Genomic DNA, 54,762 nt, shown 5'->3' on the forward strand with positions numbered 1-54,762 from the left:
TGGGAGAGGGAGGGGAATTCCCCCGCGAAAACACAAAGTGGAAGGACGGGCGCCCCCCCCCCCTCCCTGTGGCGGGTGCCAACCAGCCCCCCCCTCCCCCTCCCCACCTCGCTCCTCGTGTTCGTGGTGCTCCGGCTGCTGCCGGGCGACCCCGTGATCACCCGTCTCGGCTCGACGCCGGGCGTGGACGCCGAGATGCTCCAGCGTCTGCGCGAGGAGGCCGGGCTCGACGCCCCGGTCATCGAGCAGTACCTGCGCTGGATCGGCGGCGTCGTCACGGGCGACTTCGGACAGTCGTACTTCAACCAGTTCTCGGTGACCGAGCTCATCGCGCAGCGCCTGCCCGCCACGCTCGAGCTCACGCTGATCGGCATCCTGCTGGCCGTGCTCATCGCGACCCCGGCCGCCGTGATCGCCTCGCTGCGCCCGCTCGGCGTGGTCGACCGCGTGCTCACGGCCATCTCCACCGCGGGCATGGCGCTGCCGCAGTTCCTCATCGGCATCGTGCTGATCGTGGTGTTCGCCGTGCAGCTGAAGTGGCTGCCCGCCCGCGGCTACACGCCGTTCGCGGACGACCCGGCCGACAACCTCGTGCGCATGATCCTGCCCGCCCTCACCCTCGCCTTCGCCGCCGCGCCGCTGCTGATGCGGTTCCTGCGGGCGTCGATGGTCGAGGTGCTCGACGCCCCCTACATCCGCACCGCCCGCGGCAAGGGGCAGTCGGCGAGCGGGGTGGTCCTCGGGCACGCGCTGCGCAACGCCCTGATCCCGGGGCTCACCATGCTCGGCCTCATCGTCGGATACACGCTCGGCGGTGTCGTGATCGTGGAGTACGTGTTCGGTGTTCCCGGGCTCGGCTCGCTGGCGATCGACGCCGTGTTCAAGCGCGACTACGCGGTGCTGCAGTCGGTGGTGCTGCTGATCTCCGCCATGTTCATCCTCACGACGCTGGTCGTCGACCTGCTCTACGGCGTGCTCGACCCGCGTCTTCGTGCAAGGAGCAGCCGTGGCTGACACCCTCACCCTCGCCCTGCGCTCGACCCGTCCGCGCCGCCGGCTCGCCGTCGCCTCGTGGATCCCCCTCGCGCTGCTCGCCCTGATCGTGCTGGCCTGCGTGCTCGCGCCCGTCATCGCGCCGTTCGACCCCGCGGCCCAGTCGCCCGACCGCTTCGCCGCGCCCTCGGCCGTGCACCTGTTCGGCACCGACGAGCTCGGCCGCGACCTGTTCAGCCGCGTGCTGTACGGCGGACAGCTCACCGTGTTCATCGCCGCCGGTGCCACGCTCGTGGCGATGGTGCTCGGCATCGCCTGGGGCATGGCCGCCGCGTTCGCCCGCGGCTGGGTCGACGAGCTGCTCATGCGCCTGGCCGACACCGTGATGGCGATCCCGCAGATCCTGTTCGCGCTGGTGTTCATCTCGGCGTTCGGCGCCGACCCCGTGAAGCTCGCCGTCATCATCGGCATCCTGCTCACCCCCACGACCGCGCGGCTGGTGCGGTCGTCGGTGCTGAGCGAGCTGCAGGAGGACTACTTCACCGCGGCCGTGGCCTTCGGCTCGAAGCGCAGCCGCCTGCTGTTCGCGGAGGTGCTGCCCAACGCCAAGGGACCGATCGTGGTGCAGGCCGCCATCAACGCCGCGAACGCGATCCTGCTGGAGGCGTCGATGAGCTTCGTCGGGCTCGGCATCGCGCCGCCCGAGGCCACCTGGGGCACCCTCGTGCAGCAGGGCTACCAGAAGATGTACCAGTCGATCGGGTACGTGCTGTTCCCCGCGCTGTTCATCTTCGTGACCATCTGGCTGCTCAACGTGCTCGCCGACCAGTTCGGCGGCGACCGGAAGGGGAAGGGCCGATGACCGACGCCGCTCCCGTCCTGCGGGTGCAGGACCTCACCGTCTCCTACGGCGACGTGACGCCCGTGAAGGGCATCAGCTTCGCGGTGCGCCCCGGCGAGCGGATCGGCCTGGTCGGCGAGTCCGGCTCCGGCAAGTCGCTCACCGCGCTGTCGATCATGCGCCTCAACGACGGCGCGAAGCTCGGCGGCAGCATCCGGCTGCGCGACCGTGAGCTGCTGACTCTCCGCACGCGCGAGATGACGAAGGTGCGCGGCGGCGAGATCGCGATGGTCTACCAGGACCCGATGTCGTCGCTGAACCCGGTGCGCACCATCGGGCACCAGCTCGTCGAGGCGATCCGGCTGCACGAGCGGGTGTCGCGCCAGGCCGCGCGTGCCAGGGCCGTCGAGCTGCTGACCGAGGTCGGCGTGCCGCTGCCCGAGGAGCGCCTGAGCCAGTACCCGCACGAGTTCTCCGGCGGCATGCGGCAGCGCGTCATGATCGCGATGGCCATGTCGTCGCGGCCCGCGGTGCTGATCGCCGACGAGCCCACCACCGCCCTCGACGTGACCACGCAGTCGCGCATCATCGACCTGCTCGACCGTCTCGCGGAGGACCACGGCACCGCGGTCGTGCTCATCACGCACGACCTCGGCGTCGCGGCCGGCTTCTGCGAGCGGATCCACGTGATGCGGCACGGGCGCGTGGTCGAGGAGGGCCCCGTCGACCGGATCTACGCCGCGCCCGAGCACCCGTACACGCAGGCGCTGCTGGGGGCCGTGGTCGACCTCACGGTGGACGTGCACCAGCCCATCCCGACCGTGGACGCCCTTCACCTCGCACCGCCCACCCCGGAACCGCACGGTGCGGGGCCATCCCACCCCCGGTCCGTGAGCGAGGGGCCCTTCGGCGAGACGAAGGGCGCCGCCGACACGATCAGCGCGGTCGACCGGGCCAGGGAGTCGGGCGACGTGCTGGTCGACGTGCAGGGCGTGACGAAGGTGTTCACGCTGGGCTCCGGACGCCGCGTGACCGCGGTCGACGACGTGTCGTTCCAGATCCGCCGCGGCGAGACCGTGGGGCTCGTCGGCGAGTCGGGGTCGGGCAAGTCGACCGTGTCGAAGGCGGTGCTCGCGCTCGGCGGCATCGACGGCGGTGCGGTGGTGTTCGACGGGCAGCGTCCGCACGACCTGCGCGGCGAGGAGCTGCGCAGGCTGCGCCGCCGCATGCAGATGGTGTTCCAGGACCCGTTCTCGGCGCTCAACCGCCGGCAGACCGTGGCGCAGATCATCGAGGCGCCGCTGCTCGCCCACGGCATCGGCACCCGGGCGACCAGGGCCGAGAAGGTGCGCGAGGCGATGCACCGGGTGCGGCTGGACGAGGAGTTCGCGCACCGGCTCCCGCGCTCGATGTCGGGCGGCCAGTGCCAGCGGGTGTCGATCGCGCGGTCGCTCGTGCTGGAGCCGGAGTTCCTGGTGCTGGACGAGTCGGTGTCGGCGCTCGACGTGTCGATCCAGGCGCAGGTGCTGAACCTGTTGCGCGACCTGCAGTCCGAGCTCGGCCTGACGTACCTCTTCATCAGCCACGACCTCGCCGTGATCCGGTACATGTCGTCGACCGTCGCCGTGATGCAGCACGGGCGGATCGTGGAGGTCGGCGCGCGCGACGCCCTGTTCGCGAACCCGCAGCACGAGTACACGCGCAGCCTCATGGCCGCGATCCCGGTGGCCGATCCGGTGCTCGAGCGGCGCCGGCGGGCCGAGGCCGCGGCGCTCTGGCAGGCGCAGGGGGCGGTCACCGCGGTCGTCCCGGCCCCCACCGCCGCGGGAGCGCGCGGATGACACCGACGGGACACCTCGTCCCGACCCGCCGTCGATAACGAAGGAGTCGTCATGTCCGACACCACCACCGGCACCGAACAGGGTGTGCGCTCGACGGGGCGTCGCGCCCTGATGACCGGGCTCGGCGCCGTCGCGCTCGGTGCGGCCGGGTCCGTCGTCGGCGCGTCGTCCGCGCAGGCGGCCCCCGTCGCGGCGGGCTCGAAAGACGTCACGAGGGCGGAGACCGTCGCCGACCTGGCCGGGCTGCGGGCGCGTGAGGGCGAGCTGGCGATCGTCGCCGGGTATCACGCGCCCGGCGACGCCGGCCTGCTCGTGTACGTGGGGGCCGGTGAGGCCGACACCGCGGTCAACGGCGGCACGGTCGTCGCCGGCAAGCGCCACACGAAGTGGGTGCTGCTCCACGACGGCACGGTCGACTTCCGGGTCTTCGGCATCACCGGACCCGAGACGGCGGCCGACGACGCGCTCGACGCGCTGGTGAACGACCCCGCCGTCCGGCGCATCGAGGCCCAGACCGACCTGCTGTTCCAGCGGCGGCACGTCTTCACCCGCTCGCACATCGAGATCGACTTCGGCGGGCACCTGGTCACCACGGAGGGGATCGAGCCGAACACCGCCGACAACCCGTTCGGCGCGGTCATGTTCTTCACCGGGGCGGCGGCAGACGTGGTCGTCGAGCACCGGCTGACCGAGCCGTGGGCGGAGCTGACCGACGCGGTCGCGGTGCCCGACGCCACCCCGTTCGCCGTCGACACCTGGTGGGCGGTGCAGTGCGACGAGGTCGCCGGTGGCGGGCGGGACGAGCGCGAGCTGCAGCGGTTCGTGCAGGTGACGCAGCAGCTCGACGCCGCGCACATCCGCGTCGACTACCTCAACGGCTGGCCGCTCGACACCGGTCGCCGGCTCACCTGGCGCCGGATGGAGCCGGTCGTCGGGGTGCGCATCGCGAACATGCGGTTCCTCGGCGCCGGACCGTTCGACGGACCCACCGACGGGTCCTTCCCCGATCCGCGCGAGCGCACAGGGTCGCACCCGATCGCCTTCGAGTACGCCGTCCACTGCGACGTCGCCGACGTGCACGCCAGCCGCACCTGGTGGCCCGTGATCATGCGGCGGTGGAACACCCACTTCACCACCGAGCGCTGCTCGGTCGAGAACCCGCCCACCGTGTTCTACGGCGGCGCGGGGTACCTCACGCAGCAGATCTACAGCCTCTATGGGCGGGTCGCCGACTGCACGTCGTCGAACGCGCGGCACCTGAACGACCTCACCGCGAGCGCGTACTGCATCGTCGAGAACTGTCACGGCGACGGCGACGACCAGGGCGGCAACCCGTTCACGACGCACGGCCAGTACGAGCACGACCTCACCTTCATCGGCAACTCCGGGCTGATGGACATCGCCAACTCCGGGGCGCAGTGGGGCACGGCCGCCAAGCGCATCACGGTGCGCGACCACGTGTGCTCGTGGTTCGTCGCGGGCACGAAGATCAGCGACCTGACGCTCGAGAACGTGCGGGTGATCGGCCGCTCCACGTTCGACCCGCAGGCGACCATGACGATCAACGCCGACGGGGCCCAGGTGCGCGGCTGCACCGCCGGGCTGCTGGCGATCGGGCAGCGGTCGGCGCGGTCGTCGCGGCCGACGACGATCGAGGACTCCACGTTCGCGCTGCCGAAGGACCAGGTGCTCGTGCAGACGCCCGTCACGGTCCCGGTCAGCTTCGTGCGCTGCACCATCGGCGGCATCGACGGGACCAAGGCCCGCGGTTCGGGACCGGTCGAGTTCGTCGACTGCCGGCTGAGCGGCCCGGCCTCCGGCGCGCCGTTCGAACTCGGCGCGTCGCGGGTCACGATCCGCGGCGGTACCGTGCGCGACGTGCTGCTGTCGGCGACCGCCGTGCGCGACCAGCTCATCGCCGTGGAGGGCGTGGAGCTCGGCACCGAGCGGGCCGACGTCGCCCTGCTGTCGCGGGCGGCCGGCGACGGCGCCGTCACCTGGCGTCTGAGCGGCGTGACCTCGACGGTCGCGAACGGTGCGGCGCACGCCGACATCGGTGCGGGCGTGAACCACGCGCGCATCACCGGCTCCCAGTTCGTCGGGGGACGGTTGCGGCTGGCCGACGGGTTCGCGGAGCCGTCCACGCTGCTCTACAGCGACTCCGTGGAGCGCGGGGTCGAGACCACGGTGCCCGAGGCCGGGGACCGGGTGCTGATCGCCGACGTGCTGAGCGTGTGAGCGACGGCCATGATGGACGACAGGGAGGACCTGGAGTGAACGACACGGCAGCTGCCACGCGCCTCGGCGACCGCATCCGCGTTCCGCGCACGCGCGCCCGCATCGGTGTGGCCCGGCGCGACATCACGCCCCCGGTGGGCATCCGCGCCAAGAACTGGGGCCCCGCCGACTGGGAGCGCTCCGAGGGGGCGCATCGCCCGTTCGAGCTGACCGCGCTCGCGGTGATCGGGGCCGACGAGCGCCCGCGCGTGCTGCTCGCGGTCGACGGCACCTGGTGGCGCCGGGTCGCCGACGAGCAGGGGGTGCGCGGCGCGATCCTCGACGGTCTCGGCCTGGAACCCGACCAGCTCATGCTGTCGCTGTCGCACACGCACGCCGGCGCGGTGCTGTGCGCCGCCGACGCGCACCTGCCAGGGGGCGAGCTCATCCCCGGCTACCTGGAGGCGCTGTCCGCCGCCGGGGTCGTGGCCGGACGGGAAGCGCTCGACGGCGCCCGCCCCGGACTGATCGAGTGGACCACGGGCACCTGCACCCTCGCCGCGGAACGGGAGCTCGACCTCGACGGACGGGCGCTCGTGGGCTACAACCCGCAGGGCACCGCCGATGACACCGTGACCATCGGTCGCATCAGCGTCGACGGCCGGGTGCGGGCGACCCTGGTGAACTACGCCTGCCACCCGACCACGCTCGCCTGGCAGAGCCGTGAGGTGTCGCCGGACTACGTCGGGGCGATGCGCGAGATCGTCGAGGCCGCGACCGGTGAGCCGTGCCTGTTCGTGCAGGGGGCATCGGGCGAGCTGGCCCCGCGCGAGCAGTACACGGGAGACGTGACCGTGGCCGACCGGCACGGACGCTCGCTCGGACACGCGGTCCTCGCCGCGCTCGACGCCCTGCCGCTGCCCGGTGAGGAGCTGACGCTGGACGGTGTGGTCGAGTCGGGCGCGCCGCTCGCGATCTGGGCGGGGCGGCCGGTCGACGGCGGAGACGGGGCGCGCGGGGTCGTGGCGGCCGTCGAGCTCCCCCTGCGCGACCTGCCGACGCTCGACCAGCTGGCGGAGGAGTGGAAGGACATCGACCCCCGCTCCCGCGACGAGCGTCTGGGCCGGGCGCGGAACCTGCGCGACGGCTACATCGACGGGCCCACCGTGCAGCACCCGGTGTGGGCGTGGCGCTGGGGCGACGCGGTGATCGTGGGGCATCCCGGCGAGGCATACTCCCGGTTGCAGACGACGCTGCGGGAACGGTTCCCCGCGACGCCCATCGTGGTGATGAACCTGACGAACGGCCCGGGCTTCGTCTACCTCCCGACGCGCGAGGCCTACGACCGCGGCGCCTACCAGGCCTGGCAGACCCCCCTGGCCGCCGGGGCCCTGGAGCTGCTGGAGGCGCACGCGGTGACCCTCGTCGCGAGCCTGCTCGACGACTGACCCGCGGCCGCTACACTTGCTATAGCAAATCCCCGTCGTAGAGGAGAGACATGACCGCGCAGCGCCCCGTCGCCATCGTCACCGGAGGCTCCGCCGGCATCGGCTGGGAGATCGGACAGCGGCTCTCCGCCGACGGGTACCGCGTGGTGGCGACCGACCGCGTGCCCGGCCTCACCGCGGGCGACAACCCCGCCGGCATCCTGTGGCGTGAGCTCGACGTGACCGATCACGCCGCGGTCGACCGGGTGTTCGGCGAGATCGAGGCTGAGCTCGGGCCCATCGAGGTTCTCGTGAACAACGCGGGCATCCAGCGGCACCGCGGCATCGAAGACCTCACGTGGGACGAGTGGTCGGCCGTGGTCGACGTGAACCTGCACGGGGTGTTCTCCGCCCTCCAGGCCGCCGGGCGCCGCATGCTCGACCGCGGCGAGGGGCGCATCGTCAACATCTCGTCCATCTCCTCACGCGGTTCCGCGGGCCGGGCGCCCTACGCCACGACCAAGGCCGCCGTGATCGGGCTCACCTCCACCGCCGGGGCCGAGTGGGCGGCGCGGGGCGTGCGCGTGAACGCGGTCGCCCCGGGCTACGTCGACACGGGCGTCTTCCGGCAGGGGGTCGAGCAGGGCACGCTGAGCCTCGACACGATCCTGTCGCGCATCCCCGCGAAGCGCCTAGCCGACGCGAGCGAGATCGCCGCCGCGGTCAGCTTCCTCGTCTCCGACCAGTCGCGCTACATGAACGGCCAGACGCTGTACGTCGACGGCGGGTTCATGGTGGACTACGGCGTGCCCCTCGCGAAGAAGCCCGAATGAGCGCGATCGCCCGCGTCCACACCGCCACGGTGGTGCTGCCGCTGCCCGCGCCCCTGCAGCTCGGGGGCATGACGGTCACGCGCCGCGAGTACACCGCGGTGCGGGCGACCGCGGGTGACGGCACCACCGGCGTCGCGTACTGCCTGTCGCGCGAGGCGCCGATGGCCGAGATCGTGGAGCGGCTCGTCGCTTCGCACGCGGTCGGCACCGACGCGGACAACCCGGCGAGCACGTGGGAGCGGATGCTGCGGGGGAGCGCGATCGTCGGACGGGTCGGGCTCGTGCGCCGGGCCATCGGGCTCGTCGACATCGCGCTGTGGGACATCGCCGCGCGGCGGGCCGGGGTGCCGCTGTGGCGCCTGCTCGGCACGGGCGACGCTCCCCGCGACGCGATGCTCGTGGCCGCGTACCCGTCACCGCAGCGCACGCCCCGGGAGGTCGCGGACGAGGTGCTGGCCCAGGCGGACGGGTGGTCGCAGGTGAAGATCTCCCGCATTCCCGATCCGGCATACATGCGCGAGCTGCTGGCGCTGCTGAACGCAGAACTGCCCGACACGACCGGGCTGGTGGTCGACGTGGGCTTCGGCTGGCCCGACGCCGGCACGGCCCTCGCCGAGATCGCGCAGTGGGGCGACCCGCGCCTGGCGTGGCTCGAGGATCCGCTGCTGCCGGAGGACGCGGCGGGTGTCGCGCGGATCCGCCGCGAGTCGGGGCTGCCGGTCGCGGTGGGCGACGAGGTGACCGACCCCGCGGTGCTGAAGGCGCTGGTGGAGGTCGGCGAGGTCGACGCGCTGCGCCTCGACGTGGTCGCGATCGGCGGAGTCACCCCCGCACGGGAGCTGATCGCGTGGGCGGCCGAGCGGGGAATACCCGTGTCGGGCCACGTGTACCCCGAGGTGACCGCACATCTCGGCATCCAGGTCGAGACCTTCGCGCGCGGCGTGAACCCGTACGACCCCGCGCCCTCGTTCGTGACGGGCGGCCCGCGGTTCGACGGCGCCGTGACACCGAGCGATACGCCGGGCCTCGGGTTCGGGCTCGACCCCGCCGTGTTCCGATTCGAGAGGGACTGACATGACCGACTCCCCGCGCAGTGTCGTGGTCACCGGCAGCGGCAAGGGCATCGGCCGCGCGGTCGCCGAGCGCCTCACCGCCGACGGCTGGATCGTGGTGGGGCTCGAACGCTCCCCGGGCTCCGGCACGGTCGAGGCGGGCGTGCTGGCGGAGGTCGTGCTCGGCGATGCGTCCGACCGGGAGGCGCACGAGCGCGCGGCGACCGTGGCCCGTGCGCGCGCACCACTGGCCGGGTGGGTGAACAACGCCGGCATCACCCGGCGCACTCCCCTGCACGAGCTCGACGAGACCGCGGTGCGGGAGATCATCGGCATCAACGGCTTCGGCTATCTGTGGGGCTGCTCGACCGCGGTGTCGGCCTTCGTGGACCAGGGCCTGCCGGGGGCGATCGTGAACATCGGCTCGATCCACGGGCGGACGAGCTTCGTGGATCACGCCGCCTACGAGTTCACGAAGGGCGGCATCGATGCGCTCACGCGCAGTGTCGCGGTGACATATGGCGGTCTCGGCATACGTGCGAACACCGTGGCGCCGGGCGGCGTGCGCACCCCGCACCTGGAGGCGCAGATCGCCCGAGCGGCCGACCCCGCTGCGGAGGAGCGCGCGCTCGCGGAGGGCCCGCCGATGGGACGCATCGCCCGAGCGGAGGAGGTCGCCGCCGTCACCGCATTCCTGCTCTCCGATGAGGCCCCGTACCTCTCCGGTCAGTCCATCGCGGTCGACGGCGCCTGGACCGCGTCCTTCGGCGACATCGCCGTCGACCCCGCCCTGCGCGCCCGCTTCGACGCCTGACGCCACCGATTCCTGAGGGCCGTTCGTCTCGTCGCCGGTGAGGTGCCTGAGCGCCGTTCGTCTCGTCGCCGGCGTGGTGTCTGAGGGCCGTTCGTCTCGTCACCGGTGGGGTTTCCGAGCGATCCCCGCGTGACGACGCGCTCGCACCGATGTCCGGGGTCCGTGCGACGATCCGCTCGTCGACGGGAGAACGGATGCGTGGGGAAGCCACCGTGCTGCACGCCGACCTGGACGCCTTCTACGCGTCGGTCGAGCAGCGGGATGCCCCCGAGCTGCGCGGTCGACCGGTGATCGTGGGCGGCGGGGTCGTGCTGGCGGCGAGCTACGAGGCGAAGGCCCGGGGCGTCCGCACCGCGATGGGCGGTCGCCAGGCGCGGGAGCTGTGCCCCGACGCCGTCGTGGTGCCGCCGCGCATGGAGGCGTACTCCGCCGCGAGCACAGACGTCTTCGCGATCTTCCGCGACACGACGCCGCTGGTCGAGGGGCTGTCGATCGACGAGGCGTTCCTGGAGGTCGGCGGGCTGCGGCGCATCGCGGGAACGCCGGAGGAGATCGCCGTGCGCCTGCGGGAGCGTGTGCGACGCGAGGTCGGGCTCGCGATCTCGGTCGGGGTCGCGCGCACCAAGTTCCTCGCGAAGGTCGCCAGCGCCGTGAGCAAACCCGACGGTCTGCTGGTCGTGGAGCCCGAGCGCGAGGAGCAGTTCCTCCTGCCGCTGCCGGTCGAGCGGCTGTGGGGTGTGGGCGCGGTGACGGCCGAGAAGCTGCACCGCTACGGCGTGCGCACGGTCGGCCAGCTCGCGGAGCTGGAGGCGGCGACGGCGGAGCGTATGCTCGGCAAGGCCACGGGCGCGCACGTGCACGCGCTCGCGCGACTGCGGGATCCGCGCCCGGTCGACACCACACGGCGGCGCGGCTCGATCGGCTCGCAGCGCGCGCTCGGCTCGCGGCCGCGGTCGGCGGAGGAGCTCGACCTCATCCTCACGCAGATCGTCGACCGGCTCGCCCGGCGGCTGCGCGACGGCGACCGCGTGTGCCGCACGGTGGTGCTGCGACTGCGCTTCGGCGACTTCACGAAGGCCACCCGCTCCCGCACGCTCGGCGCGCCGACCGACCGCACCGCGATCCTCCTCACAGTGGCGCGCACCCTGCTCGCCGCCGCGCAGTCCGAGGTCGCCGACCGCGGCATCACGCTGCTCGGCCTCTCCCTGTCGCAGCTCGACCGCGCCGACCGCGTGCAGCCGGAGCTCCCGATCGACTGGGGTGACGAGGCGCGACTCGACTCGGTGCTCGACACCCTGCGCGACCGCTACGGTGCGACCTCCGTCTCCCGCGCCGCAAAGCTCGGACGCGACCCCGGCTGGTCCACGCCGATCCTCCCCGAGCATGAGTGACGGCCTCGGCCGAGGGCTGCCATGGTTAAGGCCAGACTTCACCCCCCGTTCTGGCTAGAAGTCGGGCTACACTGAGGGCATGCAGACTGTACCGCTGAGCGAGGCCAAGGACCACCTCTCGCGCCTGGTGGACCAGGTCGAGCGCGAGCACGAGACGATCGAGATCACTCGCCACGGCCGGGGCGCGGCAGTGTTGATGAGTAAGGACGCCCTGGAGTCTCTGTACGAGACGCTGCATTGGCTGTCGGAGCCGGGCACGCGACAGGATGTCGACGATGCGCGGCGACAGGCTGAGGCCGGCGAGCTGCGCAGCGCGGAGGAGACGATGGAGCGCTACGGGGTTCGGCCCCGGTGACCTGGACCACCGCTTTCGCTGACTCCGCCTGGCGCGACCTCGATCGGTTGCCGCAGAAGATCGCACAGGCCATCGTCGAGTTCGCTGTCTTCACCCTGCCCGAGAATCCGGAACGCATGAGCAAGCCGCTCGTCGACGAGTTCGAGGGCCTGCGCTCTGCACGCCGTGGGGACTACCGAGTGTTGTTCTTCCTCGGCGCGCGAGAGACGATCGTGGTCGTGCGCGCCCGGCACCGCCGTGATGCGTACCGCCCGCCCGCTCCGCACTGGGACTGACAGAGGCCGGTGGCCCGCGCGCCCCCCTCGAAACGAAGGAGATCTCACGCGATGAAGGAGGTCTCCGGAGCTCCGCTCCTTCATGACGCGAGATCTCCTGCGCACCGTGCGGCCGTCCACCGGCCGCATCGCCCACCGTGCGGACGTGTACCGCCGCAGGTGACCCCGCCTCCGCGCCTCAGGCCTTGAGCATCGACGCCCGCGCGATGCGGCCGTCCACCACGTCGAAGGTCGCGATGGTCTCGGTCGCGACACCCGCGTTGATCACCTGCTCCTGCGCCACGACCCACCGCGCGCCGAAGAGCACGCTCGACTCGATGACGCACGAGAGCTCGGGGTTCTGCAGCCGGGGTTCGTAGAACGCGCGGATGGCTTCGGCGCCGACGATGGGTTCGGGCGCGACACCGGTGATGACGGCGTCGTCGGCGTAGGTGGCGACGAACGCGTCGAGGTCGTGGGCGTTGAACGCGTCGAGCTGTGCCTGCACGGTGTCGTGCGCGGAACGGTCGAGGGCGGTGCGGTCAGTCAATGCGAACTCCTCCGTTGACGTCGTAGGTGGTTCCGGTGATGAAGCGGGCGCGCTCCGAGGCGAGCGACGCGATGATCCAGGCGACGTCCTCGGGCTGGCCGAACGCGCCGAGGGGGATGCCGGCTTCGAGCTTCGCGCGCCCCTCGCCCTGGAGCTGGTCGGTGATGGCGCTGGCGACAGGGCCGGGGGTGACGGCGTTGACGCGGATGCCCTCGGAGGCCAGGTGTCGCGCGAAGCTGCGGGTGATGGCGAGCAGCGCCCCCTTGCTGGCGGCGTAGTGGATGCCGGTCTGCAGGGCGCCGACCTGTCCGGCGATCGAGGCGATGTTGACCACCGACCGGTCGCCCTCGGCCGCGCGCAGCAGAGGGAGTGCCGCCCGGGTGAGCAGGAAGGTGCCGCGGGCGTTGGTCTCGAGGACGAAGTCCCACTCCTCGATGTCGATGTCGGGGTAGGGCGTGTAGGGGCAGACTCCGCCGTTGTTGATGAGCACGTGCAGCTCGCCCCAGGTGACGGTGATGCGGTCGGTGAGCGCGTCGATCGATTCGGCGTCGCGCAGGTCGAGCCGTGACACCAGCACCTCGGCGGCACCGGCCGCCCGGCACTCCTCGGCGACGCGCTCGGCCTCGGCCTCGCGCCCGGTGTAGGTGATCCAGAGGGCGGCGCCCTCGCGGGCGAGTTCGAGGGCGGCGGCGGTTCCGATGCCGGAACTCGCGCCGGTGATGAGTGCGCGGCGAACAGTCATGCCTAAACGCTATAGCAAGAACGGGTCGCTGTCAGCCGCTGTACACCGCTTTGCTAGATGCTATAGCATCTCTCCCATGACTGCGCCGTTCATCCTCGTCACCGACTGCGACCTCCCGGGGACCGTCATCGAAGACACCCTCCGCGGCGCGGGCCTGCGCGCCGATCGCGCCGCCTCCGGCAGCCCCGACGACATCGCCGCGCTCGGCGCCGACGCCGAGGGACTCGTGGTGCAGTGGGCACGCATCGACGGCGACCTCATGGACCGGATGCCCAACCTGCGCCTCATCAGCCGCGTCGGCATCGGGTACGACATGATCGACGTCGACGCCGCCACCGCCCGCGGCATCGCCGTCGCCAACACCCCCAGCTACTGCATCGAAGAGGTCGCCGCGCACACCGTGGCGATGATCATGACCCAGGCGCGCGGACTCCCCGCCTACGACCGCGCCGTGCGCGCCGGCACCTGGAAGGCCGTGGACGCCCGGCCGCTCGCCGTGCGCCCCTCCACCACCACCGTGTCCGTGCTCGGGTTCGGTCGCATCGGCTCGCTGGTCGCCCGCGGACTCCGCGGCCTCGGCTTCCGGGTGCTCGTCGCCGACCCGTACGCCCCCGCCGACGCCGTGCGCGAGGCGGGCTGCGAGCCCGTCGAGATCCCCGACGCCATCGCCCGCGCCGACATCCTCACCCTCCACGTGCCGCTCACCGACGCCACCCGGCACCTGATCGACGCGGCCGCCCTCGCCACCATGACGCAGGGCGCCGTGATCGTGAACACCTGTCGCGGACCGCTCATCGACGAGGACGCGCTCGCCGCCTCCCTCCGCGACGGACACCTCGGCGGCGCCGCGCTCGACGTCTTCGCGGGGGAACCGCTCGCCGCCGACTCCCCGCTCCGCGACCTCGACCAGGTGCTGCTCACCCCGCACGCCGCCTGGTACTCCCCCGAGGCCCTCGCCGACCTGCCGGTGCACGCGGCCCAGAACATCATCCGGTCGTTCGCGGGCGAGTCCGTGCCGATCGTCAACCCGTCGTTCGCCGCCGCCCGCTGACCCGAAAGCCCGACATGGAACTCCTGCGCCTCGGCCCCGCCGGCCACGAACACCCCTACGTCCGCGACGACGCCGGGGTGATCCGCGACCTCGCGCCCCTCACGGCCGAGATCGACGGGGCGTTCCTCGCCGCCGACGGCATCGCCCGCACCCGCGAGGCCCTGCGCCGCGACGAGCTGCCCGTCGCCGACGTCGACGGCCTCCGCCTCGGCGCTCCCGTCGCCCGCCCGACCGCGGTCCTGTGCATCGGCCAGAACTACGCCGCGCACGCGGCCGAGTCCGGCGCAGAGCCGCCCGCGCACCCGGTGCTCTTCTTCAAGCACCCCAACACCGTGGTCGGCCCGAACGACGTGGTGCTGCTGCCGCCCGGTGCGGAGAAGGTCGACTGGGAGGTGGAGCTCGCGGTGGTGATCGGCAGGACCGCCCGCTACCTCCCGTCGCCCGAGGCCGCCCGCGACGTGATCGCCGGGTACACCATCTCCAACGACGTGTCGGAGCGGGCGTACCAGCTCGACGTCTCGGGCGGGCAGTGGTCGAAGGGGAAGTGCTCCGAGACGTTCAACCCCCTCGGCCCCGCGCTCGTGCCCGCCGACGAGGTCGACCCGCAGGCGCTGCGCCTCCGCTCCTTCGTGAACGGCGAGCCGCGGCAGGACTCCTCCACGGCCGACATGATCTTCCCGGTGCTGCAACTGGTGCACGAGCTCAGTCACTACCTGGTGCTGGAGCCGGGCGACGTGATCAACACCGGTACCCCGCAGGGCGTCGCGCTCTCCGGACGCTTCCCCTATCTGCAGGACGGCGATGAGATGACGATCGAGATCGAGGGTCTCGGGCAGCAGCGGCAGCGGACCGAGCGCGTGCACCTGAGCTGACGCGACCCCGGCGGCCTGTGTCCGCGGCACGGCTCCTTTCGCTGAGTGCGCCGTGCCGCGGCCAGAGGCCGTCGGGGGTGTGCGAGGTCAGGCGAGGTCGCGCGGCGGCTGCGGCGGGGTGCGGTGCAGGGGGTCGGCGACCGGGATGCGCTCGGGCTCCGGCTCGGCCTGGGCCTCGGGCGTCGCGGTGGGGGCGGCGGGAGCGGCGGGGAGCTCGCGGGCGACCTGCTTCTCCAGGACCGTCACGGCCTCGTCCGACAGCAGGATCAGGCCGTCGAGCTCTTCGCGCACGCGCTTGTACGCCACGTTGCGCTCGGCCTGTGTCGCCGACTCGTCGACCGCGACCTTCAGCAGCTGCTGGGCGCGGTCGAGGCGCTTGCGCTCCGCCTCCGTGAAGGTGGAGTCGCGCAGCCGGCGGGCATCCTTCTCGGCGATCTCGAACGCCACCGCGTAGTCGCCCACGGCCTGCAGGTACTCCGCGATCTGGTGCTCCGACAGCGGCGCATCGGCCGAGGCGGGGCGCAGCGCGTCGGCGGTCTTCTTGGCGCGCAGGAACGCGGCGGTGAGCGGTTGCCGTCCGTCGCTCATCGCGGGGAAGGCGATCAGCTTCGCCACGTCGAGCTCGTAGTCGAGCCAGCGGGCCGTGATCTCGTCGTGCTCGGCGAACAGCCGCGTCAGCAGGTCGTCGGTCGACACGGGGGCCGTGGTGTCGACCACCGACGGGCCGCGGCGCTTCGCCTCGCGGCCCAGGGCGCGGGCCTCGATCTCGGCGGTCTTCAGCTGCGCCTTCATGCGCAGCGTCTCCAGGCGGCGTTCGTGACGGCGCTTCGAGCTGCGCTCCCACGCCTTCGCCACGCCTCCGGCCATGCCCATGAGCGGGAAGACGAGCCACCAGTAGTGCCCCGCGAAGGTCCAGAAGCCCTGGATGAACTCGTCCATGATGGGTTCAGCCTACTGCGCAGGGGCCGGGCGCCGGCGGCCGTCCGTCGGCTCTGATCGGCCGCATCCGCGGTGGTGGACCCGCGCCGCGAGGCAGACCGCGGCTAGGGTGGGCGCAGAGCCGCCCGGGCGGGGGCGCGGCATCGTCGTCCTCCGCCGGTCGCCGTGGAGGAGGACAGCATGGAGACGAAGAACGTCGCGATCGTCGGCATCGAGAACACTCATGCCACCGAGATCGTCCGTCACCTCAACGGGGAGGAGGCAGCCGACCTCCCGGTGCGGGTCTCGGCCCTCGTCGCGGGCGAGGTGGAGCGCACCAGGGAGCTCGCCGAGCTCGGAGCCATCACCCGCATCGCCCCCGAGGTGTCTGAGCTCAACGGCGCGGTCGACGCGCTCATCGTGACCAGCCGCGACGGGGCGCTCCACCGCGCGCTCGCCGTGCCGTTCCTCGAGGCCGGTACTCCCGTCTGGGTCGACAAGCCGCTGGCCACGACGCTCGACGACGCCGACGCGATCCTCGCCGCGGCCGAGCGTGGCGGCACGACCGTCACCTCCTTCTCGACGCTCCGCTGGCTCGACGACACCGCGGCGATCGCCGACGCCGTGGCCGGGGTCGGCGCGCTCCAGTCGCTCACCGTCTCGGGCCCGGCCGACGCCGACAGCCCGCACGGCGGCCTCTTCTTCTACGGCATCCACCACGCCGACGTCGCCCAGCACCTACTGCCCGGCGCGGCGGAGGGCGTGGAGGTCGAGCGGGCCGACGGCCGTGTCGTCGCGCGCTACCGCGTCGGCGGCGTGCCGGTGGTGCTGGACTTCGTGCGGCCCGAGGGCGACGCGGCCGTGCCGTTCCACGTGACGGCGGTCGGTACGGGCGGCACGGTCGAGCGCGACATCGAGGTCGGCCCCGACTACGTACGGCCCGGAGTCGACGCGTTCGTGCGGATGCTGCTCACCGGCGAGACCCCGGTCCCGGTCGCCCAGCTGCGCGAGCCCGTCGCGGTGCTGGAGCAGATCACGCGCGCGCTCTGATGCTCCGGCGCCGCGGAGGTGGGAGGCGTTCCTCCGCGCGACTCCTCGGGCGCCAGATATCGACCCCGCACCGGTGACCACGCGGCCGATCTCAGCGCTTCGTGAGGTCTTGCGCGAGCATCACGATGATGCCGCTCGGGCCGCGCAGATACGTCAGCTTGTACACGTCCCGGTAGGTGGCGACGCCGCGCAGCGGGTGGCAGCCGTGCCGGGCGGCGATGGCCAGTGACGCGTCGATGTCGTCCACGGAGAAGGCGACGCGGTGCATGCCGATCTCGTTCGGCAGTGTGGGCTCGGTCTCGATCGCGGCGGGGTGGAGGTACTCGAACAGTTCGAGCTGCCCCTGGCCGTCGGGCGTCTGCAGCACGGCGATCCTCGCGTGGTTGCCGTCGAGCCCCACCGCGGTCGACGCCCACTCGCCGCTCACCTCGTCGCGCCCGACCACCTCCAGCCCGAGGTCGGTGAAGAAGGCGATCGTGGCTTCCAGGTCGCGCACGGCGATCCCGACGTTCTCCAGGTGGATGGGCATGCCGCGATGCTACGCCGTGCCGTGTCGTGGTGTCAGCGGCCGAGCTTCTCCGCGCACGCGACGCAGTACTCGGCGAACGGTCGCACCTCCAGCCGCCCGGCGGGGATGGGTTTCCCGCAGTTCGCGCAGACGCCGTAGGTGCCCGCATCGAGACGGGCCAGCGCGTCGTCCACCTGCTGCAGCTCCACCGCCGCAGCCTCGGCCAGCCCGGTGAGCCGTGACCACTCCGACGACAGCGTCACACCCTCGGGGTCGTGCTCGTCGTCGTCGTTCGAGCCCTCGCGGTCGTGCATGAGCTCGTCGAGCGTGGCCGCGGTCGCGCGCACCCGCCCTTCCGCCTCGGCGCGCAGTCGTTCCAGCAGCACGCGCGGATCCTCACTCATCCGCCCACTCTAGGCGCGCCTTCCGACACCGGCGCGCGCCTGCCGCGTGGCTCACTCGTGCGCGCGGCGCTCCGCCCGGGTGCGCGGGGGCTGCACCGCGGGGATGGAGTCGGTGTGCACGGCGGGGTGGTCGCGCTCCAGCGCCGCGCCCTCCATGTCGACGTTCGGGATGAGACGGTCGAGCCACCGCGGCAGCCACCACGCCGAACGGCCGAGCAGATGCATGAGCGCGGGCATCAGCAGCATCCGCACCACGAAGGCGTCGAGCAGCACGCCGAACGCGAGCCCGAACCCGATCGAGCGGATAATGGTCGACTCGGAGAAGATGAACCCGCCGAACACCGACACCATGATGAGCGCCGCGGCGATCACGACCGAGCGGCCCGCGCGGAAGCCCTGGGCGACGGCGTCTCGTGCGGAGGCGCCGTGCACGTACGCCTCGCGCATGCCCGAGGCGAGGAACAGCTGGTAGTCCATCGCGAGCCCGAACAGGATGCCGACGAGGATCACCGGCAGGAAGCTCAGGATCGGCCCGGTGCTGTGCAGGCCGATCAGGTCGGCGCCCCAGCCCCACTGGAACACCGCGACGATCAGGCCGTACGTCGCGAACAGCGACAGCACGAAGCCGCCGGTCGCGATCAGCGGCACGAGCAGCGAGCGGAACACCACGATCATGATGAGCAGCGACAACCCGACCACCACCACGAGGTACAGCGGCAGCACCGCCGCCAGGGCCTCGGAGATGTCGATGTTGATGGCGGCCTGACCGGCGACGCCGAGCGTGATGTCGCCGTCGATCGCGGGCAGCGCACGCAGGTCCTGCACGAGCTTCTCGGTCGAGGCGCTGTTCGGCCCCTCCTCCGGCAGCACCTGGAAGGCGAGGAGCGTGTTGTCGTCGGAGGTGGCGATGGGTGCCACGGCGGCCACGTCGTCCTGCTCCGCGATCTTCTCCGCCACCGTCACCTGGGTGGCGAGCAGGTCGTCGTCGCTCACGGCGTCGTCCAGCGTCGCGGTCACCAGGAGGGGACCGTTCGCGCCCTCGCCGAACTGCTCCTCGACCGCCTGGAACGCGCGGTAGCTGGTGGAGTCGGACGGTTCGCTCGACCCGTCCGGCAGCCCCAGGCGCATCGACATCGACGGGATCGCGATGATGAGCAGCGCGACGATGCTGACGACCGCGGTGACCACGGCACGCAGGGTCGACATGCGGCGCACGGGCTTGCCCGCCGCGTGCTCCTGCCCGATCGTCGCGCGGGCCTTGCGGCTCAGCAGTCGCGTGCCGACGAGGCCGAGGATCGCGGGGGCGAGCGTGATGGCCACGAGCACCGCGACCGCGACGCACACCGCGCCGACCGTTCCCATGAGCCCGAGGAACGGCACTCCGGTGACGTTGAGCGCGAGCAGCGCGACGATCACGGTCGTACCGGCGAACACGACCGCCGTGCCCGAGGTGCCCGTGGCGAGCCCGATCGACTCGCGCACGGGCGACCCGGCGAGCAGCTGCTTGCGGTGCCTGTTGACGATGAAGAGCGAGTAGTCGATGCCGACCGCGAGACCCAGCATCACACCGAGCACGGGGGTGACCGAGGCCATGTCGACCACGCCGGAGAAGGCGAGCGAGGCGGTGACGCCGACGCCGACGCCCACGACCGCCGTGACGATGGGCAGCGCGGCACCGATCAGCGAGCCGAGCATCACGATGAGCACGACCGCGGCGAACGCGAGCCCGATGGCCTCGCCCACGCCGAAGATCTCGGGCACGCCCTGCGCGATGTCGGTGCCGAAGTCGACCGTGACCCCGTCGATCTTCTCGTCCTGGAAGTGCGCGATGGTGGCCTGCTTGACCTCTTCGGACAGCTCCAGGCGCGGGTCGGTGAACGACACGTTGACGATCGCGGTGGAGCCGTCTTCCGAGACGACGCCGATGCCGTCCGTCAGGTCGAGCAGGCGGGAGCCGAGTTCGACCTGCTCCGCGTTCGCGTCGAGCTCGGTGCGGTTCGCGTCGATCGTCGCCTGCTGCGCCTCCAGCTGTGCGAGCTGCGCGTTGAGGGCGGCGAGCTGCGCGTCGAGGGCGGCGGTCTGCTCCGCGGGCGCTCCGGCGGCTTCGGCCTGCGCCCGCGCCGCGGTGAGCTGATCGAGTCCGCCCTGGAGCTGGGTGCGACCCGCGTCGAGCTGCGCCTGTCCGGCGTCGAGCTGGGCGCGTCCGCTGTCGAGCTGCGCCTGCCCGTCGGTGAGCTGCTGCGCCTGGTCGGCCTGCTGCTGCTGGGCGTCGAACGGGTCGACCACCGAGGCGACGCCGTCGAGGTCTTCCGCGCTCGCGGCGAGGTCGGAGATCGCCTGCTTCTGCTCGTCGGTGAAGGGCTCGCCGTCGTCGGTGCGGTACACGACCGTGCCGGTGCCGCCCGCGGTGTCGGGCAGCTTCTTCGCGAGCTGGTCGGTGACCGCGCCCGACGCGGTGCCGGGGATGTCGAAGCTGTTGCTCAGCGTGCCGCCGAGGGTGAGGAAGGCGCCGACGCCGATGCCGAGGATCACGACCCACGAGACGATCACCGTCCACGCCCTGCGCGCAGCGAAAGAACCCAGACGGAACAGCAGTGAGGCCACGTGATCTCCTTCAGACGAAAAGATCATACGGCACGTCTCGTCTAGGGTTCTGTGGCTATCCTGAACGCATGGTGAACGTGCATCGCAGCGGCCCTGTGCGCAGCACCGCGGCCCGCGAGGCGATCCTCGCCGCCACGGCTCGGCTCTTCCACAACCAGGGCTACGACCGGCTCACGATCGAGGGCATCGCGAAAGAGGCCGGGGTCGGCAAGCAGACCATCTACCGCTGGTGGCCATCGCGGGGGGCTCTCATCGGCGAGTGCCTGGCCGAAGGGCTCCTGGTCCCGGTCGACTTCGTCGTGCCCGACACGGGAGACCTCTCCGCCGACGTCGAGACGTGGCTGCGCAGCGTCCTCGCGATCCTGGAGGAGCCGCAGGGCGGGGTGCTGCTGCGCTCCCTCGTCGCCGCCGCCACCGAAGACGCCTCGGTCGGCGCGCACCTGGGCGAGAGCCTCGGCGTGGAGAAGTACCTCGTCGAGCGGCTGCGCGGCGGCATCCGGGATGGGCAGCTCGCCGACGACGCCCCGGTCGAGCAGCTCGGTCGCGCGATCCTCGGGGCGATCATCGTCGAGGCGCTCGGCCGCGAAGCCCACGACCCGGGCTCGGTCGTCGCCCTGACGCGCTTCCTCTTCCGCTGACGCCCGTCGCCTTGTCGCCGGCGTGGTTCCTGAGCGAGCGAAGCGAGACGAAGGGCGCCGAGGAACCGCGGAGCCGCCCGGCTCAGCCGAGGAGGATCGTGAGCACGGTCGCGCCGCCGCCACCGAGGATCAGCGCCACGATGACCGTCCACGCCACGATGCGGATGCGCCGGTTGCGCTTCTCGCCGAGGTCGCCGTAGTCCTCGCTGAGGTTGTCGCTCATGCGTCCACCGGCGCCGTCACGGTCGGGCCGAAGTACGACGGCAGCGTGGCCTGCGAGCGCTCGCGCAGCTCGGCGGCCGACACGGTGAACACGTCCTGCACTTCGAGCTGCGGCTCGCTGTCGGTCACGCCGATGCGCATCACCGGGTAGCCGCGGCCCTCGCACAGCCCGCGGAACTTCACGTCGTCCTCGCGGGGCACGGTCACGATCACGCGACCGGTCGACTCGGAGAACAGCGCGGTGGCGGCGTCCACCCCGTCGCGGTCCATGATCTCGGTGAGCCACACGCGGGCGCCGACGCCGAAGCGCATCACGCCCTCCGCGAGCGCCTGCGCCAGGCCGCCCTCGGACAGGTCGTGCGCGGACGAGATCAGCCACTCGTCGCGGGCCGCAGCGAGCAGGCCCGCGAGGCGCTTCTCACCCGCGAGGTCGACCTTCGGCGGGCGACCGCCGAGGTGCTGGTGCACGACCTCGGCCCACGCGGAGCCCGACAGCTCGGTCTGCGTGGTGCCGAGCAGGTAGATGTTCTGCCCCTCGTCCTGCCACCCCGACGGGATGCGGCGGGACACGTCGTCGATGATGCCGAGCACGCCGACGAGCGGGGTCGGGTGGATCGGCACGTCGCCGGTCTGGTTGTAGAACGAGACGTTGCCGCCGGTGACCGGGGTGCCCAGCTCGTAGCAGCCGTCGGCCAGACCGTCGACCGTCTGCCCGAACTGCCACATGACCTCGGGGTTCTCGGGGGAGCCGAAGTTGAGGCAGTCGGTGATCGCGGTGGGCGTGGCGCCCGTCACGGCCACGTTGCGGTAGGCCTCCGCGAGCGCGAGCTGCGCCCCCGCGTACGGGTCGAGCTGGCAGTAGCGGCCGTTGGCGTCGGTCGCGATGGAGAACCCGAGGCCCGACTCCTCGTCGACCCGGATCATGCCCGCGTCGTCGGGGAAGCTGAGGGCGGTGTTGCCGAGCACGTAGTAGTCGTACTGGTTGGTGATCCAGCGGGTGTCGGCGAGGTTCGGGCTCGCGACGAGCGACAGGAACTGCTCGCGCAGCGTCTCCGGGTCGTTGGCGCGCGGCAGGTTCTCGGCGGCGTCGGCCTGCAGGGCGTCGATCCAGGTGGGGTACGCGACCGGGCGGTCGTACACGGGGCCGTCGACGGCGACCGTGGACGGGTCGACGTCGACGATGCGCTCGCCCTGCCAGTCGATGATGAGACGCCCGTCGCCGGTGACCTCGCCCAGCACGGAGGTCTCGACCTCCCACTTGTCGACGACCTTCATGAACGCGTCGAGCTTCTCGGGCGCGACGATCGCCATCATGCGCTCCTGCGACTCCGACATGAGGATCTCCTCGGCCGTGAGCGTGGGGTCGCGCAGCAGCACGTTGTCGAGCGAGACGTGCATGCCGCTGTTGCCGTTGGCCGCGAGCTCGCTGGTCGCGCAGGAGATGCCGGCGGCGCCGAGGTCCTGGATCGCCTCGACCAGCTCGCCGCGGTACAGCTCCAGGCAGCACTCGATGAGCACCTTCTCGGCGAACGGGTCGCCCACCTGCACCGCGGGGCGCTTGGTGGGGCCGGTGGAGTCGAACGAGTCGGAGGCGAGGATGCTCGCCCCGCCGATGCCGTCGCCACCCGTGCGGGCGCCGAACAGCACGACCTTGTTGCCCACGCCGGTCGCGTTGGCGAGCTTGAGGTCTTCGTGGCGCAGCACGCCCACGGCGAGCGCGTTCACGAGCGGGTTCGCCTGGTACACCGAGTCGAAGACGGTCTCGCCGCCGATGTTCGGCAGGCCGAGGCAGTTGCCGTAGAAGCTGATGCCGCTCGTGACGCCGTGCACCACGCGGGCGGTGTCGGGGTGGTCGATCGCGCCGAAGCGCAGCGCGTCCATGACCGCGACCGGGCGGGCGCCCATCGAGATGATGTCGCGCACGATGCCGCCGACGCCGGTGGCCGCACCCTGGAACGGCTCGATGAAGCTCGGGTGGTTGTGCGACTCCGCCTTGAAGGTGACGGCCCAGCCCTCGCCGACGTCGATGACGCCCGCGTTCTGCCCCATGCCGACCATGAGGCGTTCCTTCATCTCGTCGGAGACCTTCTGGCCGAAGCGGCGCAGGTAGTTCTTGCTCGACTTGTAGGAGCAGTGCTCCGACCACATCACCGAGTACATCGCCAGCTCGCCCGAGGTGGGGCGGCGGCCGAGGATCTCCTTGATGCGCGCGTACTCGTCGTCCTTGAGCCCGAGCGCGCCGTACGGCTGCTCCTTCTCGGGCGTCGCGATCGCGTTCTCGACCGAGTCGGGGACGTGCTGGGGGGAAGGTGCAGAGGGGGTGGTCACGCGCACTCCAAGGGAAGGGGCCGGCGGGGCGTCTTCAGTCTACCGGCGCGGGTGAGGCGGCTCTCCCGCGAGGGTTGGGCGTCAGATGCGGGCGGTGAGGACGGAAGCGATGTCTCTCTTCGTGTGGAGCACGCGATGGACTCGCACGGTATCCCGATCGTCCGTGTACTCCTGGATCAGGAGGGCGGGTCCGCTGCCGTGGCGAACCGGGTCGCGAGCGTCTCCGCCGCCTCGCGCAGGGGTTCCGGTCCGACCACCGTGAAGGGCGCGTCGAACCGGGCGACCGCGGCGAGCACGCCCACCCACGACCACGAACCCACCGTCACGCGGCATCTCCCATCCGGCCGCTCCTCGACCTCGCCGTCGCCCACCCACGGCACCACCTCCCGCGCCGGAAGCTCGATCACGACCTCGCCGATGCACGGCCAGCGGTCCTCCGTGGTCGAGCCCTTCGCCCGCGCCGCCAGGTGGGTCGCGGCATCCTCCGCGGGAAGCGGTCGCGGCGTGAACGACGGCCCGCTCGGCACCCGCGGTCGCATCCGGTCGAGCCGGTAGGTGCGCCAGTCCGCCGCCTCCAGGTCCCACGCCAGCAGGTACCACCGACCCTCGCGCGCCACGACGGCATGGGGTTCCGTGCGCCGAGGGGGGCGGTCCGCCGCCGCGCCGTAGTCGAAGCGCAGCACCCGCCGGTCGCGCACCGCCGCGCTCGCCGCCTCCAGCACCCCCGGGTCCACCCGCACCTCGGCCGCCGCGCCGGTGAAGCGGATGCCGTCGATCCGGTGCCGGAGCCGCGACGGCATCACCTGCCGCACGGTCGCGAGAGCGCGCTCCGCGGCCTCGGTCACATCGACGCCGCTCGCGCTCGCGCCCTGCAGTGCCACCGCGATCGCGACCGCCTGGTCGTCGTCGAACAGCAGCGGCGGCAGCTCCGACCCGGCTTCGAGGCGGTAGCCGCCGTACGGGCCCTTGCTCGATCCGATGCGGTAGCCGAGGTTGCGCAGCCGGTCGACGTCGCGGCGGACGGTGCGGGGTGTGACGCCGAGGCGGTCGGCGAGTTCCTGGCCCGGCCAGTCGCGCGTCGCCTGCAGCAGCGACAGCAGCGCGAGCATGCGGGAGGAGCTTCCGGTCATGACTTCATTGTGCGGGAGGGAGAGGACAGAAACCGACCGCTACCCCTGTGATCGTGGACTCACGGCGGCGCTGAACGGCAGCCCGCAGAACCAGGAGAAGCCCATGTCCCTCACCACCACCACGCACCTGAACTTCCGCGGCACGGCCCGGCAGGCGCTCGACTTCTACCGTTCGGTGTTCGGCGGCACCGTGCACGCCACGACCTACGCCGAGGTGGGCATGCCCGCGGACGCGCCCGGAGCGGACCGGATCGTGTTCGGCCAGCTCGACGGCGACCACGGGATCCGGCTCATGGCGTACGACATCCCCGGGCTGGACGACCCGGCGACCACGGCGGGCTCGACGCGGCGGGAGAACGGCGCGACCTCACCGACCGCGCGTTCTTCCAGTCGCTGCGGGCGGACACCCTCCCCGAGCTCGAGGGCTATTGGGGGGCGCTGACGGAGGGGGCGAGCGTGATCGAACCGCTGGCCGCGTCGTCGTGGTCGTCCGGCTTCGGCATGCTCACCGACCGCTTCGGCGTCACCTGGGTGCTCGACGTGGCCCGCTGAGGTTCGGGCGCTGATCCCGCCGGGCGTCCTGCCGTGGGTCTCGCCGGGGGTGCGGGTTCGGAAGGCGTCGCGGGGGCTTCGCTGAAGGTGCGAGTGCGAAAAGGCGCCCGCGGGGGCTTCCGGCGGAGCGTTTTCGATCCCGCGAGCGCCCCGGGGGCGCCGTCGCGCGTCAGACCGGGGGCCACTGCGGGTGGCGGGCCACGGCCACGCGGGCGGAGAGGTCCGCGAGCACCGGGGAGCCCGTGCCCGCGGCGGCGTCCGCGTCGGACAGGCCCAGGGCGTCGGCGAGGCCGAGCGCGAGCAGGGCGTGCCCGGCGGCGCTCGGGTGGAACGCGTCGTCGAGCAGTCCCCACGGCATGTCCTCGTTGCCCGGACCGGTGCCCGCGGAGAACGCGGTGAAGGCGGCGTGCTGGTCGACCAGGATCACGCCCTCGGCCCCTGCGACGTCGCGGATCGCCTGCGCGAAGTCGCCGATGCGGGCGCGGTCGGGCGCATGGAGCAGGTCGACCGCGGGCGGGGTCTGCAGCACCGGCACGGCGCCGAGGTCGCGCACGCGTCGTACGAACTCCGCGATCGACCGTGCGAACGCGGACACCTCGATCACGGGGTCGAGCCACTGCGTGGTGCAGTCGTTCGTGCCGATCATGAGCGTCACCACGTCGGGCCGCCAGTGGGCCACGCGGCGCTCGAAGTCGTCGAGGATCAGGTCGGCGCGCCAGCCGGTGATGGCCGTGTTGATCACGGTGTCCTGCACGCGCCCGCGGTCGCCCCGGATCAGCTCGTGCAGGTGCTCGACGTAGTTCCTGGCGCCGCGGGTGTGGATGAGGCCGTGCGTGATCGAGTCGCCCGTGCACACCCAGGTGACCGGCGCCCCGGAGGCCAGGAGCCCCCGGAGCGCCGTGCGGTCGTCCGTCATCCGGTGACCTTGAGCTGCACGTCGATGAACCGCGGGCGGTAGATCGAGGCGTCGTCGTACACGTCGCCCACGTTGTCGAACGTGTTCACGTTGTACGACACCAGGATGCGGTTGCCCTGGCGCAGGTTCGGGTGCTCGTGCGCGTTGTAGGTGAACACGTCGGGGTCGCCGTAGCTGCCCAGCGCTCCGGTCTCGGGCGTGCGGTACAGCTCGACCGGGTCGGTGAACGGGCCGATCGGCGAGCACGAGGTGCGCGCGACGATGCGGGTGCTGAACAGCTCCGAGGTGTCCTGCGTCACGAGCAGGTAGCCGTCGCGGTAGGGCGCGACGCTGAACTCGTTCGCGACGTACGGCACCACGGGCACCGCGTCGGTCTCGGCGGCCGACCATCCGGTGCCGTTCCAGTACGTCCAGGTGCCCGTGAGGCCGTCGCGGTCCTGCACGCGGGCGACGTAGGCGGAGCGCACTCCACCCGGGTCGGCGATGCCGTAGACGTACGTCGTGCCGTGCTCCTCCAGCGTCCACGAGCCCCAGTTGATGCCCGTCGCGGAGGGGAGGTCGACGATCGACTCGAGCTGCAGCGTCTGCCCGTCGAGCGTGGCCAGCCGGTTCGCGGTCCACGCGAAGTCCCACTGGCCGGTGCCGGTGCGCGCGAACTGCAGCAGCGGCACCTGCACGGTCCCGTCGCGGCCGGGGGTCGGGTCGCCGATCCAGTACCACTTGCCGTCGGGCTCGGGCGGGATGATGCCGGCCGGGTCGTCGGGGGTGCCGCCGGTTATCGTGGTCAGGTTCCCCCGGCGGTCCTGCACCACCACGGAGTTGTTCACGAAGGGGGAGTCGGTGGGCCGCGAGCCGTCGGGGTTCACGGTGCCGAGGAACGTGTCGGAGAAGAACCATCCGGTCTTCCCCTTGCCGAGCGGCAGGGAGTAGGTGCTGTCGCCACCGGTCCATTCGCCTCCCGTGTTGCCGTAGGTGGTGAACGTGTCGGTGAGGCCCTGGTTCACGCTCGCGGTGGCGGTGAGCGACTTGTCCACCAGGGAGCACTGGCCGGGGCCGCTGCCGTGTCCTCCGCCGGCGGGCACGGCGGCCGTCGCGGGTGCGGCGAACAGCGCTCCGGCGCCGAGGGCTGCGGCGGCGAGGCCTGCCGCGATCGTGCGTCTTCTCATATCGATCACTCCTTCGTGTTCGGGTGGTGCGGGGGTGGTGCGTCTGGGGGCCCGTCGTCTCGTCGGCGGCGCGGGCTCTCAAGAGAGCGGAGCGCGAGGAAGGGCGTCATCGGCCAGGGGTGCGGGTGATCCCTCCGGCCGCGTCGATGTCGTACGCGCGCTCGCCGACGCGCAGGCCGCGCAGCACGGCGTGCGGGTCGAGGGCGGCCACGCAGCCGGCCGCGCGCACCGTGCCGTCCGCGGCGACCGACACCCCGAACAGCGCCTCGATCACGAGCTCGATCCAGGCGCCAGACGACGAGCACGCCCAGTCGATGATGTACGGCAGCTGGGGTGGGGCCTTGCGGGCGCCGCCGTTGATGCCGGGCACCGCCTCGTCGACGAAGTGCGCCTGGCCCATCGGGCCCTGGTTCGCGGTGCGGGAGAGCCCCTCGACCCAGGCCGTCAGCACCTCGGGTGCTCCGAGGGCTGCGAGCGCGCGTCCGGCGTCGGCGGGCCAGGCGGGGTAGGCGCCGTTCCACTGGTGGTCGGGGCGCGGGCTGTAGCTGGCGTCGGGGTCCCAGGGCGAGAGCGCCCGCATCCAGTTGTCGGTCTGCAGCTCCCGCTGGAAGAACGCGACCATGTCGTCGCGCACGCCCGGGGCCAGGTCGTCGGCGATGGTGGTGCCGACGATGCTGAAGTCGTAGCAGTGGCGCACCGGCAGCAGCGTGCCGTCGGGTTGCCCGGCGGCGAAGATACCGGTCCCGGGGAGATACCGCTCGATCACCGCGGGCAGCAGCGCCTCGGCCTCGGCGCGCAGCTCGGCCGCGGCGGTCTCGTCTCCCTGCAGTGCGGCGAGGTCGGCGGCCGTGCGCATGCTCCACACGTTCGCGGCGTTGAGGCTCGCGACCTCGTGCGTGTAGGAGCTGACGCACTCCAGCAGGTTGTCGATCTCGCCGTAGTCGGCCAGCGCGGTGTCGCGCCGTAACTCCTTCCAGTTCGTCGCCCACTCCCGCACCGACCGGGCGACCGTCTGATCCCCCACGATTTCGTCGAGGAAGGCCACGTCGCCGGTGAACCGCACGTAGTCGTGCACGAGCCGGGTCATGGCGTAGTCGTTCACCGAGTACCAGCGGCCGACGGGGCCGCCCGTGAGCGAGGAGGTGCCGAAGTGCGAGTGGATGTCGAGGGAGATCCAGTGCCGCACCTGCGCCCGCATCTCGTCGGGGTCGAGCAGGGCGTGGCTGACGGAGCTGAGGCTGTAGTCCCAGATGAACGTGGTGGTGCCCCAGTAGTTCGGCATCAGGGTGTCGTACGTCCGCCCGAGCACGTTGCCGGCGAAGTCGCGGCGGAACCAGATCACCCCGAGCACCGCCCACCAGTACAGGCGCCGCAGCGGCTCGGACGCGGTGTCGAGCAGCGGCAGGGCGCCCGAGAACTCGGTGTCGGCGGGGTCGAACGCGGCCCGCAGCTGCCGGTTCCAGAACTCCGCCGCGGCGGTCAGGGCCGCGGGCACGTCGGCCGACACGAGCTCGTACGTGCGGGCGGCGTCGTCGCGCGAGAGGCCGAGCGCCTGCACGTAGGCCGTGCGGGCGACGGCGCCCGCCGGCACGGTGAGCACGGCCGACAGCTCGCCGCCGCGACCGTTGCCGCCGATGCCGGTGTCGAACGCGTCGGGCAGCTCGGCCACGCCGCTCAGCGCCGCGGATCCTCCGGTGAGGCCCTGCATGCTCCACGCCGCGGCGTCGGCGGAGGCGAAGACGAGGCGCTCGCCGTCGACCGTGGCGGTGTCGCGCTCGGAGGGCGACTCGGCGTCGAGCCAGGCGTCGGCGGAGCGGGTCACGCGCGCCGCGGCCGAGAGCCCGATGCGCACCTCGCGGTCGGTCGCTCCGGTGTTGCGCACCGCGATGTCGATCGCCACCGCCGTCCTTCCCGGCACGCACACGGTCGTCGTCTCGATCTCGAGCTCGCCCACGGTCGCCCGCCGCACCACCCGGTCGGGCCGCCACTCGTGCGTGACGGCGACGCCGTATGACGCGAACAGCCGGCCGTCGACGAACAGCACCGCGGTCTGCGTGAGCCCCTGTGACACGGGCGGGAACTGCACGGCGCTGAGCGCGGTGAGGTCGTGATCGACGCGCACCGTTCCGAGCATGTTCGTCAGGCCCGTGGGCGCGATCATGTCGTCGTAGTGATGCGTGACCGCATCGGCGACCAGATCCTCGACGGTGGGGATGAGGGGATTCATGATGCCTTTCGAGGCGGAGGGGGATCAGTACTGGCCGAGCGCGAGGCCCTTGGCGAAGAACCGCTGGGTGCAGAGGAACAGGATGACGGTGGGCAGCGACACCAGCACGGCCGCGGCGAGCACGACCGACATCTGCGCGCCGCCGTAGGTGCTCTGCATGCCCGACAGCGTGGTGATGATGGGGCGGATGTCGTCGGACTGGCTGAGCGTGAGGCCGAGCAGCAGGTCGTTCCACACGAAGGTGGCCTGCAGGATGAAGATCGCGACCAGCGCGCTCGACGCCATCGGCAGGTACATCCGGGTGAAGATGCGCCAGGTGGTGGCGCCGTCGAGCACCGCGGCCTCGAACACGTTGTGCGCGACGCCGGTGAAGAAGTTGCGCATCACGAACGCCGAGAACGGCACCGAGATCACGGTGTAGATCATGATCATGCCGAGCCGGGTGTCGAAGAGCCCGGTGCGGGAGTAGGCGTCGAACAGGGGCAGCAGCACCATCTGCAGCGGGAACACCGTGCCGCCGAAGATCACGACGAACCACAGGAAGCCGCGCTTGAGGCGCAGGGCCACGATCGCGAAGCCGGCCGCCGCACCCACGAGCACGGCGATCGTGGGCGACACGATCGAGTAGATGAGGGTGCTGACGATGCTGTCGCCGATGCCGGAGAGCTCGAGCGCCTGGCCGAAGTTCTCGAACAGGTGGAAGTCGGTGGGGATCCACGACTCCTTCGACGTGAAGGTGGTCGGGTCCTTCATCGCGTTCACGACCAGCAGGTACGCGGGCAGCAGCCACACGATCCCGAGGACGACGAGCACGGCGGTGCGGATGATCTTCGACATCACATCTCCTTCTTCGGGGAGAGCTGCTGGCGCAGGTACAGCACCGAGGCGACGAGGGTGATCACGGTCAGGAACACCGCGATCGCGGAGCCGAGGCCGTAGTCGCTGTTCACGAACGTCTCCTTGTACATCGTCAGCGCGAGGGTCTCGGAGACGGTGCCTGGTCCGCCCTTGGTCATGCCCCACACGATGTCGAAGGTCTTGAGGCTCGCGACGATCGAGAGCCCGACGACCACGGCGGTGAGCGGGCGCAGCATGGGCCACAGGATGCTCGTGAAGAGGCGGACGCCGCCGGCGCCGTCGATGCGCGCGGCCTCCAGGGGCTCCTTCGGGATGGCCTGGAGCCCGATCGTGAACAGCAGCGCATTCACGCCGACGCCCTGCCACGACGAGGCGATGATCATCACGACGGTGTTGAGCGGGGCGTCGAGCAGCCACCGGGGCGGGTCGGTGATCCCGAACGCCGCGAGGGCCTGGTCGAGCGCGCCGCCCGAGGAGAGGATGAACGACCACACCACGCCGACGCCGATGCCGGAGAGGGCGTAGGGGATGAGGAACGGGAGGCGCAGCCAGATGCCCCCGCCGAGGTTCCAGGTGAGCAGCGCGATCGCCAGGCCGATGCCGACCGGGATGATCAGGGTGCCGATCACCCAGAGCACGGTGTTCATCGCGGAGCCCACGAAGTCGGCGTCGGTGAACATCTCGACGTAGTTGTCGAGCCCGATCCAGTCGGGGCTGCCGAGGCCGTTGTACGACGTGAAGCTGAGGAACACCGTCCACAGCAGCGGGAGGTAGAGCAGGACCGCCACCAGGATCACGCCCGGGGCGACGAAGCCCCGGGCGGACCACTGGTACGGCGTCTTCTGATGCGCCATCCGCTCGCTTACTCCTGCTCTGCCCAGTACTTGTCAGCCGTCGCCTGGATCTTCTCCAGGAACGGCATCGGGTCGCCCGGGTTGGCGTTGAAGGCGCCGAACTGCTCGATCGCCGTGGTCACGATCTCGGTGGGCATGGCCTCGAAGAACCGGTCGTAGAGGGAGTAGTCGTCGCCGGCGATCTGCTCGCCGAGCTCGGCCAGGGCGGGGTCGGCGACCTCGGCCTTCGGGTTGAACGCCACGTCGCCGTGGGCGTCGTTCCACGCGGTCTGCGCCTCGGGCGACATCCACCACTCGGCGTAGGCGAGTCCGAGGTCGCGCTGCTTCGAGTTCTCGGCCGTGCAGATCGGGCCGGACTCGACGGCCACCGGGGTGGTGTCGAGGTCGCCGTTCACCGCGGGGATCGCGAACATGCCGTAGTCGTCGGTGGTCATGCCGGCGCCTTCGAGGTTGCCGGCGAAGAACGTGCCGAAGTTGATCATGGCGTAGTCGCCCTGCTTGAGCCCGACCGCGGGGTCGGTGGTGCTGCCCGCGTCGCTGAACCAGCCGTTCTCCTGCTCCTCGAGCCACACGTTCATGACGTCGACGATCTCGGGGTCGGTGTACTTCACGTCGCCCGTGGTGAGCCCGGCGTACAGGTCGGGGTCGGTGGAGGCGACGAGGTGCTGGAACCACTGGAAGGTGAACAGCACGCTGGTCTGGTAGTACGGGGTGACCCCGGCGTCCTTCAGGGTCTCGGCGGCGGTGTTCAGCTCGTCCCACGTGGTGGGCACCTCGATGCCGTTGTCGGCGAAGGCGGCCTTGTTGTAGAACATGATCCAGTAGGCGATGTTCATGGGCACGCAGTACTGCTTGCCGTCGAACGTGTAGCTGTCGCGCAGGTCTTCACTCACCCAGCCCTCGTCGACGGCCTTGCTCCAGATGTCGGTGGTCTCGGCCACCAGACCCTCGTCGACCAGCTGCTTGAGCGAGTCGCCGGTGTGCCACGTGAACAGGCCGGGCGACTTGTCGGTGCGGAACGACTGCTTGATGAAGGCGTCGTACTGGTTGGCGTCGGAGTAGCCGGTGGTCTTGAGGGTGATGTCGACGGCGTCGCCGCTGACCTCGTTGAGCGACTCGAAGTCGGGCTTCCACGCCGCCTTGTCGGTGTAGAAGTTGAGCGTGCCGGTGACCTCTCCGCCCTCGGCGCCTCCGCCTCCGGAGTCGCCGGAGCAGCCGGCGAGAGCCAGGGTGCCGAGGAGGAGACCGGCCGCGGCGGCGGCGATCGTGCGTCGCGAAATCATTCAGAACTCCCTTGTTCGTGTTGGTATCGTTACCAGAAATCTGGTCTCACGATACCGAGGTGATGACGGCGGTGCAAGGGATTCCCGGGTGGGATCCTCGCGGTGATGTCTCGTGCTGTGTGTCGGGTGTCGATGTTCAGTTGTCACCCGTGCGCGTGCCGCGCACGGAGGCCTTGACGGTCGCGAAGCGCGGGCTCCGCGAGTTCTCGGTGCGCTCGATCCGGTACGCGCCCACCGCGGCCGGCACGATGAACGTCTCGGCGTAGTGGATCACGAAGGGCTCGAACGCCGCGGTGGGGCTGACCACGCGCACCTCGTCGCCCTCCACCAGGTTGAGCACGTTGACCGTGCCGTCGGTGTCGTGATCGGCGCCCTGCGCGAACCAGTGCCGGCGCACCTCGATGAACTCCAGCTCGTGCAGTCCCGTGCGCTCCTCGGTGACCTCGTCATCGGTGTGCAGGGTCTCGACGCGGTCGACCAGGTTCTCCATCACCCAGGTGGTGTCGCGGCCCCACTGGATGTTGCGGGCGCCATGGTCGAAGTGCACGGGGCGGGGGATGCCGTCGAGGCCCACGCGGCCCCAGTCCCACAGCTTGAACGTGAAGATGAACGGCGTCGCCGAGATCTCCAGCACCATCGAGTTCGACCCCGATGCGTGCACGGTGCCTGCGGGGATCAGGAAGTGGTCGTGCTTGCGGGCGGGGAACGAGTTGACGTACTTCTCGGCGGGGAACGGGTGCTCGCCGTCCTGCGCGGTCGCCAGGTCCTGCAGCATCTCGGCGGGGTCGATGCCCTCCTTGGTGCCCAGGTACACGACCGCGTCGTCGCCGACGTCGAGCATGTAGTAGCTCTCGTCCTGCGTGTAGTGCATGCCGAACGTGTTCTGGATGTAGTCCGTCAGCGGATGAACCTGCAGGCTGAGGTTGCCGCCGTCCATCGTGTCGAGGAAGTCGAAGCGGATGGGGAACTCGGCCCCGAAGCGCGCGAACGTCTTGGCGCCGAGCAGATCGACCGGGCGGCTGAACACCAGGTCGAGCGCGGGCAGCTCGATCACGCCGCCGTCGCCCTCCAGCAGCAGCGAGTTCTCCTCGGGCACGCAGTCGAAGCACCACGCGTAGTTGTCCTTCGAGGGGTCGAGCCCGATGAGGTTTTTCATCCACTGCCCGCCCCAGACGCCGGGGTCGAAGAACGGCACGACGCGGAACGGGCGGTGCGCCGCATCCTTCAGGGCCTGCCGGAAGGCCGTGCCGGTGATCATGCCCGCGTCGGGGGAGTCGGGGTGCGGTTCGGCCGGGGCGATCGCGTTGCCGTCGAGCACGAAGTCGAGCGTGTCGAACAGCGTGCGCTTGTGGCGGTCGGCCACCCGCCACTCCACGAAGAACCCGCGCTTGTACTTGCGCAGGTTGTCCTCGCCGGGGTTGTCGGCGCGCCAGTTCGTGGCCCCCTGGCGCTGCCGCAGCTGGATCTCCCAGCGGGCCATGTCGACCAGCACGGTCGCGGAGGCTCCGGCCAGACGGTCCTCGAGCAGCGCCGCGCCCCAGCCGACCACGACCGTCGGGGTTCCGGTGACCGCGGCGGCGAGCGCGTCGAGGCGCTCGGCGTCGTAGAAGTCGTCCAGGGTGAAGTGGCTCATGACGCCGAAGACCCGGTCGTCGGTGAGGTTCGGGGCGATCAGCCGCTCGACCTCGGCGACCGGACGCGCCGCGGTCTCCACGTCGGTGAGGGTCCAGGCGGGAAGGGCGGTCTCCACCTGGGTGGCGAGCGCGGGCACGTCGACGCCGGGGTAGGTGTCCACCAGCAGCACGGGCGCCGTGCCGGTCACGCGGGCGCGGGCCTCGGCGAGCTCGGCGGCGGCGGCCCACGCCTCGGCACCGCGCAAGATGCGCTCGCCCGGCGGCAGCGCCACGGTCGGCTGGGTGTCGTAGCGACCCCGGGTGGTGTGCCCTTCGTGCATGTCGCTGATCGGCGCGGTCACTGGTCCTCCTGCGGTGGTGCGGTGCGGGGTGCGGTCGTCGGCTCCGGGGTCCCCGATGGGGCCGGGCGCGACGAGGGGTTCGAGGGTGCGGGTGGGGCGGCGGTGGCGGACGCCGCGGCGGCGCGGGCGAGGACGCTGAGGCCGCGGGCGACCGAGAGCTCCGGCTCGGGTGGGACGACGAGGCGCGGGGGCGTGAGCGACGGCCACAGGTGTGCGCGCAGGTACTCGTCGACGGGCGTGCTGATCGCGGCGCCCGCGCGGAGGATGCCCCCGGAGAGGATCACCACGGCCGGGTCGTAGGAGTGCACCAGGCTCGTGACGACCGCGCCCCAGACGTGCAGGAAGCGGTCACGGAGCTCGGGGTGCGCGTCGGTCGTGAAGACCTCGGTCATGCTCACGCCCGCCGGCAGGGCGCGGGTGCTGGCGAGCGCCTCACCGCAGCCGATGTTGCCGCACGGGCAGGTGGGGCCGTCGAGGTCGACCGTGAGGTGTCCGCCGAGGATGCCCGCGTGACCCGTGCGGCCGCGGAGCGCGACCCCGTCGAGGAGCGCGGCCGTGCCGATGCCCGTGCCCAGTGTGACCAGCACGGCGTCGCGCTCGCCGAGGGCGCTGCCCGCGGAGGTCTCGCCGATCAGCGCCGCGCGGGCGTCGTTCTCCACCACGGCGGGCAGCCCGAACTCCGCGCGGGCCCAGGTGCCGAGGTCGAAGTCGCGGAGGAAGTCGTACTTGGCGTTCGCGTGCCGCATGCGCCCGGTCGCGGGGTCGACCACGCCGGGGACGGCGATGCCCACGGCGTCGGCCTCGGCACCGAGTTCGCTCAGGAGACGGCGGGCGTCGAGGGCCGCGTCGGCGAGGTCGGCGGCGGTGCCGCGCACGGGGAGCCGGTTCGACGCGAGGACGCGGTCGCCGTCGATGACGGCCAGCTTGATCTCGGTTCCCCCGAAATCGATGCACAGCTCCATCCGGCCTCCTCGTCGATGATTGGTAACGTTATCAACGCAGGCGAGGAGTGTCAACATCCGCGGCGAGGGGTGGTTCAGCGCACGCCGCGGAGCGACACCGGCAGCTCGACCTCGCGGGCGGGCGCCTCGCGATCGCCGCCGTCGAGACGGTCGAGCAGCAGGCGGGCGGCCGTGCGACCGAGCTCTCGCGGGTCGTGGTCGATCACGCTGATGGGCACGGGCGACAGCTCGGCGAGCTCGAAGTCGTCGAAGCTCAGCAGCTCGGGGAAGTCGGCCGAAGCACGAAGCCCCGTGGCGAGCTGTGTGCTGATCTCCTTGAGCGCGCCGATCGCGTTGCGGTTGTTGGCGCAGAAGATCGCCGTCGGCGGGTTCTTGGCCCGCAGCAGCGCGCGGGTGGCATCGCGCGCCTGCTCGACGGTCTGCTGGTTCGTGGCGACCAGGTGCGGGTCGACCCGGAGGCCGCGCGTCTCCATCGCCCGCACGAACCCGGCATGGCGGCGCTCGCCGGTGAAGATCGACAGGGCGTTGCCGAGATAACCGATGCGGGTGTGACCGCCGTCGATCAGGGCCGTCGTGCCGCGGAACGCGCCGTCTTCGTCGGCGAGCACCACGCTGTCGGCCGCGAGCCCGTCGATGCGGCGCGAGGCCAGCACCACCGGCACGCCCTGGTTCTGCGAGTGGGCGAGGTGCGTGGAGGTGGTGCTCGCGGGCACCACGATGAGTCCGTCGACGCGACGCCCGAGGAAGTCGCCGACGAGCTCGGCCTCGCGGGCGGCGTCCTCCGAGGTGTTGCCGAGCAGGATGCGGCGGCCGGTGAGAGCGGCCTCCTCCTCCACGCCGAGTGCGAAGGTGCTGTAGTACGGGTTGGCGATGTTGGTGATCGCGACGCCGATGAGTCCGCTGCTGTGACCCGGGCGGATGCTGCGGGCGTTCTCGTTGCGGTGATACCCGAGCTCGGCGACCGCGGCGAGCACCCGCTGCTGTACCTCGGGCTTCACGTTCACGCCGCCGGACAGCGTGCGTGACACCGTCATGGGGCTGACGCCCGCGCGCTGGGCGACCTCCTTCACGGTCGGCCGGTGCGCCCTCTCGCTCATTCCTGCCTCCGAGCCGTGGTGTCCGCGATCTGAAGGGAACGTTATCAGCGAAGCCGCGCGGCGGCGGTCAGGGTGCGCGAGGTCCGCCGTGGATCGGAGGAGTCGTGCGCAGATGCGGCCGGCGCCGTGGGCGGAAACACGGTGTCAAGGCCCTCTTCGCTGTCGGTCGCCCCACGTAGAAAGGAGGGACGACGAAAGGCAGGGGCATGGCCGCAGGTGACATCGAGACTTTCTCGCGCAACGGGATCTGGTTCAACCGCATCCAGGGCGAGTCGCACACGCTCGGGAGCAGCTTCGAGTCGATGGACGAGGCGGTGAAGGTCGGTCGCGGGGCGGCGGTCGCGCGTCAGGTGCAGCACTTCGTGCGCACCGAGGAAGGGCCGTCCGAGGATGTCGCTCCGAACGAGGCGCACCCGCGCGACCTGATGTGGTGAACGCGCCGATGCTGCTGCAGGTGTGCGCGAACGGCGCGCGCGAGGTGGCGTCGCATCCGTGGCTGAGCGCCGACGAGACGGTGGTCGCGCAAGACGCCGCGGCGGCGCTCGAGGCCGGTGCGGCGGAGGTGCACGTGCACCCGAAGGATGCGTCGGGCCGCGATTCGCTCGACTCGCGGGACGTGCAGCGGTGGCTCGGGGCCGTCCGCGCGGCATGCCCCGGGGTGCCTGTGGGCGTGACGACCGGCGCATGGGCGGAGCCCGACGTGTCGCGACGGCTCGCCGCGATCGAGTCGTGGACGGAGCTGCCCGACTACGCCTCGGTGAACTGGCACGAGGCGGGGGCCGATGAGGTGGCCGCCCTGCTGCGGCGTCGCGGGATCGGCGTGGAGGCGGGGATCTGGGACGCGGCGGGCCTGGAGGTGTGGCGGCACTCGCCGGTGCGCGGGGACTGTGTGCGGGTGCTCGTCGAGCTGCCCGACGAGGCCGCCGAGGTGGTGCGTGCGCATGCGGAGGGCCTGGTCGCGCACGTGGCCAAGGAGGAGCCCGACCTGCCGATCCTGCTGCACGGGGAGGAGCGGTCGGCCTGGGCCGCGCTCGACCTCGCCGTGGAGCTCGGGCTCGACACGCGGATCGGCCTGGAGGACGTGCTGCTGCTTCCCGACGGCACCGATGCCCCCGGCAACGCCGCCCTCGTCCGGGCGGCTCGCGCCCGCGGCGCCGGGGTGTGACCTCGGGCCCGGTGGCGTGCGGGGTCGAAACCACTCCTCCCCGGGCGGCTTCCGGTGTGTTTTCCACCCCGCACGGCCCGCATCCGGGCCGGCTCAGGACTCCCAGCCGCGCCAGTCCGGGCGGTCGACGATGCAGAAGCGGTTGCCCTCGGGGTCTTCCATGATGATGTAGTCCGCGTCGTCGGGTCGGCCGTCCCAGTGCACCTCGCGCGCCCCGAGCCCGGCCAGTCGCCGGACCTCGGCGGCCTGGTCTTCGGCGTAGATGTCGAGGTGGATGCGCGGCGGCAGCACCCGCTCGGAGTGGTGGGCGTCGAGCGCGATGCACGGCGTCTCAGCGTCGCGCGGTTTCAGCACGAGCCAGTCGTCCTCGGCGGGGTCGCGCTCCACGTAGTCGAGGGCGGCTTTCCAGAACGCGGCCTGGGCCGGGAGGTCGTTCACGCGGATCACGATCGACACGATCTTCAGCATGCCCGGGAGTGTAGGGGCGGCTCGGGAGGGAGGGACAGGGCCTTGCGGACCGATGCGGGTGCGCTCCGCGGACCCGGGCGGCGCGCGCGTCTGCGCGCGAGACTCCGCCTTCTCACCCCGTAGCCCGCACCCCGCACCCGCAGCCCGCGCACCGCGGCTCACCCCGTAGCCCGCACCCGCAGCCCGCTCACCACAACTCACATCACTCCTGCGGATCCCGGCGCCGCCGCGTCCGTCCGCCCGAAGTCGCTCGTGAGCCACGCCTCCACCGACGCGAAGGGGAAGTCGCGCGGGGTGTGCGTGCCCGGAAGGATCCGCGCGTGCCGCATCCGGTCGAGGCGGAACAGCCGCCAGTCGTCGCGATCGAGGTCGAATGCCACGACGTACCACCGCGACGTCCGCCGCACGTGGCGGTGCGGCTCGATGGTCCGCGCGGAGGCGGTGCCGTGCTGGTCGGTGTAGTCGAAGGTGAGGCGCGAGCCCTGGGCGACCGCGTCGGCGAGGGTGCCGACGAGTGCCCAGTCCACGGCGGCCGTCTCCGGCTGGAGGATCTGCGTCGACAGGGCGGTGGCGGCGGCTCGGCGGCGCAGCGCGGGCGGCAGGGTCTGTTCGAGTTTGGCGCGGGCGACCGCCGGCGCGGGGTCGGCGGGGTCTCCGGTCTCGAGCACGAGCAGAGCCGTGATGATCGTGGTGACCTCGTCCGCGTCGAGCAGCAGCGGAGGGATGCGGGTGCCGGGGCGCAGGCGGTAGGCGGCGCCGGGTCCGGGTCGGGAGTGCACGTCGTAGCCGAGGTCGCGGAGGCGTTGCGCATCGCGGCGGACGGTCCGGGCACTCACCTCCAGGCGTGCGGCGAGCTCGGGCACGCTCCACTCGCCGCCGGTCTGCAGGAGGGACAGGAGACGGAGCGTGCGGTTCGACGGAGTGTCCACGCCTCCATGATCCCGCGAGATACGGCCAGGATCAGGCCGTATCTGGTTCTAACGTGGGCGGACATCGAACGAGAGGATCCCTCATGCGCATCGCTGTCACGACCCCGAACGGCCATGTCGGCCGGCACCTGACGCGGATGCTGGTGCGCGCTGGCGTCCGTCCGCTCCTGCTCACGCGCACCCCCGACCGCATCGCGGCGGAGCTACGGCCGCACGTCGAGATCGCCCGCGCCGACTCCCAGGACGCGGAGGAGGTGAGCGCCGCGACCCGGGGCGTGGACGCCCTGTACTGGGTGGATCCGTCGGTGATGTCGGAGGATCCGCTCGCCGACTACGCGCGGGCGACGGACGCCCTGGTGGGCGCGGTCGCGCGGAACGGCATCGGGCGGGTGGTGTTCCAGAGCAGCGTCGGTGCCGAGAGGCGTCACGGCGCGGGCGAGATCGACGGGCTCGCCGCGACCGAGGCGGCGCTCGACGCTCTGGGCATCGCTGTGACCCATCTGCGCTGCGGCTACTTCTTCAGCAACCTGCTGCTCGACGCGGAGTCGCTGCAGGCCGGGCGGCTGTCGACGGTGCTGCCGCTCGATTCGACGATGCCGTGGGTGGCGCCGCGCGACATCGCCGAGGTCGCCGCGCTCACCCTGCTCAACCGCGAGTGGAGCGGGCGGCGGGTGCAGGCGGTGCACGGGCCGGAGGATCTGAGCTGGGCGCAGGTCGCCGGCATCCTCACGCACGAGCTCGGCCGCGAGGTCACGGTGGAGCGCATCGCCGACGACGACCTGCGTCAGGGCCTGAAGGCTGCGGGCATGCCGGAGGCGATGGTGGAGGCCGTGTTGGGCATGTCCACCGGGCTGCGCGACGACTTCACCCCGGAGCAACCGCGCTCGCTCGTGACCACGACCCCCACGACCCTGCGGTCCTGGGTGCGGGACGAGCTTGTGGGGGTGGTGTAGCCGTCAGCGCACGAAGCCGTCCTGCACGCGACCCCCGGCACGGGCGAGCTCCTCGTCCGCGCGTGCCGCGAACGCGGTGAGGTCGCCGTGGAGCAGGGGTGCGGCGAGGCGCTCCGCGCGGGCGGGGTCCAGGTCGCGGAGCCGCCGCGGGAGGTACTTGCCCGTTCCGATCCAGTGCCGTTCGGTGAGCAGCACGAGCTCCGCGACCCGGGAGAACAGCGTCCAGGCGATGACGTTCCGCTCCAGCTCGTCGGTGGCGTCGCGCAGATCGTCGAGCAGGTCGGTGATCATGTAGCGCCGCAGCGCGAGCTCATGCTCGTCCACGGTCGGGCCGTCTGCGAGTCGCGCGCCCCACTCCTCGCGGAGGGCCGTGAGGGCATCGCCGCCGCGCACCTCTTCGCCTTCGACGAGCATGTGGACGATGACGGGCCGGTGCTGATCAATCCCGCCGCGCGCCCATTCCCGGTAGCCGTCGTGCGTGTACGCGAACACCTCGAAGATCTCTCCCTCGAAGCGGTGGGTCGCGGCCAGGCTCGTCCCGCCGTTCAGAAACAGCGCATCGCCGATCACGAGGAGGTCGATGTCGCTGGACGCCGTCCGGTCGCCCCGGGCCGTGCTGCCGCCGATCACCGCGATCTCCGCCGCCGGGAACTCCCGATCGATGAAGCGCTCACACAGGTCGAGGTACGTCATCCGGGCATCGTAACGACAGTGCACCTCGCCCCGCGCGCAGGCCGCTCTCACCCGCCGCATCAGACCCGCGCCCGCACACGAGTAACGCCCCCGCCGTTCGGGTCGGCGGGGGCGTCGGTCTCACGCAGTCGCGTTACTGGACGGACCAGCCGCCGTCCGAGGCGAGGATGGCGCCGTTGATGTTCACGGCGTCGTCCGACAGCAGGAACGTGATCGACGCGGCCAGGTGCTCGGCGGTCGCGACGGTGGGGATGGCCTGCTGGAACGGGGCGAGGCGCCCGGAACCGTACTCCGACATGTGCGGGGGCATCGGGATGCCGGTGGCGACACCGCCGGGGGCGACGGAGTTCACGCGGATGCCCTTCGGCCCGTACATGAAGGCGGCCGACTTGGTGACGCCGATGATGCCGTGCTTGCTGGCGGTGTAGGCGTTGCCCGAGGCGTTGCCGCGCAGTCCGGCCTCGCTCGACACGTTGAGGATCGCGCCGTGTCCGGCCTTCTCCATCACGGGGATGACCGCGCGCATGAGCTTGAACGGGGCGGTGAGGTTGATCGCGATGACGCGGTCCCAGACGGCGTCGGGGGTCTCGCCCGCGGGGGAGAAGTCGTCGTTGATGCCGGCGACGTTGGCGAGGCCGTCGATGCGGTCGCCCGCGGCGGCGAGGACGGCGTCGATGGCCTCCTGCTTCGTGAGGTCGCCCGCGACCGTGACGATGTCGGCCTCCGGGAGCTCGGCCTTGAGGGCGTCGAGCTTCTCGGCGGCGATGTCGCTCGCGATCACGCGGCCGCCCTCGCGGGCGATGCGGGAGGCGGTGGCCTTGCCGATGCCGGAGGCGGCGCCCGTGACGATCACGGTCTTGCCGGCGAAGCGGCCCGCGGTGACCTTCTCGGTCCACCCCTCGGAGGCGTCGTCTTCGGGGATCTCGCCGTTGTTGGCGGCGCGCACCAGGTCGTCGACGACCGACTGCGGGAGCTGGCCCTGGCTCATGGCGACGAGCTGCTGCAGGGGCAGGCCGAGCACGGGGGTGAGGAGCTCGGGGTCGGCGCCCGTCTGCTCGAAGAGTCCACGAATGAGCGGGCCGCCGGTCGGGTCGTTCATCCAGTCGCCGATGGTGGAGTGTGCGGTGAGGGCCATGCTCTTTCTCCTTGCTCGGGTTTCGCAACGGTGCGTCTACTTATGTTCCAGTGTACGCCTCTGTACGCTCGATGGGTGCCCCGTCCTCGCAGCGAGAAAGCCCGCCAGTCCGTGCTGGACGCGATGCGGCGCGCGCTCGCCGAGGACGGCTACGAGGCCGTGACGATCGAGGGTCTGGCGGAGGCGGCCGGGGTGTCGAAGCAGACCATCTACCGCTGGTGGAAGACGAAGGCCGCGATCCTCGGCGAGGCGCTGCTCGAGGGCACCCTGCCCGGGTCGGATGTGGCGGTACCGATGACCGACGACCTCGGCGCGGATCTGCGGGCCTGGTTCACGGCGGTGTCCGCGGGGCTCGCCCGGCCGCAGGGGGTGGCGCTCGCGCGGGCGCTGATCGAGGTCACCGCGGCCGATCCGGAGCTCGGGCTGGTGTTGAACGAGAAGCTCGCGGCGCCGATCCGCCAGTGGGTCGGCGACCGCATCGCGCGCGGTCGTGCGGCCGGTGACGTGCGGGCAGACGTGGACGCCGCCGCGATCGCGGATCAGTTCATCGCGATGGCCTCGTACGCCGCACTGATCGGTCAGCCCCTGAGCGCCGAGCGCGTGGAGGAGACGGTGCTCCTGCTCCTCCGCGGGATTGCCCAGGGCTGAGCCACCACCACCGATATACAACGGCCGGAGGGTGTGCACTTTTCTGGACTCCGCATCGACCCCTGTGCCAGCGTTCATGACGAATCGATCGCGGGGGCTGTGCGGGGATGCGTCGCGTCAGATTTCGCGAGCACGCCCTTCACCGCGGTCGGGGGAAGGGAGACAGCAATGCGCATCAAGGAGCCCTCGGGGCAGGTCGGTTATGTCCTCGTTGTCGTGATCGGAATTCCGCTTGTCCTTGTCCCTCTGAGCGTCGTCAGCTTCGAGCTCGGCGTCATCTGGGCCGTCGTGGCGCTCGTTTCCGCGGCGATCGTGTCGGCGCGAACATTTCGCGGGCCGGCAGAGTCGGACGCCAGGAGACCGTGGTGGAGGATGACGTACGCCCGCCGCATGAGCATCGCGCTTGCTCTGTTCTTCTTCGCGCAGGGAGCGTGCGCGTCGATCGCTGCGGGGCAGTTCCCGAATCCGCCACTCGTCTTCGTGGGAGGTGTCGTGCTGGTTCTCGTGGCGGGGTTGTACGTGAACTCGGCGATCAGGATGGGATCCGCGTCCGGGACGGAATAGCGGCCGCGGTTCGGAGACGAACGAGTGATCGCTTCGGGCTAGCCGCGTCTGCGGAGCACCTTTCCCACCACAGCCAACGCGACTCCGAGAAGTATCAGAGCAGCGAGCCAGAGGACCCACGCGACGTCGTGGAACAGCGGGAGGGTCGCGACCGTCGGAAGCGCCGTGCCGAGCAGCACCAGCGCGACGACCGTTCCCCGCTCCCGGGCGGTTCCGCGGGGCGGGCTCCCGCTCACGACTTCTTCTCCGCGCGGTGCCGGGGGCTGTCGGGGTTCATGAGGGAGTGGCGGCGGCCGTAGAGGAAGTAGATGATCAGGCCGATCACGAGCCAGACGGCGAAGCGCAGCCAGGTCTCCCAGTGCAGCTGGGAGATGAGGAACAGGGAGAAGCTGACACCGATGATCGGGACCACCGGCATGAAGGGCAGGCGGAAGGTGCGCGGGGCGTCGGGCTTCGTGTAGCGGAACACGATCACCGCGACGCACACCACGACGAACGCGGCGAGGATGCCGATGTTCGTCAGGTCGGCGACCGCGCGGATCGGGAAGACGCCGGCGAAGAAGGCGGAGGCGATGCCGGCGATCCAGGTGACGCGCTGCGGCACGCCCCGGCGGTCGACCTTGCTGAACCAGCCGGGGAGGAGTCCGTCGCGGCTCATCGAGAACCAGACGCGGGTCGCGCCGAGGAGGAAGGTGAGCATGACGGTGAGGATCGACAGCACCGCGAACACGGAGATGATGGCGGCCACGACGGGCAGGCCCACGCCCGTGAACGCGGAGGCGAAGCCGGCCTTGGGGTCGATCTCGGTGTAGTTCTGCATGCCGGTGAGCACGAGGGTCGCGGCGACGTACAGCAGCATCGCGATGATGAGCGACAGGATGATGGCCTTCGGCATGTGCTTGCGGCCGTCCTTGGCCTCTTCGGCGGCGGTGCTCATGGCGTCGTAGCCGAACACGGCGAAGAACACGGTGGCGGCGCCGGTGAAGACGGGGTCGAAGCCGCTGGGCATGAAGGGGTCGTAGTTCTCGGTGTTGATGTAGAAGATGCCGAGGCCGACGATGCCGAGGATCAGGGCGATCTTGATGGCGACGGCGACGAGCTCGAAGCGTCCGAACGTCTGGGTGCCGCGGCTCAGGAGGAACGTCACGAGCAGGCAGATGACGATCGCGGGCACGTTGACGGCGCCGCCCGGCACGTCGGCGGTCTCGGTGACGGAGAGCGGCAGGTGGATGCCGAACCCGGAGAGGAACGCGTCGAGGTAGCCGGAGATGCCGATGGCGACCACCGCGACGATGGCGACGTATTCGAGCAGGAGGTCCCAGCCGATGAACCAGCCGACGACTTCGCCGAGCGCGACGTAGCCGTAACTGTAGGCGGAGCCGGCGCGCGGGATCATGCCGGCGAACTCGGCGTAGGAGAGGGCGGCGGCCGCGGACGCGAGCCCGGCGATAAGGAACGAGATGAGCACGGCCGGTCCCACACCCGGGTTGGCGGCGTCGCCGTGTGCGACGAGTCCGGCGAGCGAGAAGATCCCGACGCCGATGATGCCGCCGACGCCGATCGCCGTGAGCTGCCACAGGCCGAGGGACTTGTGCAGGCCGCTGCGCGCGGCCTCCTCCGTCATGTCGCTGACGGGCTTGCGCCGCCAGACCGAGTGGGACGGGGTCTTCGAGGTGTCGGGCATCATCGCCTTCCGGTCGGGCTCGCACAGGGTGCTGCGCGAGGTCCTGTGCCGCGCGCGGGTGCACGCGCGGGGTCGTCCGCGGCCGGGGGCGGCGCCGGGTGGAGCACCTGTCTGCCGAGGGGACCAGTGGCACGCTACCCCGAACGACGGAGGCGCGGCGATATGCAGGGACGGATGTGGTCAGAAGTCACCATCGGCGACCTGGAAGCAGGCCAGGTCACGGGGCATGTGGTGAGGCTAGCGGCTTCGTCGCCTCCGTCCGTCCGTCGGTGAAGCGCGCCTGGGCGCGGTCGTGGCGGCGGGGCACTTCGACGTGCTGCGTGGCGGCGGCGAGTCCCATGCGCTTGGTGGAGACGTAGACGCTCTCGGCGGTGTCGACGAGGAACGTCTCGTGCCACACCCCGACCGCTCCCGGGGCCTTGCGGGCGGCGCGGTTGAAGGCGGTCCACGCGGGGCGGTGCTCCTGGTTCGGGTTCGAGGCGTAGGCGTAGAGCTTCTCGACCGACGACCAGAACTGCACGACGTAGGGGCCGCCCGAGCCGAGGAGCAGCTGGTAGCCGAGCAGGCCGGAGTCGGGGTCGGTGCTGAGCTCGCGGAGCATCCGGGGCATCGCGACGAACGCAGGCAGCCACAGGTCGGGCCGCCACCAGCGGTTGATCTGCATGCCGATGTGGAACACGACGAGCTCGCCGTCGTGGTGGTGGGTCATGCGACCCGTGACGACCTGGGACATGGTGTCTCCTTCGATTGGATAGCGTCACTATCCATACTGGATAGCGCTACTATCGATGTCAAGGGGTGGCCATGAGGATTTCTGAACTGTCGGCGCAGACCGGCGTGACCGTGCCGACGATCAAGTACTACCTGCGCGAGGGGCTGCTCCCCGAGGGCGAGCGGTCGTCGCCGACCCAGGCCACGTACGGCGAGAAGCACGTCGAACGGCTGCGGGTGATCCGGGCGCTGCTCGACGCCGGCGTGAGCATCGCCGAGACGCGCCGGGTGCTCGGGGCGCTGGATGATCCGCCTGCCAGTCCGAACGCGCTGCTCGGGACCGCCCACGCCGCGATCACTCCGCCGGTGGAGGAGTCTGTCGATCTGGCGGAGGCTGAAGCCCTGGTCGAGGGGCTCGGGTGGAAGCCGGGGATGTGCGACGAGGCGGTGCTGCACGCGGTCGCCCGGGCCTTGGGCGGCTTGGAGCGCGCGGGCTTCGTCGTGCCGAAGGCCGTGATGCGTGAATACCTGCGGTCGACGCGACGCATCGCGGATGCCGAGATCGCGGGGGTGCCGGGGGAGTCCGCGGAGGCGGCCGTGCGGTACGTGGTGTTGGGGTCGGTGCTGGTGGAGCCGCTCCTGTTGGCGCTACGGCGGGTGGCGCAGCAGGTGAGCTCGGGGGAGCGGTTCGGGGCTAGCTCCTGAATGCAGCGGCGAGGCGCTTGCGAAGCGCGGGGTCACACACATATACGTACGTCCCGCGCATCCCCCGCGTGAGCAGCACCCCATAGATGTTGCGGATGAAGGTCAGCAGGTCGTCGTCGCCGAACGAGTTCCTGAGATGGCCGGTGTTCTCCTTGCCTTTCTTGTCGCGATAACTCTCGCGGTCCGCAACGATCCGGCCGGTTGTGGCGTCTACGCGGAGGTCCGGCCCGATGATGACGCCCGCGTAGTTGAGGTCGTATCCCTGGACGGTGTGGATCGACCCGACCTCCTCGAGCGCTCCCGGTGAATTGATCCAGTCCTTATCTGTTCCGTTCCACCGCAGGCGCTCGCCGTCGAGCTCTATGTCGAACTCGTCGGGGTTCTTCTTGGACACCCAGTCCCACGCGTAGCCTGCGACGAGTCGCGAAAGACCGACTTCGGCGTCCTTATATCGGATCGCTTCGCGCATCTCGCCGAGGTCATCGAAGAGGCGGAGTTCATACTCGCCGAGGTCGGGGAGCACTGGCGCTTCCTCCCGCAGCAGCGCGCGGATGAACTCGACGTAATCGGCTCCCGCCCGTACGCGCATCTGGGTGGTCAGACGGAAAAAGCGGTGCGCGTCCTTCGCCGCTCTCACCTCGGCATCGAGTGCAGATGGCGCGAGATCATGCGGCCGCACGCTTTGTTCGCCATCCACCAGCAGGAGTTGATGTCTGCTTCGAGCTTTGATCCAGTCGAGCTGTGTGTAAGTGGGGTCGTCTTCGCCGAACAGAGCTGCATTGATGTCTCGGAACTTCTTGTTCTGCACGCCCGATGCTTGGTTCGCGCGCTGGCCCAACCGATGAGTCTCGTCGACGAGTACGAGGTCGAACTCGTCATCCGATTCGCCCAGTTGGAACGGTGACATCACCATTCCCGCGTTGAGCTTCGGCGTCTTCTTGAACACCTTCTTCACGGACTCCCTGAGCGACTGCTGAGGAATCACAAGAGCCATGCGAAGGCTCTTGAGTAGCTCACGATTTTCCGGAACAAAGAACTCGGAGAACATCGAGTCCGGCTCGACGCCGTCGTGATCCTGGTAGTCGCGGATGTCGGCGAGCAGCTTCATGAGGAAGATCGCGATGATCGTCTTGCCCGTTCCCGGGTTGCCCTGAACGACGAGCGTCGACCGGGCGGAGGGATCGTGAAGATCGTCGAGTAGGCCTTCGAGAATGTCCATGATCGCGACGCCCTGGTCGTCCGTGAGGGCCTTAAAGGGCGACAGCTTGAAGAGATCGGAGTTCTCGATCTGCGGGATGCTTCGGGAGAAAAGCCCCTCGGCGCGGAGAGCCTCGAACACGTCCCGGAAGGACTCACGGTAGAGGTCGCGATCGTAGTATTGCGCGTCCGTGAGGCCGTCGTTGCCGTTGAGGATGCGATATCGGCCGTCACCGGAGAACCACCGAATAAGGTGCGACTCGAGGTCGAGGCACACGGACTTGTTGAAGGTGTGGTCAACGACGACCCGGATCGACTCGAGAGCCTCGTGCCGCTTTGATCCCGCGAGGTGCTGTCGCATCCGGCTCGCGGCGTTCACCGTTTCTCCGACATAGAGCCCGGGCGACGTGCGCTGAGTGCTCCCCTCGATCACATAGACGACGGGCCAATTGGTGTGCCGGGTGTCGTCACGGGCCCACGCATCGACGGCGTCGCGTTGAAATGGGAGCCGCTGGATGTTGAACTCTGTCACTCGGGCGCCTCGGACAGCTGGGTGTACTTCGTCATGCGCCCTTTCGCGAGTTCCACGGGGTACTTCGCCTTCGTCGACTCCAGCTTCTTCATGACGATGTCATCAAGGTCGGCACCAAGCTTGTTCGCAAGGTGGATGCAGTACGTGATGACGTCTGCCAGTTCGGCCTCCACCTGCTCCCGGTCGAAGTCCGCAGACCACTGGAAGCACTCGAGAAGCTCGCCCGCTTCGATCGAGATGCTCTTCGCCAGGTTCTCCGGAGAGTGGAACTGATCCCAATCTCGCTCGGCGACGAAGGCGCGAAGGGCGGCAAGGGTCTCCTGGCTCGGCATGGGAGCGACGCTAGCAGTTAGGGACTCGGGCGACTGGGCGCGAACGAGCGGTTCGCCGCCTCCGCGCCAAGTTCCGCTATCGTCTGGATCAAAGCGTATTCAACGAAGAATGGAGTGACGGTGGAGTTTGCAGAGCGTCTCGATTCCCTCGCGACCAAGGTGAAGAACCAGGCGACGGCAATCGGGACCGAGGAAGCGACGAAGAACGCTTTCGTCATGCCGTTTATCTCGACGATCCTCGGGTACGACGTCTTCGATCCGCTGGAGGTAGTCCCCGAGTTCACGGCGGATGTCGGAACCAAGAAGGGCGAGAAGATTGACTACGCCATCATGCGCGACTCGGAGGTTCAGATCCTCATCGAGTGCAAGCCATCGATGGGGTCGCTGAAGATCGAGCATGCCTCCCAGCTCTTCCGCTACTTCGCCGTGACGAATGCGCGGATCGCTGTTCTGACGAATGGCGTGGTCTGGCACTTCTACACGGACCTGGATGCCCCGAACCGGATGGATGCCAAGCCGTTCCTCGTACTCGATCTCCTCGACATCGATGAGACGCTGATTCCGGAGATTCAAAAGCTCAGCAAGGAGAGCTTCGATCTCGACTCGATCATCAGCGCCGCGGAAGAGCTCAAGTACATCGGCGCATTGAAGCGAGAGATTGCCGGTCAGTTCCGCGAGCCGACAGATGAGTGGATCAAGTTCTTCGCCACGCGTGTGTACGACGGTTCGTACACGCAGAAGGTGCGACAGCAATTCACTGGTCTGGTCGGAAAGGCGGCACACCAGTTCCTCAACGAACGGGTTAATGATCGCCTGAAGACGGCTCTGGGCGTGACCGGAATCACGCCAACATCAGACCCCGCGCCCACGACGAGCGCCGAAGTGGTCGAGGTGGATCTCGATCGGGACACCGAGATCGAGACCACACTCGAAGAACTTGAGGGCTACCAGATCGTGAAGGCGATCGCCTGTGGTGAGGTAAAGCCGCAGCGCGTGACGCACCGCGATGCGAAGAGCTACTTCGCGGTGCTCCTCGACGACAACAATCGGAAGCCAGTCGCCCGGCTTCATTTCAACGGCAAACAGAAGTACCTCGGGCTCTTGGATGCGGACAAGGTGGAGACCCGCCACCCAATCGAAGAGCTTGACGAAATATATGCGCATGCCGACGGGATTCGCGAGGCGGTTCGCAGGTACAAGGACTAACACGGGCGATCGGCACCGTCTTGTTGAAGCGACTTCCGGGCGCAGGCGACGCTTCTTGCGCTCGCCGGGCGCTGCCGCTACCGACGTCGGGACATTTGCTTAGGAGCTTCAGCCGAACTCGGTGAACAGCTCTGTCACGTCCTCACCGGTCTTTTCCGCATCCCGGATCGACAGGAGGTGGCCTCGCACATGCGCTGACCAGCGGGAGGCCTCCTTGACGTGGTCGGGTGTCATCTCTCGCGCCCATTTCAGTGCATAGGTGCGCGAGTCCAGGACGAGAAGTGTCGCCACGTCGAACTCGAACGAACGGAAGACTGAGAACACGGCACTTGCCGATGTCGAAGCGCTCACCGTGCGGGCCTTCACCTGAATCCTGCGGCCATTGTCGGTCGTCAGGTCGTACGACTTCGCCGAGTTCTGGGCCAGTGACCCGCCGTACACCCTCAGCGCCATGTGCTCGGCATAATCCCCAAGTGGCGCGTTTGCTGTGCGCACGACTCCGCGAATGCGAAGCTCGGCGAGAATCTGCGCATACTGGCTCAGCAGTTGCGGCGTCGCATGGTCAGCGAAAGCACGCGGACGGCGGCCGGGGATGTGCTCGATCGCTGAGAGGATTTGGGACTCATTCAGAGTCCATCCCTTCGCGCCTCGCGTCAACGGACCATACATGTTCTTGAGTACAGCTCGGACGTCCGCTATTGGCACGTCTAATCGCGAGGCGAGCGCGCGGGCGGTGACAATCACACGGTTACCCTACCGGCGAGAAACTGCCAGTACTCGGCGGGACCGTCTCTACTCGAACCTGCCCGTCAGCCGCCCGTGCATCGTGCCGCTCGAGTCATTCATCCCGACGATCTCCACCGTCTTCCCCAACGCGGCGTACTTCGTCTCGATCGCGTCCAACGCGGCGACGGTCGACGCATCCCACACGTGCGATCCCGACAGATCAACAACAACGCGAGATGGATCCTCCGTATACGAGAACAGCGTCGTCAGGTCGTTGCTCGACGCGAAGAACAACTCCCCCTGCACGACATACGTCACCATGTCGCCCGCAACCGAACGCGTCACCGTCACGAAGTGCGCCACCCGCCGGACGAACAGCACGGACGCGACCAGCACGCCGCCCACAACGCCCACCGCCAGGTTGTGGGTGATCAGCACGAGCACGACCGTGGCGAGCATCACGAACGTCTCGCTCTTCGGCATCCGCTTCAGCGTCGACGGCTTGATCGAGTGCCAGTCGAACGCGCCGATCGCCACCATCACCATCACGGCTACGAGTGCCGCCATCGGAATGGTCCCGACGAAGTCGCCGAACACCACCACCAGCAGGAACAGGAACACCCCGGCGCAGAACGTGGAGATGCGGGTCCTGGCGCCCGAGGCCTTCACATTGATCATGGTCTGACCGATCACGGCGCAGCCGCCCATGCCGCCGAAGATCCCCGACAACACGTTCGCGACGCCCTGCGCCCACGACTCGCGCGTCTTGTTCGAGTGGGTGTCGGTGATCTCGTCGACGAGCTTCGCGGTGAGCAGCGACTCCATCAGCCCGACCAGCGCCACCCCGAGGGCGAACGGCGCGATGATCGTGAACGTCTCCCACGTGAGCGGCACGTTCGGGATGAAGAGCTCCGGCAGGCTGCGCGGCAGTTCGCCCTGATCGCCGACCGTGGGCACCGTGATGCCGAACGCGAGCACCACCCCGGTCACGATGATCACCGACACGAGCGGCGCCGGCACGACCTTCGTGAGCTTCGGCATCACCAGCATCACGACGATCCCGAGCGCCACCAGCGGATACACCAGCCACGGCACATCGATCAGCTGCGGGAACTGCGAGCTGAACACGAAGATCGCCAGCGCGTTCACGAACCCGACCATCACGCTGCGGGGGATGAACCGCATCAGCTTCGCGACCCCGAGCACCCCGAGCACGACCTGGAAGATCCCGGCGAGGATGACCGTCGCGATGAAGTAGTCCAGCCCGTACGTCGGAGCGACCGGCGCGATCACGAGCGCCACAGCCCCGGTCGCCGCGGTCACCATCGCCGGACGCCCGCCGAGGAACGCGATCGACACCGCCATGATGAACGACGAGAACAGTCCCACCTTCGGGTCCACCCCCGCGATCACCGAGAACGCGATCGCCTCCGGGATCAGCGCGAGCCCCACGACGAGCCCGGCGAGCACCTCGCGCGTCAGCATCCGCGGGTTCTTCAGCGCCGTGAGCACCGACGGGTGGTCGAGATAGCGGGCACGGTCGAGGGCCGTCGTTGCAGACAATGGGGGCTCCAGGGGGAAGGCGCCTCAGAGGAAGAGGCAGACGATCCAGCCTATGCGGACACACCGACCCGGAAGTCCCATCGGGCTGCCGCCACAGCCCTGCGAACCCACGACGCGTCTGCCCCGGACCTCCCGCCGCTGCAGTCCGCGCATCACCGCGAGCTCGTGCACCGTCCGCCCGCTTCAGCCCGCGCAATCACCGCACCTCTTGCCCCGCCCTCAAGAGTGAGTGTACAGTCACTCTCATGCCCGCCACCCGAAGCTCCGTCCTCTCCACGGCCGACGCCCGCCGTCCGCTCGTGGCTGCTGCGGCTCTGCGTGCGTTCGCGCGCCGGGGCTTCCACGGCACGACCGTGGCCGATGTCGCGGGCGAGGCGAAGATCTCCCCGGCCTACGTGTTCAAGCTGTACTCCGGCAAGGAGGCGCTCTTCGTCGCCGCGCTCGACGCGTGCTTCGACGCGATCCTCGTCGCCCTCGAGGAGGGCGCCGACGCCGCGCAGGACCAGAAGTCCGCCACCGTGCTCGAGGCGATGGGCGATGCCTACGCCCACCTCATCTCCGACCGCACGCTGCTCATGCTCCAGGTGCACGCGCAGTCCGTGGCCGACATCGAGGTGATCGGTGAAGCGCTGCGCGCGGGGCTGGGGCGCATCACCACCTACGTCCAGTCCCGCTCCGGCGGCAGCGACGAGGACGTGCAGCGCTTCATCGCCTACGGGCAGCTCTGCCACCTCATCGTCACCACGCAGCTCGATGGACGGCCCGAGGACTGGGTCGCCCTCCTGACCGCGGGCATCACCCACCCCGACTGAGCCCCCGGGGGTCGCGCCCTTTCGCGTGCCTGCGAGAGTGAGTGAGTAATCACTCTCCCTGAATCCACACCGACCGACACGACAGAGAAGAGAGAACCATGACCACCCTCACTCCGCTCACCTCCGCCGCAGCCCCTCTGCGCAGCACCCGCCGTTGGCTCGCCCTGAGCGTGCTCGCGCTCGCGCAGTTCCTCGTGGTGCTCGACGCCTCCATCGTCAACATCGCCCTTCCGGTGCTCGGGCAGCAGCTCGGCATGGACACGGCCGCGCTCGCATGGGTCATCACCGCCTACGTGCTCGCGTTCGGTGGGCTCCTGCTCCTCGGCGGGCGGCTCGCCGACCGCTACGGCCACCGCCGCGTGTTCCTGCTCGGCACCGCGGGGTTCGTCGTCGCCTCGGCCCTCGCGGGGCTCTCGATCGTGCCCGAGATGCTCCTCGCCGCGCGCGCACTCCAGGGGGCATCCGCCGCGCTGCTCGCCCCCGCGGCCCTCGCCCTGCTCACGCATCTCTTCCCCGACGACGCCGAACGCACCAGAGCGATCGGCGTCTGGGGTGCCGTCGCGGGCATCGGCTCCGCGGCCGGCGTGCTCCTCGGCGGCGTGCTCACCGCGACCCTCGGGTGGCAGTCGGTGTTCTTCGTGAACGTCCCGGTCGGAGCGCTCGTGCTCATCGCCGTCCCGCTCCTCATCACCCGCGACACGGTCCGCGCCTCCGGTCGCCTCGACGCTGCCGGTGCGATCAGCGTGACCGCGGCACTCGTCGCCCTCGTCGGGGCGTTCAGCGCGGTCGAGCAGCTCGGCTTCGTCCACCCGCTGCCCCTCGCGCTCTTCGCCGTCGCGCTCGTGCTCGGCGCGGCCTTCCTCCTGATCGAGCGTCGCGCGCCGGAGCCGCTCCTCCCGCTGGCGGTGTTCCGCAACCGCGACCTCGCCCTCGGCAACGTCGTGATGCTGCTCGGCGGCGCCGCCATGGTCGCGCTGTTCTTCGCGCTCTCCGTGTTCATGCAGGCCGTGCTCGGGTACGACGCCCTCACGACCGGCCTCACCCAGCTGCCGCTCGCCGGTGCCCTGGTCGTTGTGGCGGGCGTCGTCCCGGCGCTGATCGGTCGTGCCGGCGCTCGACGCGTGCTGACCGCCTCGCTCCTCGTGCTCGCCGGTGGGCTCGTGTGGCTCGCGCTCGCTCCGTCTGACGCGGTCTTCCTCGTCCACCTGCTCGGCCCGACGCTGCTGATCGGCATCGGACTCGGGGGCGCGTTCGTCGCCACGACCCAGCTCGCGGTCGACGGGGTCGACGGGGGAGAGGCGGGACTCGCGGGCGGACTCATCAACACCAGCCAGCAGATCGGAGGTGCGGTCGGCCTCGCGGTCCTCGGAACGATCGCGGGACTGCGCACCTCGGCGCTCGATGCCGCCGGTGTCCCTGCCGCCGAGGCGATGACGGGCGGCTTCTCCTGGCTCTTCCTCGGTGCCGCCGCGCTCGCCGTGATCGGCGCGGGAACCGTCGCGGTGTGGCGCCGCCGCTGAGATGCGGCAGTCGGCCCCGCGCGTCGCCTCCGGGCGCGCGCGGGGCCGCTGCGTGCGCACCTGCACCCTTCCTCTCCGCCGGCACCTCCGCCATGATGAAGGGGACCGACCGCGAAGGAGACCCCGTGTCGCTCACGCCGCCACCGTCGCAGCACATCGAGACCGCCGCCTCTGCGCTCCCGGGCGCCGTGGTGATCGCGGGCATTCGACGAACTCTGATCTGGATGGTGGTCGCGGGCGTCGTCTACTCCGCCTTCATGACGGGCAGCAAGAGCTACTGCCCGGGCGGTTACG

At 70.5% G+C, this 54,762-nt stretch carries 54 protein-coding genes and 1 pseudogene (1 of these 55 running past the window's edge); 26 read left to right on the forward strand and 29 right to left on the reverse strand.

The window, feature by feature from the left end:
• Positions 1-75: 75 nt before the first annotated feature.
• From ACFV3I_RS02720 to ACFV3I_RS02770, 11 genes are all read left to right on the forward strand, one after another.
• Positions 76-1,014 (forward strand): ABC transporter permease, encoded by a 939-nt coding sequence (locus ACFV3I_RS02720; protein WP_378822318.1) that lies wholly within the window; start codon positions 76-78, stop codon positions 1,012-1,014.
• A complete protein-coding gene (locus tag ACFV3I_RS02725) occupies positions 1,007-1,855 on the forward strand; it encodes an ABC transporter permease (protein WP_205814303.1) in 849 nt (282 codons plus the stop codon). Before ACFV3I_RS02720 ends, ACFV3I_RS02725 begins: the two co-directional genes overlap by 8 nt.
• Positions 1,852-3,675 carry an ABC transporter ATP-binding protein gene (locus tag ACFV3I_RS02730; protein ID WP_136035267.1) on the forward strand — a complete coding sequence of 608 codons (1,824 nt, stop codon included), beginning with the start codon at positions 1,852-1,854 and terminating at the stop codon, positions 3,673-3,675. The genes ACFV3I_RS02725 and ACFV3I_RS02730 overlap by 4 nt, the downstream gene beginning before the upstream one ends.
• Before the next feature lie 51 nt (positions 3,676-3,726).
• Complete coding sequence (locus ACFV3I_RS02735) at positions 3,727-5,913, forward strand: DUF4148 domain-containing protein (protein WP_378822319.1); 2,187 nt, start codon at positions 3,727-3,729, stop codon at positions 5,911-5,913.
• 35 nt (positions 5,914-5,948) lie between these two features.
• Complete coding sequence (locus tag ACFV3I_RS02740) at positions 5,949-7,340, forward strand: hypothetical protein (protein WP_378803171.1); 1,392 nt, start codon at positions 5,949-5,951, stop codon at positions 7,338-7,340.
• Between the two features lie 50 nt (positions 7,341-7,390).
• Complete coding sequence (locus ACFV3I_RS02745) at positions 7,391-8,152, forward strand: SDR family NAD(P)-dependent oxidoreductase (protein WP_136035568.1); 762 nt, start codon at positions 7,391-7,393, stop codon at positions 8,150-8,152.
• On the forward strand, positions 8,149-9,225 hold the full coding sequence (locus ACFV3I_RS02750) for an enolase C-terminal domain-like protein (RefSeq protein ID WP_378803172.1): 1,077 nt from the start codon (positions 8,149-8,151) through the stop codon (positions 9,223-9,225). The genes ACFV3I_RS02745 and ACFV3I_RS02750 overlap by 4 nt, the downstream gene beginning before the upstream one ends.
• Position 9,226: 1 nt before the next feature.
• Entirely contained in the window at positions 9,227-10,018 is a 792-nt protein-coding gene (locus ACFV3I_RS02755; RefSeq protein ID WP_378803173.1) for an SDR family NAD(P)-dependent oxidoreductase, read from the forward strand.
• Between the two features lie 194 nt (positions 10,019-10,212).
• Positions 10,213-11,409: a DNA polymerase IV gene (dinB, locus tag ACFV3I_RS02760; protein ID WP_378803174.1), complete on the forward strand. Its 1,197-nt coding sequence runs from the start codon at positions 10,213-10,215 to the stop codon at positions 11,407-11,409.
• 79 nt (positions 11,410-11,488) lie between these two features.
• Positions 11,489-11,764 carry a type II toxin-antitoxin system Phd/YefM family antitoxin gene (locus ACFV3I_RS02765; protein ID WP_247638123.1) on the forward strand — a complete coding sequence of 92 codons (276 nt, stop codon included), beginning with the start codon at positions 11,489-11,491 and terminating at the stop codon, positions 11,762-11,764.
• Positions 11,761-12,039 carry a type II toxin-antitoxin system RelE/ParE family toxin gene (locus ACFV3I_RS02770; RefSeq protein WP_206252039.1) on the forward strand — a complete coding sequence of 93 codons (279 nt, stop codon included), beginning with the start codon at positions 11,761-11,763 and terminating at the stop codon, positions 12,037-12,039. The genes ACFV3I_RS02765 and ACFV3I_RS02770 overlap by 4 nt, the downstream gene beginning before the upstream one ends.
• Positions 12,040-12,217: 178 nt before the next feature.
• Here the strand turns inward: ACFV3I_RS02770 and ACFV3I_RS02775 are convergent, their stop codons facing one another.
• Both ACFV3I_RS02775 and ACFV3I_RS02780 read right to left on the reverse strand, forming a co-directional pair.
• Positions 12,218-12,568: a nuclear transport factor 2 family protein gene (locus ACFV3I_RS02775; protein ID WP_136030040.1), complete on the reverse strand. Its 351-nt coding sequence runs from the start codon at positions 12,566-12,568 to the stop codon at positions 12,218-12,220.
• Positions 12,561-13,310 carry an SDR family NAD(P)-dependent oxidoreductase gene (locus ACFV3I_RS02780; protein ID WP_378822320.1) on the reverse strand — a complete coding sequence of 250 codons (750 nt, stop codon included), beginning with the start codon at positions 13,308-13,310 and terminating at the stop codon, positions 12,561-12,563. Before ACFV3I_RS02780 ends, ACFV3I_RS02775 begins: the two co-directional genes overlap by 8 nt.
• Positions 13,311-13,386: 76 nt before the next feature.
• On the opposite strand from ACFV3I_RS02780, the gene ACFV3I_RS02785 reads away from it, so the two are divergent.
• Together ACFV3I_RS02785 and ACFV3I_RS02790 are read left to right on the forward strand one after the other, a co-directional pair.
• On the forward strand, positions 13,387-14,361 hold the full coding sequence (locus ACFV3I_RS02785; protein WP_378803176.1) for a C-terminal binding protein: 975 nt from the start codon (positions 13,387-13,389) through the stop codon (positions 14,359-14,361).
• Between the two features lie 14 nt (positions 14,362-14,375).
• Positions 14,376-15,233, forward strand: coding sequence for a fumarylacetoacetate hydrolase family protein (locus tag ACFV3I_RS02790; protein ID WP_136045984.1), 858 nt, complete (start codon positions 14,376-14,378; stop codon positions 15,231-15,233).
• Between the two features lie 87 nt (positions 15,234-15,320).
• Here ACFV3I_RS02790 and ACFV3I_RS02795 read toward each other — a convergent pair whose 3' ends face one another.
• Positions 15,321-16,172: a hypothetical protein gene (locus ACFV3I_RS02795; RefSeq protein WP_378803177.1), complete on the reverse strand. Its 852-nt coding sequence runs from the start codon at positions 16,170-16,172 to the stop codon at positions 15,321-15,323.
• Positions 16,173-16,352: 180 nt separating this feature from the next.
• Between ACFV3I_RS02795 and ACFV3I_RS02800 the strand changes: the two genes are divergently transcribed.
• Positions 16,353-17,201: a Gfo/Idh/MocA family oxidoreductase gene (locus ACFV3I_RS02800; protein ID WP_378803178.1), complete on the forward strand. Its 849-nt coding sequence runs from the start codon at positions 16,353-16,355 to the stop codon at positions 17,199-17,201.
• 91 nt (positions 17,202-17,292) lie between these two features.
• Here the strand turns inward: ACFV3I_RS02800 and ACFV3I_RS02805 are convergent, their stop codons facing one another.
• The 3 genes from ACFV3I_RS02805 to ACFV3I_RS02815 are packed head-to-tail and all read right to left on the reverse strand — an operon-like array spanning position 17,293 to position 20,717.
• Positions 17,293-17,730: a VOC family protein gene (locus tag ACFV3I_RS02805; RefSeq protein WP_136031408.1), complete on the reverse strand. Its 438-nt coding sequence runs from the start codon at positions 17,728-17,730 to the stop codon at positions 17,293-17,295.
• A gap of 32 nt (positions 17,731-17,762) precedes the next feature.
• The gene (locus ACFV3I_RS02810; RefSeq protein WP_136031410.1) at positions 17,763-18,113 is read right to left on the reverse strand and encodes a TraR/DksA family transcriptional regulator; all 351 of its coding nucleotides are present in this window, start codon (positions 18,111-18,113) and stop codon (positions 17,763-17,765) included.
• Between the two features lie 51 nt (positions 18,114-18,164).
• Entirely contained in the window at positions 18,165-20,717 is a 2,553-nt protein-coding gene (locus ACFV3I_RS02815) for an MMPL family transporter (protein ID WP_136035863.1), read from the reverse strand.
• Between the two features lie 68 nt (positions 20,718-20,785).
• On the opposite strand from ACFV3I_RS02815, the gene ACFV3I_RS02820 reads away from it, so the two are divergent.
• Positions 20,786-21,355 (forward strand): TetR/AcrR family transcriptional regulator, encoded by a 570-nt coding sequence (locus ACFV3I_RS02820; RefSeq protein WP_136031414.1) that lies wholly within the window; start codon positions 20,786-20,788, stop codon positions 21,353-21,355.
• An 82-nt stretch (positions 21,356-21,437) separates the two neighbouring features.
• On the opposite strand, the gene ACFV3I_RS02825 is transcribed toward ACFV3I_RS02820, so the two are convergent.
• The 3 genes from ACFV3I_RS02825 to ACFV3I_RS02835 form a co-directional block, all read right to left on the reverse strand.
• Positions 21,438-21,578 (reverse strand): hypothetical protein, encoded by a 141-nt coding sequence (locus tag ACFV3I_RS02825; RefSeq protein WP_168387183.1) that lies wholly within the window; start codon positions 21,576-21,578, stop codon positions 21,438-21,440.
• The gene (gene purL / locus ACFV3I_RS02830; RefSeq protein ID WP_378822321.1) at positions 21,575-23,905 is read right to left on the reverse strand and encodes a phosphoribosylformylglycinamidine synthase subunit PurL; all 2,331 of its coding nucleotides are present in this window, start codon (positions 23,903-23,905) and stop codon (positions 21,575-21,577) included. Before purL ends, ACFV3I_RS02825 begins: the two co-directional genes overlap by 4 nt.
• Before the next feature lie 176 nt (positions 23,906-24,081).
• Positions 24,082-25,035: a helix-turn-helix transcriptional regulator gene (locus ACFV3I_RS02835; protein WP_378822322.1), complete on the reverse strand. Its 954-nt coding sequence runs from the start codon at positions 25,033-25,035 to the stop codon at positions 24,082-24,084.
• 103 nt (positions 25,036-25,138) lie between these two features.
• On the opposite strand from ACFV3I_RS02835, the pseudogene ACFV3I_RS02840 reads away from it, so the two are divergent.
• Positions 25,139-25,587, forward strand: a pseudogene (locus tag ACFV3I_RS02840) (VOC family protein).
• Between the two features lie 169 nt (positions 25,588-25,756).
• Here ACFV3I_RS02840 and ACFV3I_RS02845 read toward each other — a convergent pair.
• The 9 genes from ACFV3I_RS02845 to ACFV3I_RS02885 form a co-directional block, all read right to left on the reverse strand.
• A complete protein-coding gene (locus tag ACFV3I_RS02845; protein ID WP_247638136.1) occupies positions 25,757-26,503 on the reverse strand; it encodes an SGNH/GDSL hydrolase family protein in 747 nt (248 codons plus the stop codon).
• Positions 26,500-27,669: a DUF4185 domain-containing protein gene (locus ACFV3I_RS02850; protein ID WP_378822324.1), complete on the reverse strand. Its 1,170-nt coding sequence runs from the start codon at positions 27,667-27,669 to the stop codon at positions 26,500-26,502. The genes ACFV3I_RS02845 and ACFV3I_RS02850 overlap by 4 nt, the downstream gene beginning before the upstream one ends.
• A 106-nt stretch (positions 27,670-27,775) precedes the next feature.
• Entirely contained in the window at positions 27,776-29,896 is a 2,121-nt protein-coding gene (locus ACFV3I_RS02855; RefSeq protein WP_378822325.1) for a hypothetical protein, read from the reverse strand.
• A 24-nt stretch (positions 29,897-29,920) separates the two neighbouring features.
• Positions 29,921-30,733, reverse strand: coding sequence for a carbohydrate ABC transporter permease (locus ACFV3I_RS02860; protein ID WP_136031434.1), 813 nt, complete (start codon positions 30,731-30,733; stop codon positions 29,921-29,923).
• Positions 30,733-31,608 (reverse strand): carbohydrate ABC transporter permease, encoded by an 876-nt coding sequence (locus ACFV3I_RS02865; protein WP_136031436.1) that lies wholly within the window; start codon positions 31,606-31,608, stop codon positions 30,733-30,735. The genes ACFV3I_RS02860 and ACFV3I_RS02865 overlap by 1 nt, the downstream gene beginning before the upstream one ends.
• A gap of 8 nt (positions 31,609-31,616) precedes the next feature.
• The gene (locus tag ACFV3I_RS02870; RefSeq protein ID WP_136031438.1) at positions 31,617-32,891 is read right to left on the reverse strand and encodes an ABC transporter substrate-binding protein; all 1,275 of its coding nucleotides are present in this window, start codon (positions 32,889-32,891) and stop codon (positions 31,617-31,619) included.
• A gap of 136 nt (positions 32,892-33,027) precedes the next feature.
• Positions 33,028-34,866, reverse strand: coding sequence for a class I mannose-6-phosphate isomerase (locus ACFV3I_RS02875; protein ID WP_378822326.1), 1,839 nt, complete (start codon positions 34,864-34,866; stop codon positions 33,028-33,030).
• The gene (locus ACFV3I_RS02880; protein ID WP_378822327.1) at positions 34,863-35,828 is read right to left on the reverse strand and encodes an ROK family protein; all 966 of its coding nucleotides are present in this window, start codon (positions 35,826-35,828) and stop codon (positions 34,863-34,865) included. Before ACFV3I_RS02880 ends, ACFV3I_RS02875 begins: the two co-directional genes overlap by 4 nt.
• A gap of 74 nt (positions 35,829-35,902) precedes the next feature.
• Positions 35,903-36,925 carry a LacI family DNA-binding transcriptional regulator gene (locus tag ACFV3I_RS02885; RefSeq protein WP_136034488.1) on the reverse strand — a complete coding sequence of 341 codons (1,023 nt, stop codon included), beginning with the start codon at positions 36,923-36,925 and terminating at the stop codon, positions 35,903-35,905.
• 206 nt (positions 36,926-37,131) lie between these two features.
• On the opposite strand from ACFV3I_RS02885, the gene ACFV3I_RS02890 reads away from it, so the two are divergent.
• Both ACFV3I_RS02890 and ACFV3I_RS02895 read left to right on the forward strand, forming a co-directional pair.
• A complete protein-coding gene (locus ACFV3I_RS02890) occupies positions 37,132-37,359 on the forward strand; it encodes a hypothetical protein (RefSeq protein ID WP_136034486.1) in 228 nt (75 codons plus the stop codon).
• An 8-nt stretch (positions 37,360-37,367) separates the two neighbouring features.
• Positions 37,368-38,090: a 3-keto-5-aminohexanoate cleavage protein gene (locus ACFV3I_RS02895; protein WP_136034500.1), complete on the forward strand. Its 723-nt coding sequence runs from the start codon at positions 37,368-37,370 to the stop codon at positions 38,088-38,090.
• Between the two features lie 93 nt (positions 38,091-38,183).
• Here the strand turns inward: ACFV3I_RS02895 and ACFV3I_RS02900 are convergent, their stop codons facing one another.
• Together ACFV3I_RS02900 and ACFV3I_RS02905 are read right to left on the reverse strand one after the other, a co-directional pair.
• Entirely contained in the window at positions 38,184-38,558 is a 375-nt protein-coding gene (locus ACFV3I_RS02900) for a VOC family protein (protein ID WP_378822328.1), read from the reverse strand.
• A gap of 197 nt (positions 38,559-38,755) precedes the next feature.
• Positions 38,756-39,487 (reverse strand): YafY family protein, encoded by a 732-nt coding sequence (locus ACFV3I_RS02905; protein WP_136034482.1) that lies wholly within the window; start codon positions 39,485-39,487, stop codon positions 38,756-38,758.
• Between the two features lie 83 nt (positions 39,488-39,570).
• Between ACFV3I_RS02905 and ACFV3I_RS02910 the strand changes: the two genes are divergently transcribed.
• Entirely contained in the window at positions 39,571-40,440 is an 870-nt protein-coding gene (locus ACFV3I_RS02910; protein ID WP_378822329.1) for an NAD(P)H-binding protein, read from the forward strand.
• Positions 40,441-40,443: 3 nt separating this feature from the next.
• On the opposite strand, the gene ACFV3I_RS02915 is transcribed toward ACFV3I_RS02910, so the two are convergent.
• Positions 40,444-41,133 (reverse strand): nucleotidyltransferase domain-containing protein, encoded by a 690-nt coding sequence (locus tag ACFV3I_RS02915; protein WP_378822331.1) that lies wholly within the window; start codon positions 41,131-41,133, stop codon positions 40,444-40,446.
• A 133-nt stretch (positions 41,134-41,266) separates the two neighbouring features.
• Positions 41,267-42,268 carry an SDR family NAD(P)-dependent oxidoreductase gene (locus tag ACFV3I_RS02920; RefSeq protein ID WP_378822332.1) on the reverse strand — a complete coding sequence of 334 codons (1,002 nt, stop codon included), beginning with the start codon at positions 42,266-42,268 and terminating at the stop codon, positions 41,267-41,269.
• Between the two features lie 75 nt (positions 42,269-42,343).
• Between ACFV3I_RS02920 and ACFV3I_RS02925 the strand changes: the two genes are divergently transcribed.
• Both ACFV3I_RS02925 and ACFV3I_RS02930 read left to right on the forward strand, forming a co-directional pair.
• Entirely contained in the window at positions 42,344-42,916 is a 573-nt protein-coding gene (locus ACFV3I_RS02925; protein ID WP_378822333.1) for a TetR/AcrR family transcriptional regulator, read from the forward strand.
• A gap of 168 nt (positions 42,917-43,084) precedes the next feature.
• Positions 43,085-43,480 carry a hypothetical protein gene (locus ACFV3I_RS02930; protein ID WP_136037216.1) on the forward strand — a complete coding sequence of 132 codons (396 nt, stop codon included), beginning with the start codon at positions 43,085-43,087 and terminating at the stop codon, positions 43,478-43,480.
• Between the two features lie 38 nt (positions 43,481-43,518).
• Here the strand turns inward: ACFV3I_RS02930 and ACFV3I_RS02935 are convergent, their stop codons facing one another.
• From ACFV3I_RS02935 to ACFV3I_RS02945, 3 genes are all read right to left on the reverse strand, one after another.
• A complete protein-coding gene (locus ACFV3I_RS02935; protein ID WP_378822334.1) occupies positions 43,519-43,716 on the reverse strand; it encodes a hypothetical protein in 198 nt (65 codons plus the stop codon).
• Positions 43,713-45,164 carry an APC family permease gene (locus ACFV3I_RS02940; protein ID WP_378822335.1) on the reverse strand — a complete coding sequence of 484 codons (1,452 nt, stop codon included), beginning with the start codon at positions 45,162-45,164 and terminating at the stop codon, positions 43,713-43,715. The genes ACFV3I_RS02935 and ACFV3I_RS02940 overlap by 4 nt, the downstream gene beginning before the upstream one ends.
• 217 nt (positions 45,165-45,381) lie before the next feature.
• A complete protein-coding gene (locus ACFV3I_RS02945; RefSeq protein ID WP_378803199.1) occupies positions 45,382-45,897 on the reverse strand; it encodes a DUF4188 domain-containing protein in 516 nt (171 codons plus the stop codon).
• 71 nt (positions 45,898-45,968) lie between these two features.
• Here ACFV3I_RS02945 and ACFV3I_RS02950 point away from each other — a divergent pair, with 71 nt between their 5' ends.
• The gene (locus ACFV3I_RS02950) at positions 45,969-46,580 is read left to right on the forward strand and encodes a MerR family transcriptional regulator (protein WP_378822337.1); all 612 of its coding nucleotides are present in this window, start codon (positions 45,969-45,971) and stop codon (positions 46,578-46,580) included.
• Here ACFV3I_RS02950 and ACFV3I_RS02955 read toward each other — a convergent pair.
• Together ACFV3I_RS02955 and ACFV3I_RS02960 are read right to left on the reverse strand one after the other, a co-directional pair.
• Positions 46,570-48,309 (reverse strand): DNA/RNA helicase domain-containing protein, encoded by a 1,740-nt coding sequence (locus ACFV3I_RS02955; RefSeq protein ID WP_378822338.1) that lies wholly within the window; start codon positions 48,307-48,309, stop codon positions 46,570-46,572. The two genes, ACFV3I_RS02950 and ACFV3I_RS02955, sit on opposite strands and share 11 nt — an antisense overlap.
• Positions 48,306-48,641 (reverse strand): nucleotide pyrophosphohydrolase, encoded by a 336-nt coding sequence (locus ACFV3I_RS02960; protein ID WP_378822339.1) that lies wholly within the window; start codon positions 48,639-48,641, stop codon positions 48,306-48,308. The genes ACFV3I_RS02955 and ACFV3I_RS02960 overlap by 4 nt, the downstream gene beginning before the upstream one ends.
• 120 nt (positions 48,642-48,761) lie before the next feature.
• On the opposite strand from ACFV3I_RS02960, the gene ACFV3I_RS02965 reads away from it, so the two are divergent.
• The gene (locus ACFV3I_RS02965; RefSeq protein ID WP_378822340.1) at positions 48,762-49,847 is read left to right on the forward strand and encodes a type I restriction endonuclease; all 1,086 of its coding nucleotides are present in this window, start codon (positions 48,762-48,764) and stop codon (positions 49,845-49,847) included.
• A 108-nt stretch (positions 49,848-49,955) separates the two neighbouring features.
• Here ACFV3I_RS02965 and ACFV3I_RS02970 read toward each other — a convergent pair whose 3' ends face one another.
• Together ACFV3I_RS02970 and ACFV3I_RS02975 are read right to left on the reverse strand one after the other, a co-directional pair.
• Positions 49,956-50,591: a DUF6998 domain-containing protein gene (locus tag ACFV3I_RS02970; RefSeq protein ID WP_378822341.1), complete on the reverse strand. Its 636-nt coding sequence runs from the start codon at positions 50,589-50,591 to the stop codon at positions 49,956-49,958.
• 48 nt (positions 50,592-50,639) lie between these two features.
• A complete protein-coding gene (locus ACFV3I_RS02975) occupies positions 50,640-52,136 on the reverse strand; it encodes a SulP family inorganic anion transporter (RefSeq protein WP_378822342.1) in 1,497 nt (498 codons plus the stop codon).
• A 245-nt stretch (positions 52,137-52,381) separates the two neighbouring features.
• On the opposite strand from ACFV3I_RS02975, the gene ACFV3I_RS02980 reads away from it, so the two are divergent.
• The 3 genes from ACFV3I_RS02980 to ACFV3I_RS02990 all read left to right on the forward strand — a co-directional run.
• Positions 52,382-52,948 (forward strand): TetR/AcrR family transcriptional regulator, encoded by a 567-nt coding sequence (locus ACFV3I_RS02980; RefSeq protein ID WP_378822343.1) that lies wholly within the window; start codon positions 52,382-52,384, stop codon positions 52,946-52,948.
• Between the two features lie 98 nt (positions 52,949-53,046).
• Positions 53,047-54,468 carry an MFS transporter gene (locus ACFV3I_RS02985; RefSeq protein WP_378822344.1) on the forward strand — a complete coding sequence of 474 codons (1,422 nt, stop codon included), beginning with the start codon at positions 53,047-53,049 and terminating at the stop codon, positions 54,466-54,468.
• A gap of 125 nt (positions 54,469-54,593) precedes the next feature.
• A protein-coding gene (locus ACFV3I_RS02990) for a hypothetical protein (protein ID WP_247638157.1) crosses the window boundary here: on the forward strand, positions 54,594-54,762 show its 5' portion. The gene runs 347 nt beyond the window's last position; only the first 169 of its 516 coding nucleotides appear in the window; its start codon is at positions 54,594-54,596; its stop codon lies off the right edge, out of view.

It is taken from the genome of Microbacterium sp. NPDC059771 (assembly GCF_042732495.1).
GTDB classification, from domain to species: domain Bacteria; phylum Actinomycetota; class Actinomycetes; order Actinomycetales; family Microbacteriaceae; genus Microbacterium; species Microbacterium sufflavum.

Excerpts from the sequence above, each read along its gene's own strand:
- ACFV3I_RS02730 (WP_136035267.1), top strand. The coding sequence starts at position 1,852 with ATGACCGACGCCGCTCCCGTCCTGCGGGTGCAGGACCTCACCGTCTCC.
- ACFV3I_RS02735 (WP_378822319.1), top strand. The coding sequence starts at position 3,727 with ATGTCCGACACCACCACCGGCACCGAACAGGGTGTGCGCTCGACGGGG.
- ACFV3I_RS02745 (WP_136035568.1), top strand. The coding sequence starts at position 7,391 with ATGACCGCGCAGCGCCCCGTCGCCATCGTCACCGGAGGCTCCGCCGGC.
- ACFV3I_RS02750 (WP_378803172.1), top strand. The coding sequence starts at position 8,149 with ATGAGCGCGATCGCCCGCGTCCACACCGCCACGGTGGTGCTGCCGCTG.
- ACFV3I_RS02755 (WP_378803173.1), top strand. The coding sequence starts at position 9,227 with ATGACCGACTCCCCGCGCAGTGTCGTGGTCACCGGCAGCGGCAAGGGC.
- dinB (WP_378803174.1), top strand. The coding sequence starts at position 10,213 with ATGCGTGGGGAAGCCACCGTGCTGCACGCCGACCTGGACGCCTTCTAC.
- ACFV3I_RS02765 (WP_247638123.1), top strand. The coding sequence starts at position 11,489 with ATGCAGACTGTACCGCTGAGCGAGGCCAAGGACCACCTCTCGCGCCTG.
- ACFV3I_RS02780 (WP_378822320.1), bottom strand. The coding sequence starts at position 13,310 with ATGACTGTTCGCCGCGCACTCATCACCGGCGCGAGTTCCGGCATCGGA.
- ACFV3I_RS02785 (WP_378803176.1), top strand. The coding sequence starts at position 13,387 with ATGACTGCGCCGTTCATCCTCGTCACCGACTGCGACCTCCCGGGGACC.
- ACFV3I_RS02790 (WP_136045984.1), top strand. The coding sequence starts at position 14,376 with ATGGAACTCCTGCGCCTCGGCCCCGCCGGCCACGAACACCCCTACGTC.
- ACFV3I_RS02795 (WP_378803177.1), bottom strand. The coding sequence starts at position 16,172 with ATGGACGAGTTCATCCAGGGCTTCTGGACCTTCGCGGGGCACTACTGG.
- ACFV3I_RS02800 (WP_378803178.1), top strand. The coding sequence starts at position 16,353 with ATGGAGACGAAGAACGTCGCGATCGTCGGCATCGAGAACACTCATGCC.
- ACFV3I_RS02805 (WP_136031408.1), bottom strand. The coding sequence starts at position 17,730 with ATGCCCATCCACCTGGAGAACGTCGGGATCGCCGTGCGCGACCTGGAA.
- ACFV3I_RS02810 (WP_136031410.1), bottom strand. The coding sequence starts at position 18,113 with ATGAGTGAGGATCCGCGCGTGCTGCTGGAACGACTGCGCGCCGAGGCG.
- ACFV3I_RS02820 (WP_136031414.1), top strand. The coding sequence starts at position 20,786 with ATGGTGAACGTGCATCGCAGCGGCCCTGTGCGCAGCACCGCGGCCCGC.
- ACFV3I_RS02825 (WP_168387183.1), bottom strand. The coding sequence starts at position 21,578 with ATGAGCGACAACCTCAGCGAGGACTACGGCGACCTCGGCGAGAAGCGC.
- ACFV3I_RS02835 (WP_378822322.1), bottom strand. The coding sequence starts at position 25,035 with ATGACCGGAAGCTCCTCCCGCATGCTCGCGCTGCTGTCGCTGCTGCAG.
- ACFV3I_RS02845 (WP_247638136.1), bottom strand. The coding sequence starts at position 26,503 with ATGACGGACGACCGCACGGCGCTCCGGGGGCTCCTGGCCTCCGGGGCG.
- ACFV3I_RS02850 (WP_378822324.1), bottom strand. The coding sequence starts at position 27,669 with ATGAGAAGACGCACGATCGCGGCAGGCCTCGCCGCCGCAGCCCTCGGC.
- ACFV3I_RS02855 (WP_378822325.1), bottom strand. The coding sequence starts at position 29,896 with ATGAATCCCCTCATCCCCACCGTCGAGGATCTGGTCGCCGATGCGGTC.
- ACFV3I_RS02860 (WP_136031434.1), bottom strand. The coding sequence starts at position 30,733 with ATGTCGAAGATCATCCGCACCGCCGTGCTCGTCGTCCTCGGGATCGTG.
- ACFV3I_RS02865 (WP_136031436.1), bottom strand. The coding sequence starts at position 31,608 with ATGGCGCATCAGAAGACGCCGTACCAGTGGTCCGCCCGGGGCTTCGTC.
- ACFV3I_RS02870 (WP_136031438.1), bottom strand. The coding sequence starts at position 32,891 with ATGATTTCGCGACGCACGATCGCCGCCGCCGCGGCCGGTCTCCTCCTC.
- ACFV3I_RS02880 (WP_378822327.1), bottom strand. The coding sequence starts at position 35,828 with ATGGAGCTGTGCATCGATTTCGGGGGAACCGAGATCAAGCTGGCCGTC.
- ACFV3I_RS02885 (WP_136034488.1), bottom strand. The coding sequence starts at position 36,925 with ATGAGCGAGAGGGCGCACCGGCCGACCGTGAAGGAGGTCGCCCAGCGC.
- ACFV3I_RS02890 (WP_136034486.1), top strand. The coding sequence starts at position 37,132 with ATGGCCGCAGGTGACATCGAGACTTTCTCGCGCAACGGGATCTGGTTC.
- ACFV3I_RS02895 (WP_136034500.1), top strand. The coding sequence starts at position 37,368 with ATGCTGCTGCAGGTGTGCGCGAACGGCGCGCGCGAGGTGGCGTCGCAT.
- ACFV3I_RS02900 (WP_378822328.1), bottom strand. The coding sequence starts at position 38,558 with ATGCTGAAGATCGTGTCGATCGTGATCCGCGTGAACGACCTCCCGGCC.
- ACFV3I_RS02910 (WP_378822329.1), top strand. The coding sequence starts at position 39,571 with ATGCGCATCGCTGTCACGACCCCGAACGGCCATGTCGGCCGGCACCTG.
- ACFV3I_RS02915 (WP_378822331.1), bottom strand. The coding sequence starts at position 41,133 with ATGACGTACCTCGACCTGTGTGAGCGCTTCATCGATCGGGAGTTCCCG.
- ACFV3I_RS02920 (WP_378822332.1), bottom strand. The coding sequence starts at position 42,268 with ATGGCCCTCACCGCACACTCCACCATCGGCGACTGGATGAACGACCCG.
- ACFV3I_RS02930 (WP_136037216.1), top strand. The coding sequence starts at position 43,085 with ATGCGCATCAAGGAGCCCTCGGGGCAGGTCGGTTATGTCCTCGTTGTC.
- ACFV3I_RS02940 (WP_378822335.1), bottom strand. The coding sequence starts at position 45,164 with ATGCCCGACACCTCGAAGACCCCGTCCCACTCGGTCTGGCGGCGCAAG.
- ACFV3I_RS02945 (WP_378803199.1), bottom strand. The coding sequence starts at position 45,897 with ATGTCCCAGGTCGTCACGGGTCGCATGACCCACCACCACGACGGCGAG.
- ACFV3I_RS02950 (WP_378822337.1), top strand. The coding sequence starts at position 45,969 with ATGAGGATTTCTGAACTGTCGGCGCAGACCGGCGTGACCGTGCCGACG.
- ACFV3I_RS02960 (WP_378822339.1), bottom strand. The coding sequence starts at position 48,641 with ATGCCGAGCCAGGAGACCCTTGCCGCCCTTCGCGCCTTCGTCGCCGAG.
- ACFV3I_RS02980 (WP_378822343.1), top strand. The coding sequence starts at position 52,382 with ATGCCCGCCACCCGAAGCTCCGTCCTCTCCACGGCCGACGCCCGCCGT.
- ACFV3I_RS02985 (WP_378822344.1), top strand. The coding sequence starts at position 53,047 with ATGACCACCCTCACTCCGCTCACCTCCGCCGCAGCCCCTCTGCGCAGC.